This is a genomic window from Sphingomonas sp. LaA6.9 (genome assembly GCF_022601895.1).
Classification (GTDB): domain Bacteria; phylum Pseudomonadota; class Alphaproteobacteria; order Sphingomonadales; family Sphingomonadaceae; genus Sphingobium_A.
In genome coordinates, this window is sequence record NZ_JAKVIO010000003.1 from 1 (window position 1) to 54808 (window position 54808).

At 64.7% G+C, this 54808-nt stretch carries 58 protein-coding genes and 1 tRNA gene (1 of these 59 cut by a window edge); 32 read left to right on the plus strand and 27 right to left on the minus strand.

Annotation, left to right across the window (positions count from 1 at the left end; all coding sequences use genetic code 11):
- Positions 1 to 421, minus strand: a 421-nt coding sequence (locus MKI88_RS02205) for a DUF808 family protein (protein WP_241629147.1), incomplete at its 3' end; no start/stop codon positions are given.
- Between the two features lie 102 nt (positions 422 to 523).
- Between MKI88_RS02205 and crtY the strand changes: the two genes are divergently transcribed.
- From crtY to MKI88_RS02230, 5 genes are read left to right on the plus strand one after another with little or no spacing between them, the layout of a single operon-like run.
- On the plus strand, positions 524 to 1687 hold the full coding sequence (gene crtY, locus MKI88_RS02210; protein WP_241629150.1) for a lycopene beta-cyclase CrtY: 1164 nt from the start codon (positions 524 to 526) through the stop codon (positions 1685 to 1687).
- On the plus strand, positions 1684 to 3177 hold the full coding sequence (locus tag MKI88_RS02215) for a phytoene desaturase (protein WP_241629153.1): 1494 nt from the start codon (positions 1684 to 1686) through the stop codon (positions 3175 to 3177). The genes crtY and MKI88_RS02215 overlap by 4 nt, the downstream gene beginning before the upstream one ends.
- A complete protein-coding gene (locus MKI88_RS02220) occupies positions 3174 to 3755 on the plus strand; it encodes a TIGR00730 family Rossman fold protein (RefSeq protein WP_241629156.1) in 582 nt (193 codons plus the stop codon). Before MKI88_RS02215 ends, MKI88_RS02220 begins: the two co-directional genes overlap by 4 nt.
- Positions 3731 to 4696 (plus strand): phytoene/squalene synthase family protein, encoded by a 966-nt coding sequence (locus tag MKI88_RS02225; protein WP_407073290.1) that lies wholly within the window; start codon positions 3731 to 3733, stop codon positions 4694 to 4696. The genes MKI88_RS02220 and MKI88_RS02225 overlap by 25 nt, the downstream gene beginning before the upstream one ends.
- Entirely contained in the window at positions 4693 to 5205 is a 513-nt protein-coding gene (locus tag MKI88_RS02230) for an O-acetyl-ADP-ribose deacetylase (protein ID WP_241629161.1), read from the plus strand. The genes MKI88_RS02225 and MKI88_RS02230 overlap by 4 nt, the downstream gene beginning before the upstream one ends.
- Here the strand turns inward: MKI88_RS02230 and MKI88_RS02235 are convergent.
- Together MKI88_RS02235 and MKI88_RS02240 are read right to left on the minus strand one after the other, a co-directional pair.
- On the minus strand, positions 5202 to 5603 hold the full coding sequence (locus MKI88_RS02235; protein ID WP_241629163.1) for a hypothetical protein: 402 nt from the start codon (positions 5601 to 5603) through the stop codon (positions 5202 to 5204). The two genes, MKI88_RS02230 and MKI88_RS02235, sit on opposite strands and share 4 nt — an antisense overlap.
- Positions 5600 to 6112: a sterol desaturase family protein gene (locus MKI88_RS02240; protein WP_241629165.1), complete on the minus strand. Its 513-nt coding sequence runs from the start codon at positions 6110 to 6112 to the stop codon at positions 5600 to 5602. Before MKI88_RS02240 ends, MKI88_RS02235 begins: the two co-directional genes overlap by 4 nt.
- A gap of 76 nt (positions 6113 to 6188) precedes the next feature.
- On the opposite strand from MKI88_RS02240, the gene MKI88_RS02245 reads away from it, so the two are divergent.
- From MKI88_RS02245 to MKI88_RS02265, 5 genes are all read left to right on the plus strand, one after another.
- Complete coding sequence (locus MKI88_RS02245) at positions 6189 to 6500, plus strand: hypothetical protein (protein ID WP_241629167.1); 312 nt, start codon at positions 6189 to 6191, stop codon at positions 6498 to 6500.
- A gap of 91 nt (positions 6501 to 6591) precedes the next feature.
- Positions 6592 to 7791, plus strand: coding sequence for an ADP-forming succinate--CoA ligase subunit beta (gene sucC / locus MKI88_RS02250; RefSeq protein WP_241629170.1), 1200 nt, complete (start codon positions 6592 to 6594; stop codon positions 7789 to 7791).
- 164 nt (positions 7792 to 7955) lie between these two features.
- Positions 7956 to 8705: an electron transfer flavoprotein subunit beta/FixA family protein gene (locus tag MKI88_RS02255; protein WP_241629172.1), complete on the plus strand. Its 750-nt coding sequence runs from the start codon at positions 7956 to 7958 to the stop codon at positions 8703 to 8705.
- The gene (locus tag MKI88_RS02260) at positions 8702 to 9631 is read left to right on the plus strand and encodes an electron transfer flavoprotein subunit alpha/FixB family protein (RefSeq protein WP_241629174.1); all 930 of its coding nucleotides are present in this window, start codon (positions 8702 to 8704) and stop codon (positions 9629 to 9631) included. Before MKI88_RS02255 ends, MKI88_RS02260 begins: the two co-directional genes overlap by 4 nt.
- A 165-nt stretch (positions 9632 to 9796) precedes the next feature.
- On the plus strand, positions 9797 to 10495 hold the full coding sequence (locus tag MKI88_RS02265; RefSeq protein ID WP_241629176.1) for an alpha/beta fold hydrolase: 699 nt from the start codon (positions 9797 to 9799) through the stop codon (positions 10493 to 10495).
- On the opposite strand, the gene MKI88_RS02270 is transcribed toward MKI88_RS02265, so the two are convergent.
- Both MKI88_RS02270 and MKI88_RS02275 read right to left on the minus strand, forming a co-directional pair.
- On the minus strand, positions 10492 to 10893 hold the full coding sequence (locus tag MKI88_RS02270; protein WP_241629177.1) for a thioesterase family protein: 402 nt from the start codon (positions 10891 to 10893) through the stop codon (positions 10492 to 10494). The two genes, MKI88_RS02265 and MKI88_RS02270, sit on opposite strands and share 4 nt — an antisense overlap.
- Positions 10890 to 12950, minus strand: coding sequence for a S9 family peptidase (locus MKI88_RS02275; protein WP_241629493.1), 2061 nt, complete (start codon positions 12948 to 12950; stop codon positions 10890 to 10892). Before MKI88_RS02275 ends, MKI88_RS02270 begins: the two co-directional genes overlap by 4 nt.
- Before the next feature lie 157 nt (positions 12951 to 13107).
- Between MKI88_RS02275 and MKI88_RS02280 the strand changes: the two genes are divergently transcribed.
- Positions 13108 to 14901 carry an aminopeptidase P family protein gene (locus tag MKI88_RS02280; RefSeq protein ID WP_241629180.1) on the plus strand — a complete coding sequence of 598 codons (1794 nt, stop codon included), beginning with the start codon at positions 13108 to 13110 and terminating at the stop codon, positions 14899 to 14901.
- 18 nt (positions 14902 to 14919) lie between these two features.
- Entirely contained in the window at positions 14920 to 15264 is a 345-nt protein-coding gene (locus MKI88_RS02285) for an antibiotic biosynthesis monooxygenase (RefSeq protein WP_241629182.1), read from the plus strand.
- 21 nt (positions 15265 to 15285) lie between these two features.
- Here MKI88_RS02285 and MKI88_RS02290 read toward each other — a convergent pair whose 3' ends face one another.
- Entirely contained in the window at positions 15286 to 16626 is a 1341-nt protein-coding gene (locus MKI88_RS02290; RefSeq protein WP_241629183.1) for a PAS domain-containing sensor histidine kinase, read from the minus strand.
- A complete protein-coding gene (locus MKI88_RS02295; protein WP_241629185.1) occupies positions 16616 to 18028 on the minus strand; it encodes a sigma-54 dependent transcriptional regulator in 1413 nt (470 codons plus the stop codon). Before MKI88_RS02295 ends, MKI88_RS02290 begins: the two co-directional genes overlap by 11 nt.
- Positions 18029 to 18198: 170 nt before the next feature.
- Between MKI88_RS02295 and MKI88_RS02300 the strand changes: the two genes are divergently transcribed.
- From MKI88_RS02300 to MKI88_RS02325, 6 genes are all read left to right on the plus strand, one after another.
- Positions 18199 to 18366 carry a hypothetical protein gene (locus MKI88_RS02300; RefSeq protein ID WP_241629187.1) on the plus strand — a complete coding sequence of 56 codons (168 nt, stop codon included), beginning with the start codon at positions 18199 to 18201 and terminating at the stop codon, positions 18364 to 18366.
- Positions 18367 to 18432: 66 nt separating this feature from the next.
- Complete coding sequence (locus MKI88_RS02305) at positions 18433 to 19743, plus strand: efflux RND transporter periplasmic adaptor subunit (RefSeq protein ID WP_241629189.1); 1311 nt, start codon at positions 18433 to 18435, stop codon at positions 19741 to 19743.
- A gap of 13 nt (positions 19744 to 19756) precedes the next feature.
- Positions 19757 to 20437, plus strand: coding sequence for an ABC transporter ATP-binding protein (locus tag MKI88_RS02310; RefSeq protein ID WP_241629192.1), 681 nt, complete (start codon positions 19757 to 19759; stop codon positions 20435 to 20437).
- Between the two features lie 19 nt (positions 20438 to 20456).
- Complete coding sequence (locus MKI88_RS02315) at positions 20457 to 20951, plus strand: Rid family hydrolase (protein WP_241629193.1); 495 nt, start codon at positions 20457 to 20459, stop codon at positions 20949 to 20951.
- A gap of 22 nt (positions 20952 to 20973) precedes the next feature.
- Positions 20974 to 23475 (plus strand): ABC transporter permease, encoded by a 2502-nt coding sequence (locus MKI88_RS02320; protein WP_241629196.1) that lies wholly within the window; start codon positions 20974 to 20976, stop codon positions 23473 to 23475.
- 128 nt (positions 23476 to 23603) lie between these two features.
- Positions 23604 to 23984 (plus strand): MerC domain-containing protein, encoded by a 381-nt coding sequence (locus MKI88_RS02325; protein WP_241629198.1) that lies wholly within the window; start codon positions 23604 to 23606, stop codon positions 23982 to 23984.
- Positions 23985 to 24054: 70 nt separating this feature from the next.
- Here the strand turns inward: MKI88_RS02325 and MKI88_RS02330 are convergent.
- A tRNA-Gly gene (locus MKI88_RS02330) sits at positions 24055 to 24129 on the minus strand.
- Between the two features lie 179 nt (positions 24130 to 24308).
- Here MKI88_RS02330 and MKI88_RS02335 point away from each other — a divergent pair.
- The 3 genes from MKI88_RS02335 to MKI88_RS02345 are packed head-to-tail and all read left to right on the plus strand — an operon-like array spanning position 24309 to position 26037.
- The gene (locus MKI88_RS02335; RefSeq protein ID WP_241629200.1) at positions 24309 to 25223 is read left to right on the plus strand and encodes a tetratricopeptide repeat protein; all 915 of its coding nucleotides are present in this window, start codon (positions 24309 to 24311) and stop codon (positions 25221 to 25223) included.
- Entirely contained in the window at positions 25223 to 25855 is a 633-nt protein-coding gene (locus tag MKI88_RS02340) for an LON peptidase substrate-binding domain-containing protein (protein ID WP_241629202.1), read from the plus strand. Before MKI88_RS02335 ends, MKI88_RS02340 begins: the two co-directional genes overlap by 1 nt.
- Positions 25852 to 26037: a Trm112 family protein gene (locus MKI88_RS02345; protein WP_241629204.1), complete on the plus strand. Its 186-nt coding sequence runs from the start codon at positions 25852 to 25854 to the stop codon at positions 26035 to 26037. The genes MKI88_RS02340 and MKI88_RS02345 overlap by 4 nt, the downstream gene beginning before the upstream one ends.
- A 68-nt stretch (positions 26038 to 26105) precedes the next feature.
- Here the strand turns inward: MKI88_RS02345 and MKI88_RS02350 are convergent, their stop codons facing one another.
- Genes MKI88_RS02350 through MKI88_RS02360 form a run of 3 tightly spaced genes read right to left on the minus strand, consistent with a single transcriptional unit; the run spans position 26106 to position 31769 of the window.
- Entirely contained in the window at positions 26106 to 27377 is a 1272-nt protein-coding gene (locus MKI88_RS02350; RefSeq protein WP_407073291.1) for a DUF445 domain-containing protein, read from the minus strand.
- 30 nt (positions 27378 to 27407) lie between these two features.
- Entirely contained in the window at positions 27408 to 30566 is a 3159-nt protein-coding gene (locus tag MKI88_RS02355) for an efflux RND transporter permease subunit (protein WP_241629207.1), read from the minus strand.
- 12 nt (positions 30567 to 30578) lie between these two features.
- A complete protein-coding gene (locus MKI88_RS02360; RefSeq protein WP_241629494.1) occupies positions 30579 to 31769 on the minus strand; it encodes an efflux RND transporter periplasmic adaptor subunit in 1191 nt (396 codons plus the stop codon).
- 245 nt (positions 31770 to 32014) lie between these two features.
- On the opposite strand from MKI88_RS02360, the gene MKI88_RS02365 reads away from it, so the two are divergent.
- On the plus strand, positions 32015 to 32275 hold the full coding sequence (locus MKI88_RS02365) for a GlsB/YeaQ/YmgE family stress response membrane protein (RefSeq protein WP_241629209.1): 261 nt from the start codon (positions 32015 to 32017) through the stop codon (positions 32273 to 32275).
- Positions 32276 to 32386: 111 nt separating this feature from the next.
- Positions 32387 to 33112 carry an SIMPL domain-containing protein gene (locus MKI88_RS02370; protein ID WP_241629211.1) on the plus strand — a complete coding sequence of 242 codons (726 nt, stop codon included), beginning with the start codon at positions 32387 to 32389 and terminating at the stop codon, positions 33110 to 33112.
- Between the two features lie 66 nt (positions 33113 to 33178).
- On the opposite strand, the gene MKI88_RS02375 is transcribed toward MKI88_RS02370, so the two are convergent.
- From MKI88_RS02375 to MKI88_RS02385, 3 genes are all read right to left on the minus strand, one after another.
- Entirely contained in the window at positions 33179 to 33439 is a 261-nt protein-coding gene (locus MKI88_RS02375; RefSeq protein ID WP_241629213.1) for a GlsB/YeaQ/YmgE family stress response membrane protein, read from the minus strand.
- Between the two features lie 192 nt (positions 33440 to 33631).
- A complete protein-coding gene (locus MKI88_RS02380) occupies positions 33632 to 33931 on the minus strand; it encodes a DUF1153 domain-containing protein (protein ID WP_241629215.1) in 300 nt (99 codons plus the stop codon).
- A 104-nt stretch (positions 33932 to 34035) separates the two neighbouring features.
- Positions 34036 to 34311, minus strand: a complete 276-nt coding sequence (locus MKI88_RS02385; protein ID WP_241629217.1) for a hypothetical protein — start codon at positions 34309 to 34311, stop codon at positions 34036 to 34038.
- A gap of 149 nt (positions 34312 to 34460) precedes the next feature.
- On the opposite strand from MKI88_RS02385, the gene mnmA reads away from it, so the two are divergent.
- Positions 34461 to 35570: a tRNA 2-thiouridine(34) synthase MnmA gene (gene mnmA / locus MKI88_RS02390; protein WP_241629219.1), complete on the plus strand. Its 1110-nt coding sequence runs from the start codon at positions 34461 to 34463 to the stop codon at positions 35568 to 35570.
- Here mnmA and MKI88_RS02395 read toward each other — a convergent pair.
- Genes MKI88_RS02395 through pdxH form a run of 3 tightly spaced genes read right to left on the minus strand, consistent with a single transcriptional unit; the run spans position 35567 to position 37847 of the window.
- Entirely contained in the window at positions 35567 to 36361 is a 795-nt protein-coding gene (locus MKI88_RS02395) for a PhzF family phenazine biosynthesis protein (RefSeq protein WP_241629221.1), read from the minus strand. The two genes, mnmA and MKI88_RS02395, sit on opposite strands and share 4 nt — an antisense overlap.
- Entirely contained in the window at positions 36358 to 37272 is a 915-nt protein-coding gene (locus tag MKI88_RS02400) for a cation diffusion facilitator family transporter (RefSeq protein ID WP_241629223.1), read from the minus strand. Before MKI88_RS02400 ends, MKI88_RS02395 begins: the two co-directional genes overlap by 4 nt.
- Entirely contained in the window at positions 37269 to 37847 is a 579-nt protein-coding gene (pdxH, locus tag MKI88_RS02405; protein WP_241629225.1) for a pyridoxamine 5'-phosphate oxidase, read from the minus strand. The genes MKI88_RS02400 and pdxH overlap by 4 nt, the downstream gene beginning before the upstream one ends.
- 109 nt (positions 37848 to 37956) lie before the next feature.
- On the opposite strand from pdxH, the gene MKI88_RS02410 reads away from it, so the two are divergent.
- The 5 genes from MKI88_RS02410 (at position 37957) to MKI88_RS02430 (ending at position 42189) form a co-directional block, all read left to right on the plus strand.
- The gene (locus tag MKI88_RS02410; RefSeq protein ID WP_241629227.1) at positions 37957 to 38898 is read left to right on the plus strand and encodes a DnaJ C-terminal domain-containing protein; all 942 of its coding nucleotides are present in this window, start codon (positions 37957 to 37959) and stop codon (positions 38896 to 38898) included.
- Between the two features lie 6 nt (positions 38899 to 38904).
- Positions 38905 to 39879, plus strand: coding sequence for a YihY/virulence factor BrkB family protein (locus MKI88_RS02415; protein WP_241629229.1), 975 nt, complete (start codon positions 38905 to 38907; stop codon positions 39877 to 39879).
- The gene (fabI, locus tag MKI88_RS02420; protein ID WP_281063698.1) at positions 39876 to 40679 is read left to right on the plus strand and encodes an enoyl-ACP reductase FabI; all 804 of its coding nucleotides are present in this window, start codon (positions 39876 to 39878) and stop codon (positions 40677 to 40679) included. The genes MKI88_RS02415 and fabI overlap by 4 nt, the downstream gene beginning before the upstream one ends.
- A 35-nt stretch (positions 40680 to 40714) precedes the next feature.
- Positions 40715 to 41782, plus strand: a complete 1068-nt coding sequence (gene aroC / locus MKI88_RS02425) for a chorismate synthase (protein ID WP_241629234.1) — start codon at positions 40715 to 40717, stop codon at positions 41780 to 41782.
- Between the two features lie 158 nt (positions 41783 to 41940).
- Entirely contained in the window at positions 41941 to 42189 is a 249-nt protein-coding gene (locus MKI88_RS02430) for a hypothetical protein (RefSeq protein WP_241629237.1), read from the plus strand.
- A gap of 66 nt (positions 42190 to 42255) precedes the next feature.
- Here MKI88_RS02430 and MKI88_RS02435 read toward each other — a convergent pair whose 3' ends face one another.
- The 6 genes from MKI88_RS02435 to MKI88_RS02460 form a co-directional block, all read right to left on the minus strand.
- Positions 42256 to 42846, minus strand: coding sequence for an NADPH-dependent FMN reductase (locus MKI88_RS02435; protein WP_241629239.1), 591 nt, complete (start codon positions 42844 to 42846; stop codon positions 42256 to 42258).
- Positions 42847 to 42849: 3 nt separating this feature from the next.
- Positions 42850 to 43587 carry a class I SAM-dependent methyltransferase gene (locus tag MKI88_RS02440; RefSeq protein ID WP_241629241.1) on the minus strand — a complete coding sequence of 246 codons (738 nt, stop codon included), beginning with the start codon at positions 43585 to 43587 and terminating at the stop codon, positions 42850 to 42852.
- A gap of 57 nt (positions 43588 to 43644) precedes the next feature.
- The gene (locus MKI88_RS02445) at positions 43645 to 44934 is read right to left on the minus strand and encodes an adenylosuccinate synthase (RefSeq protein ID WP_241629243.1); all 1290 of its coding nucleotides are present in this window, start codon (positions 44932 to 44934) and stop codon (positions 43645 to 43647) included.
- A 63-nt stretch (positions 44935 to 44997) separates the two neighbouring features.
- On the minus strand, positions 44998 to 46107 hold the full coding sequence (locus MKI88_RS02450) for an ATP phosphoribosyltransferase regulatory subunit (RefSeq protein ID WP_241629246.1): 1110 nt from the start codon (positions 46105 to 46107) through the stop codon (positions 44998 to 45000).
- An 85-nt stretch (positions 46108 to 46192) separates the two neighbouring features.
- Complete coding sequence (gene serA / locus MKI88_RS02455) at positions 46193 to 47779, minus strand: phosphoglycerate dehydrogenase (RefSeq protein WP_241629248.1); 1587 nt, start codon at positions 47777 to 47779, stop codon at positions 46193 to 46195.
- Between the two features lie 99 nt (positions 47780 to 47878).
- Positions 47879 to 49039 carry a phosphoserine transaminase gene (locus tag MKI88_RS02460; RefSeq protein WP_241629250.1) on the minus strand — a complete coding sequence of 387 codons (1161 nt, stop codon included), beginning with the start codon at positions 49037 to 49039 and terminating at the stop codon, positions 47879 to 47881.
- A 172-nt stretch (positions 49040 to 49211) separates the two neighbouring features.
- Between MKI88_RS02460 and MKI88_RS02465 the strand changes: the two genes are divergently transcribed.
- Both MKI88_RS02465 and MKI88_RS02470 read left to right on the plus strand, forming a co-directional pair.
- Entirely contained in the window at positions 49212 to 49883 is a 672-nt protein-coding gene (locus MKI88_RS02465; protein WP_241629252.1) for an extensin family protein, read from the plus strand.
- 41 nt (positions 49884 to 49924) lie between these two features.
- Positions 49925 to 50809 (plus strand): TIGR00730 family Rossman fold protein, encoded by an 885-nt coding sequence (locus MKI88_RS02470; RefSeq protein WP_241629255.1) that lies wholly within the window; start codon positions 49925 to 49927, stop codon positions 50807 to 50809.
- On the opposite strand, the gene MKI88_RS02475 is transcribed toward MKI88_RS02470, so the two are convergent.
- Positions 50773 to 51408: a GNAT family N-acetyltransferase gene (locus MKI88_RS02475; RefSeq protein ID WP_241629257.1), complete on the minus strand. Its 636-nt coding sequence runs from the start codon at positions 51406 to 51408 to the stop codon at positions 50773 to 50775. The genes MKI88_RS02470 and MKI88_RS02475 overlap by 37 nt on opposite strands.
- Positions 51408 to 52025, minus strand: a complete 618-nt coding sequence (locus MKI88_RS02480) for a cytochrome c family protein (protein ID WP_241629259.1) — start codon at positions 52023 to 52025, stop codon at positions 51408 to 51410. The genes MKI88_RS02475 and MKI88_RS02480 overlap by 1 nt, the downstream gene beginning before the upstream one ends.
- A gap of 115 nt (positions 52026 to 52140) precedes the next feature.
- On the opposite strand from MKI88_RS02480, the gene MKI88_RS02485 reads away from it, so the two are divergent.
- Positions 52141 to 53037, plus strand: a complete 897-nt coding sequence (locus tag MKI88_RS02485; protein ID WP_241629261.1) for a prephenate dehydratase — start codon at positions 52141 to 52143, stop codon at positions 53035 to 53037.
- On the opposite strand, the gene MKI88_RS02490 is transcribed toward MKI88_RS02485, so the two are convergent.
- On the minus strand, positions 53034 to 53879 hold the full coding sequence (locus MKI88_RS02490; protein ID WP_241629263.1) for a S1/P1 nuclease: 846 nt from the start codon (positions 53877 to 53879) through the stop codon (positions 53034 to 53036). The two genes, MKI88_RS02485 and MKI88_RS02490, sit on opposite strands and share 4 nt — an antisense overlap.
- 2 nt (positions 53880 to 53881) lie before the next feature.
- Positions 53882 to 54808, minus strand: partial view of an isoaspartyl peptidase/L-asparaginase family protein gene (locus MKI88_RS02495; protein ID WP_241629265.1) — the 3' portion only. 21 nt of this gene lie beyond the right edge of the window; the window shows 927 of its 948 coding nt (coding positions 22-948); the start codon falls outside the window, past its right edge; it ends in the stop codon at positions 53882 to 53884.

Below are 54808 nucleotides of genomic sequence, written 5' to 3' on the forward strand. Positions count from 1 at the left end.
GCTGCTCGAGATGCGCAGGATCATCGCTTTCCTCGACACCTTCATCCGCATCATGCTCGCCCTCGCCAAAGAGCGATTCGATCACCTTTTCGGCGCCCTCGAAGCACAGATAGGCGCCGCCGATCATCAACAGTGGCGTGATCGCCCATTCGGCGAACGCGCTGAGCAGCAGCGCGGCGGGCAGCAGGAAGACCAGCTTGTTCCGGAGCGATCCGAGCGCGATGCGCCAGATCATCGGCAGTTCGCGATCGGGATGGAAGCCGACCACATAGCGCGGCGTGACCGCGGTATCGTCGATCACGACGCCCGCCGCCTTGGTTCCCGCCTTGCCGGCGGCAGCCGAGACATCGTCGACCGAGGCTGCGGCAAGCTTGGCGATGCCGGCAACGTCGTCGAGCAGTGCGGCAAGTCCTGATGGCATGGTGTCGATGATCCCCTTTTTCCGCCCCGGTCGCCGCAAAGTCGCGCAGCGCGACTCCAGCCCTTTGAGCTTTCGCAAAAAGCTCTGTAGGGCCGGGGCCAAATGCCAAGCAAGACATCCTGTGACATTGCGATCGTCGGCGGCGGGCTTGCCGGCTCGCTGATCGCGCTCGCGCTCCATATGCGCCGGCCGGAACTCGACATTCGCCTGATCGAGGCGAGCGAGGTCATTGGCGGCGATCATATCTGGTCCTTTTTCGGCAGCGATGTCGCGGCCGGGCATCGCTGGCTCGTCGCGCCTGCGGTCGCGCATATGTGGCGCGGCCATGATGTCGCCTTTCCGGCGCACGGGCGCGCGCTCGACGGGCGCTATTATTCCATTCTGTCCGAAACGCTCGACCGGCACGTTCGCGCGACGCTGCCCTCCAAAGCGCTCATGACCGGACGACGCGTGGCGGCGCTCACGCGGACCAACGTCGTGCTGGCGGGTGGCGACCGGATCCGCGCGCAGGGTGTGATCGACGCGCGCGGTGCGGCCGATCTTTCCGCGCTCGATCTCGGATGGCAGAAATTTCTCGGGCAGGAACTGGTGCTGACCGACGCGCATCGCCGCGTACGTCCCATGGTCATGGACGCGACCGTGGCACAACAGGATGGCTATCGCTTCGTCTATGCGCTGCCCTTTGGCGAGGAGCGGATCTTCGTCGAGGACACCTATTACAGCGACGGCCCCGACATTGACCCCATCAGGCTGCGCGGCGGCATTGCTGCATATGCCAAAGCGCAGGGCTGGCGGGTCGACCATGTCGCCCGCGAGGAGCGGGGCGTGCTCCCCGTCTGTATGGGCGGCGACTTCGAGCGCTACTGGAATTCGGGCGGGACACAGGTTCCCAAGGCCGGCATGCGCGCTGCGCTGTTTCATCCGACCACGGGATACTCGCTGCCCGACGCGGTCCGGACTGCCGCGATGATAGCGGACCTGCCCGATTTCGACGGAGAGGCGCTGCACGACCGGCTCTTCGAGCATGCGCGCGAGGCCTGGCGCGGTCGCGGCTTTTACCGCCTGCTCAACAAGATGTTGTTCCGCGCCGCGGAACCCGATCAGCGCTATCGGATCCTCGAGCGCTTCTATCGACTTGATCCCGCGCTGATATCCCGCTTCTATGCCGCGCGCTCGACGGGGCTGGACAAGATCCGGATCCTGAGCGGCAAACCGCCGGTGCCGATCGGACGGGCGATCGCGGCGATGAGGGAGAAGCGCGCTTGAGCCTGGGGGGAAAGAGGGCGGCGGTCGTCGGGGCGGGGTTCGGCGGGCTTGCGCTCGCGATCCGGCTGCAATCGGCGGGCATCGACACGACCATCATCGAGGCGCGCGACAAGCCGGGCGGGCGCGCCTATTACTGGGAGAGGGACGGCTTCACCTTCGATGCTGGACCCACGGTCATCACCGATCCCAGATGTCTTATCGAGCTTTGGGCGCTTTCCGGGCGCGCCATGTCCGATGACGTGACGCTTGAACCGGTTTCGCCTTTCTACCGGCTCAACTGGCCCGACGGAACGCAGTTCGATTATTCTAACGACGAGACGCAACTGCGAAACGAGATCGCGCGGCTCAATCCCATGGACCTGCAGGGATATGAAAAATTCCTCGACTATTCGGCAGGGGTCCATGCCGAAGGTTACGAAAAGCTGGGTGCCACCGCATTCCTCGACATTGCGACAATGCTCAAGGCAGCGCCCGCTCTGGCGCGCTATCAGGCGTGGCGATCGGTCTATTCGATGGTCTCGCACTTCGTCCGGAACGAGAAGCTCCGCGAGGCGCTCAGCTTTCACACATTGCTCGTCGGTGGCAACCCGATGACGACGAGCGCGATCTACGCGCTCATCCACACGATCGAGAAGCGCGACGGCGTCTGGTTCGCAAAGGGCGGCACCAACCGGCTCGTCGCGGCAATGGTGACGCATTTCGAGCGACTGGGCGGGACGCTCCGGCTCGGTGATCCGGTCGCCGAGATAGAAACCGTGGGCGATCGCGTGACCGGCGTGCGTACCGAAAGCGGCTGGCACATGGAAGCCGACGCCGTCGCCAGCAACGCCGACATCATGCACAGCTATCGCGACCTGCTCGGGTCAAACCGGCGCGGCGCGCGTGTGGCCGAGGCGCTTTCCACCAAGCGCTTCTCACCCTCGCTCTTCATCGTCCATTTCGGGGTCAAGGGCACATGGCCGGGAATCCCGCACCACATGATCCTGTTCGGGCCGCGCTATCGCGAACTGCTGACCGACATCTATGAGCATGGCGTGCTGAGCGAGGATTTCGCGCTCTATCTCCACCACCCGACGGTGACCGACCCCTCGCTCGCGCCCGAAGGCCATTCGACCTTCTATGCGCTCGTGCCCGTGCCGCACCTCGGCAAGCTGCCGATCGACTGGAGCGAGGTCGGGCCGATCCTCGAGAAGCGCATCCTCGACGAGATCGGGCGACGCCTGATCCCCGACATCCATGCGCGGATCGTGACGAAGTTCCATTATGCGCCAAGCGATTTCGCGCTCGACCTCCGCGCGCATCACGGGAGTGCCTTTTCGCTCGAGCCGATCCTGACCCAGAGCGCGTGGTTCCGCACGCACAACCGCGATGACGCGATTTCCAACCTTTACTTCACCGGCGCGGGGACGCATCCGGGTGCGGGCATCCCCGGCGTCGTGGCCAGTGCCAAGGCCACCGCCGCGCTGATGCTGGAGGATTTGAGACGATGACGCGCTTCACGGTTTTTTGCGGTTCGAGCTCGGGCTTCGATCCGGTCCATCGCGAAGCGGCCGAGGCTCTTGGCCGCGAACTCGCGGACGCGGGAATCGGGCTCGTCTATGGCGGCGGCAATGTCGGGCTGATGGGCGCGGTTGCCGACGCCGCGATCGCAGCGGGCGGCGAGGTGATCGGCGTGATCCCCGAGGCGCTGGTCGAACGCGAACTCGCGCATCAGGGCTGTACCGAGCTGCACATCACCGCCAACATGCACGACCGCAAGGCGCTGATGGCCGAACGCGCCGACGGCTTCATCGCGCTTCCCGGCGGGATCGGGACGATGGAGGAACTGTTCGAGGTCTGGACCTGGGGGCAGCTCGGCTATCATCCGAAGCCTTGCGCGCTCATCAATGTGGGCGGCTATTATGATCCGCTGATCGCCTTTCTCGACAATATGGTCGTCCAGGGATTCCTGACGCAGGATCACCGCGAAATGCTGATCGTCGCCGAGAGTGTCGCCGATCTGATCGACCTGCTGGCGGACTATGTACCCCCGCAAACGGGCAAATGGATCGGCCGCAAGGACCTGTGACCGGCGCAAGCCGCGAAGCGCTCGTGGCGACGGCGGGCGAAAGCATCGCGCGCGGCTCGCGCTCCTTCGCGCTCGCCAGCCGGCTGTTCGATCGCAGGACACGCGAGCGCGCCTGGCTGCTCTATGCCTGGTGCCGCAGATGCGACGACCTTGCCGATGGTCAGGATCATGGCGGGGACATGGCGCTCGTTGCCGACCCCGCGGCCCGGCTCGACCATATCCGATCTGTCACCGAGGCAGTGCTTTCGGGTGAGATCGTGGGCGACCCCGCCTTTGATGCGCTCGGCATCGTCTTTCGCGAGTGCGCCATTCCGCCTCACCTGCCCCGCGCCCATATTCACGGCTTTGCGCTTGATGCCGAAGACTGGCGGCCACGCACCGAGCAGGATCTGCTGACCTATTGCTATCATGTCGCGGGTGTCGTCGGCGTGATGATGGCGCTCGTCATGGGCGTTTCCCCTGTAGATGCCGATACGCTCGATCGCGCCGCGGATCTCGGCATCGCGTTTCAGCTGGCCAATATCGCGCGCGACATCGAGGAGGATGACCGTGCCGGGCGTTGCTACCTGCCGCTCGACTGGCTGGTCGAGCTCGACATTCCGCCGGGCGAGCAACTCAAGCCGCAGTTCCGGGCGCGCCTGGCGGTGATGGCGAAACGGCTTGGCGAGATGGCGGCCGAATATGAGGTGTCTGCGCGGGCGGGGGCTTCCGCGCTGCCCTTTCGCGCGCGATGGGCGGTCCTCGCCGCGACCGGTATCTATGGCGACATCGCGCGGGGCGTGGTCGCGGCCGGCGAACATGCCTGGGATCACCGCTTCGTGACGACGCGTCGCGCCAAGCTGGGCTGGGTGGTGCGGGCCCTGGTGCAGGCGCTGCGGGAGCCGGAGGGGCGCAGGTCGCGCGAGGGCCTGTGGACGCGGCCAAGGGAGGTGAAGCGATGAATGCAAGCCGTATCGAGGCAATGCAGGCGGACATCACGAGGCTGGAGGTCGACGCGATCGTCAATGCGGCCAATACCAGCCTGCTTGGCGGCGGTGGCGTCGATGGCGCGATCCATCGCGCCGCGGGGCCTGATCTCGTGATGGAATGCCAGCGGCTCAACGGCTGCAAGGTCGGCGATGCCAAGATCACGCGCGGCTACCGTCTGCCCGCGCGTTTCGTGATCCACACCGTGGGGCCCGTCTGGCAGGGCGGTGGGGCGGGAGAGCCCGAGAAGCTTGCCTCCTGCTATCGACGCAGCCTTGCGGTCGCGCTCGACAGCGGAGTCACCAGCATCGCCTTTCCCGCGATCAGCTGCGGCATCTATGGTTATCCCGTCGATCAGGCCGCCGCAATCGCGGTGCGCGAGGTGCGGGATTTTCTGGAAGTCGAACCCCAGATCGAGCGGGTCATCTTCGCGTGCTTCGGCAGTGACGTGCTCAGCGCCTATCGCGCGGCGCTGGGCGCCTAGATCCGATTTTCTGCGGCATCCGCCAGCCTGCGCCAGTGTCCGAGCGCACGCCAGAGCATGAAAACCCCCGCGCCAAGCAATGCGGCAATCGCGATCAGCGCATAGGTGATCGATTCGAGCCAGGGTTCGAGCGGATTACGCGGTTGCGATGGCGGTGTGGCAATGTCGGTCTCACGCGATTTCGCGGGCCCGGCTTCATCTCGCTGATCGGGCGCGGCCACCGGCTCGCGCTCGACGCGAGGAAGGAGATCCGGCGACTGCTGCACGATTTCCATGCCCAGCCGCTGTTCGATACTGCCCGACGGGATCGCGGCGATCGAGCCAATGATCGAGAGTGTCGCGACCATGCTCAGCGCGACGGTTGCAGTGCGCGCCAGCCAGTCGAGCGCGGGCTTCACCCCAGGCTGTCCTGCGCCGCCGGGGCGCGTATGCCGGCATGGCCGCGTGCGCGAAGCATCGCTTTCAGGACCTCGGGGCGCGGCGCCCAGAGGAAGCCGAAGCTGACCGTGCCTTCGCGCGTCTCGACGACATGGTGCAGCCGATGGGCCTGGACGATCCGCTTCATATAGTCGGATTTCGGCAGATAGCGATGGTTGAGCCGCTTGTGCACGATCACGTCGTGAAAACCGAAATAGATCGCGCCATAGCCGGCGATTCCAGCACCAACCCATGTCGCCCAGTCGCCCCAGCCGAGCTGGACGCCGCCCAGCAGCAACACGATCGACGGGATGGCGAAGATCACGGCATAAAGATCATTGAGTTCCCAATTGCCGGTGCGGGGGCGGTGGTGGCTCTTGTGAAGGAACCAGCCGGGGCCATGCATGATCCAGCGATGCGCAGCGTAGGCGAAGACTTCCATCGCTGCGATGGTGACGAGAAAGGTCACGATGCCCGGCGCCCAGTGCATGGGCTCGATATAGGGGTGTGCAGGGCCTGTGTCATTGCCGCTTTCGCATTCGCGGTCCGGAGGCTATGGCGCGCCAATGACCCGTATCACCCATGTACTTGTGCCTTTGATCGCGCTCGCCGCGTGCGCGACTCCCGAAACACGCCTGCGCAACGGCCTGCAGGATGCAGGGCTTTCGCCGCCGATGGCGTCGTGCATGGCCGATGATATGGTCAACGAGCTCTCGATCACGCAGCTTCGCCGCATCCAGTCGCTCGGCAGTCTCAAGGATGATCGGCTGAGCGATCTTTCCGTTACGGAATTCCTTCACAAGGTCCGTGCATTGCGCGATCCTGAGATACTTGCGGTGACAAGCATGGCTGCGGGCACCTGCGCCCTGGGTATCTAACCTCGCAAACGCGGGCTTTCCTTCGCGGCCCAGCTATGCTTAAGCCGCCTGCGACTCTCCCTGTTGCAATGCGGAAAGGCTTGGATCGCCCATGAACATCCATGAATATCAGGCGAAGGAACTGCTCGCGAAATTCGGCGTGCCGGTTCCCGCGGGCCATGCGGCCCTCTCGGTCGAGGAGGCGGTCGAGGCCGCCAGGAAGCTCCCCGGGCCGCTCTATGTCGTGAAGGCGCAGATCCATGCGGGCGGCCGCGGCAAGGGCAAGTTCAAGGAACTCGGCCCCGACGCCAAGGGCGGCGTCCGCCTCGCCAAGACGCTCGATGAAGTTCGCGCGCACGCCACCGAAATGCTCGGCAACACACTGGTCACCATCCAGACGGGCGAAGCGGGCAAGCAGGTCAATCGCCTGTACGTCACCGACGGCGTCGATATCGAAAAGGAATTCTATCTCGCCGTCCTCGTCGACCGTGCCACCGGCCGCGTCGCGATGGTCGTCTCGACCGAAGGCGGCATGGACATCGAGACCGTTGCGCACGACACGCCTGAGAAGATCCACACGCTCGACATCGATCCCGCAACGGGCTTCATGCCCCACCATGGCCGCGCGGTTGCGGCCGCGCTGGGCCTGACGGGCGATCTCGCCAGGCAGGCGGCCAATGTCGCGGCCAAGCTCTATGATGCGTTCCTCGGTACTGACGCCGCGCAGATCGAGATCAACCCGCTTGCGATCACCGGCGACAACAAGCTGATGGTGCTCGACGCCAAGGTCGGCTTCGATTCGAACGCGCTGTTCCGTCACAAGGATCTGATGGAACTCCGCGACGAGACCGAAGAGGATCCGATGGAGCTCGAGGCGTCGAAGCACGACCTCGCCTATATCAAGCTCGACGGCGACATCGGCTGCATGGTCAACGGCGCGGGCCTCGCCATGGCGACGATGGACATCATCAAGCTCAATGGCGCCTTCCCCGCCAACTTCCTCGACGTCGGCGGCGGCGCGAGCAAGGAGAAGGTGACCTCGGCGTTCAAGATCATCCTTTCCGATCCCGCGGTGAAGGGCATCCTCGTCAATATCTTCGGCGGCATCATGCGCTGCGACATCATCGCTGAAGGCATCGTTGCGGCGGCGAAGGAAGTGAACCTTTCTGTGCCGCTGGTGGTTCGCCTCGAGGGCACCAATGTCGAGGAAGGCAAGAAGATCCTGTCCGAATCGGGCCTCGCCATCGTTCCGGCCAACGACCTGGGCGATGCCGCGAAGAAGATCGTGGCAGAGGTGAAAAGCGCGGCATAAGCGCGAGTTCGACCACACTCCTGTGCCAGCGAGCTAAATTTGTCCGGACAAATTTAGCTCGCAGACTCCCGCTCTGAAGGGAGTTGTGGCAAGGAGGTGAGGCAAATCGTTCGGATGGCTCCTCCCCGGGAACGGTTCGAACAAGGAAGGAAGGCAGACAGGCAATGAAAGTGCTGGTCCCGGTCAAGCGCGTGCTTGACTATAATGTGAAGCCCCGCGTGAAGGCGGACGGCACGGGCGTCGATCTGGCGAACGTGAAGATGTCGATGAACCCGTTTGACGAGATTTCGGTCGAGGAAGCGATCCGCCTGAAGGAAAAGGGCGTCGCCACCGAGATCGTGGTGGTGTCGATCGGCGAGGCCAAGGCGCAGGAAACGCTGCGCACAGCGCTCGCGATGGGCGCCGACCGCGCGATTCTGATCACCGCCGAGGGCGAGGTCGAGCCGCTGGCGGTCGCCAAGCTGCTCGCCAAGGTCGTCGAGGCCGAGAGCCCCGAACTGGTGATCCTCGGCAAGCAGGCGATCGACGACGACAGCAACCAGACCGGCCAGATGCTTGGCGCGCTGCTCGGCTGGGGTCAGGGCACCTTTGCCTCGAAGCTCGAAGTGGCTGGCGGCAACGCGCAGGTGACGCGTGAGGTCGATGGCGGTCTCGAGACGGTCTCGCTCAAGCTCCCCGCGATCGTGACGACCGACCTGCGCCTCAACGAGCCGCGCTATGCGTCGCTGCCCAACATCATGAAGGCGAAGTCAAAGCCGCTCGAGCAGAAGACTCCGGCGGATTACGGCGTCGACACCGCGCCGCGTCTCAAGACGCTCAAGGTCACCGAACCGCCAGTGCGTCAGGCGGGCGTCAAGGTTGCCGATGTCGATGAACTGGTTGCGAAACTCAAGGCTCTGGGAGTGGCGGCATGAGCGTCCTCGTCCTCGTCGAACATGACAATGCGTCCGTGAAGGACGCAACGCTGGCCGCGGTGACCGCTGCCGGCAAGCTGGGTGAAGTCCATGCACTGGTCGCGGGCCAGGGTGCACAGGCTGCCGCCGACGGCGCCGCGAAGATCGCGGGCGTCGCCAAGGTGCTTCTCGCCGACGATGCGGCCTATGGCCACGCGCTTGCCGAGAACGTCGCGCCGCTGGTTGCCGACCTGATGGCCGGCTACGACGCGTTCGTCGTGCCTGCGACCTCGAACGGCAAGAACATCGCGCCGCGCGTTGCAGCACTTCTCGACGTTGCGCAGATCTCGGACATCCTTTCGGTCGAGAGCGCCGACACCTTCACGCGTCCGATCTACGCGGGCAACGCGATCGCGACCGTCCAGTCGTCGGATGCGAAGAAGGTCATCACCGTGCGCGGCACCGCCTTCGAAAAGGCGGCGGCGACGGGCGGTTCGGCTGCGGTCGAGGCTGTCTCGGGCAAGGGTGATGCGGGTCTGTCGAGCTTTGTCGGCGCCGAGATCGCCAAGTCCGAGCGCCCCGAGCTGACCTCGGCCAAGGTGATCGTCTCGGGCGGTCGCGCGCTGGGCTCGTCGGAGCAGTTCCACGCGGTCATCGATCCGCTCGCCGACAAGCTCGGTGCGGCGGTCGGCGCGTCGCGCGCTGCGGTCGATGCGGGCTATGCGCCCAACGACTATCAGGTCGGTCAGACCGGCAAGATCGTCGCTCCCGAAGTCTATGTCGCTGTCGGCATCTCGGGTGCGATCCAGCACCTCGCCGGTATGAAGGACTCCAAGACCATCATCGCCATCAACAAGGACGAGGACGCCCCGATCTTCCAGGTCGCGGACATCGGTCTTGTCGGTGATCTGTTCAAAATCGTCCCCGAGCTGACCGGCAAGCTCTGACGCGATCGGACGAATTTCGTCACGGAAAGGCCTCGGCGAAAGCCGGGGCCTTTTTCGTTGCACGCCACGCATGTCCAGATTTCGCGCCTGCAAAATGCGCATGTGACGGAACGGTTACTATTTTTGGCCATTATTGCATGTCATGAAATTGTCATGGATCGAGTCGTGAACCTGTTGCCGACGCAGAGTCTGAGCGCACCGCCGCTCGGTGCGTTGCTGCGCGAGGTGCGCGTGCTCGCAGATCTGCGCCGTGGCTGGCGTTACGGTCCCGCGCTTAACGTCGACCATGATGGCGGCATGAAGCCTGTCATGGTGCTGCCCGGCTTCCTCGCCTCGGACGGAGCGACGGTGATGCTGCGCCGGACGCTGAGGTCGGCCAACTACATGACCTATGGCTGGGGGCAGGGGCGCAACTTCGGCGTACGCGCCGACATTATCGACCGGCTCGACCGCAAGATGGACCGGATCGAACGCGAATGCGGCGAACCCGTCGCGCTGATCGGCTGGAGCCTTGGCGGGCTGATCGCCCGCGAATATGCCAAGCATCGGCCCGGGCGCGTGTCGCGCGTCATCACCATGGGCAGCCCCTTTTCGGGCGACCTCCGCGCAAATCATGCGTGGCGGCTCTATGAGCTGATCAACCGCCATCCCGTCGATCGCACGCCTTTGCCGGTCAACCTGACCGAAAAGCCGCCGGTGCCCACTTTCGCACTATGGTCGGAGAATGATGGCGTGGTGGCGCCAGCGGCCTCGCGCGGCCTCCCGCACGAACGCGACCATGCGCTTCAGGTCGCGTGCGGCCATATGGGCTTCACGACCTCGCCTGACTCGATCGACGCGATATTGAAGGCGCTGGAAGCCTAACCTTCGTCGAGAAAACGCGCCGATACCTCTTTGGGTACGCGCAATATCCGCCCGCTCGCACGGTCGATGATGGCCCAGGTCGATCTGGCGCGCACTCGCACCTTGCCGTCCTCGCCAGTGAATTCGACATGGCGATCGAAGCGCGCGCCGCGCGGGCCTTCGGGATCGACCCAGGTGCGTGCGAGGACGCTTTCACCGGGGCCGACATTGCCGAGATAGTCGATCTCGTGGCGCACCACGACCCAGATATAGGCGTCGGCGTGCGCGGCATCGGCGCGTGACGCCCAGTGCGATACCGCCATGTCCTGGATCCAGCGGACCCAGACCGCATTGTTCACATGGCCGAGCTCGTCGATGTCGTCGGGCCCGGCCGTGATGTGCTTTTCAAAGCCGCTCATTCGCCTCCCATCTGCCAGAGGACAAAGGCGTACGCTTCCGCATCCTCCTTCAGACTGTCGAAGCGGCCCGACTTGCCGCCATGCCCCGCGCCCATATTGGTCTTGAGCAGCAGCACGTTCCTGTCAGTCTTGGTCGCGCGCAGCTTCGCCGCCCATTTGGCGGGTTCCCAATAGGTCACGCGCGGATCGTTGAGCCCGCCCGTAATCAGCATCGGCGGATATGCCTTGGCCTCGACATTGTCATAGGGGCTGTAACCGCGGATGAGCTCGAACGCGGCCTTGTCGGTGATCGGGTTGCCCCATTCGGGCCATTCGCCCGGGGTGAGGGGAAGCGTCTCGTCGAGCATGGTGTTGAGCACGTCGACAAAGGGCACGTCGGCGACGACCGCGCCCCAAAGGCCGGGATCGGTATTGGCCACGACACCCATCAGCTCCCCGCCCGCCGAGCCGCCGTTGATCGCGATATTGCCGGCCTTGGTGAACTTCGCGTCGACCAGCCCCTTCGCCACGTCCACGAAGTCGTGAAAGGTATTCCAGCGCGCCGCTGCCTTGCCCTGCAGATACCAGTTATACCCGAGATCGTCGCCGCCGCGGATATGCGCGATCGCATAGGCATAGCCGCGGTCGAGCAGGCTCAGGCGCACCGTCGAGAAGCCCGGCGGGATCGCATAGCCATAGGCGCCATAGGCATAGAGGAAGAGCTTGCCCTCGCCATTCTTCTCGAAGCCCTTTTTGTAGACCACCGAGACGGGCACCTTCGTCCCGTCGCGCGCGGTGACCATCAGCCGTTCGGTCGCGTACTGGCTCGGATCATAGCCCGACGGGATTTCCTGGACCTTGAGCGTGGTCAGCGTGTTTTTCGCGGGGTCATAGTCATAGGTCGTGCGCGGCGTGACCATCGACGAATAGGAAACCCGATACGTGTCGGGGTCGTATTCGGGGTTGCTCGACAGCCCCGCCGAATAGCTCGCCTCGGTGAAGGGAACGCGGCTTTCCTTGCCGGTTTCATAGTCGCGCAGGATCACCTGATCGAGCCCGTCGACGCGCTGGCTCAGGATCATGTGCTTCTTGAAGGTAGCGACGCCGGTCAGATAGACCCGGTCCGATCCTGGTATCACCGTCTTCCATTCGCCGGGCGTCTTCGGATCGGCCACGGCGAGGCGGAAGTTCACATGCTCGTCATTGGTGTGAACCCAGAGCTTGCCGTGCGCGGAATCGACCGAGTAAAGCCGCTTCTCCTTGCGCGGAGCGATCAGGACAGGTTCGGCCGCGGGATTTGAGGCGGGGAGCAGGCGCAACTCGCTCGTCTGGTTATCACCCGTACCGATGACGATCCATTGCTCGTCCTGCGTGTCGCCGATCGCGACCTGGAAGCCGAGCTCGTCCTTTTCCTCGTAGATGACCTTGTCGGTCTTCGGATCGGTGCCGAGCACGTGATGCAGCGCGCGGTAGCTGCGCCACTGGTCGTTGACCTCGGTATAGACGAGGCTCTTCGAGTCCGAGGCCCAGACGACATCGCCATTGACCACGGCGCTGATCGTCTCGAGCTCCTTGCCGCTCGCGATCTCGCGCACCTTCAGGGTGAAGCGTTCAGAGCCGTTGATGTCGGCGGCATAGGCGATCAGCTTGCCGTCGGGGCTGACCTCGAGGATGCCGAGCCGGTAATATTCCTTGCCCTCGGCCTCCCTGGGCTCGTCGAAGAGCACGATGTCAGGACCGCCGGAAACCGCCTTGCGGTAATGGATCGGATACTGTCCGCCCACCTGATAGGCATACCAGTAGAGCCAGTCGCCATCCTTTTGCGGGACGCTCGAATCGTCTTCCTTGATGCGGCCCTTCATCTCCTTGAAGAGCGTGTCGACCAAGGCTTCGCGCGGCTTCATCGCCGCATCGAAATAGGCGTTCTCGGCCTTCAGATAATCGAGCACGTCCTTGTCGTTGACTTCTGGATATTCCGGATCCTTCATCCAGAAATAGGGGTCCTGGATGGTGTGGCCGTGGCGCGAATATTCATGCGGGCGCTGTTCGGCCCTGGGCGGTGCGGGAAGCTCGGTCATCGTGTCTTTCTGGGCGAGAGTTGGCGTGGTGGTAGCGAGCAGAAGTGCAGCGGCAACGCTTGGACGCATCAGGGCTCTTTCGTCTCCGGGCAAGGCTGGCAACGAGAATGCCAAGGCCCTATGTTGATCGCCTGCAATAGAAATCAAGGAATACCCGATGTCCACCCATGAAGCACGGCTCAAGGCGCTGCGCGAGCAACTCAAGGCCGACCGTCTCGATGGCTTCGTCGTGCCCATCTGCGACGAGCATATGAGCGAATATGTCGGCGCCTATGCGCAGCGCCTCGCCTGGCTGACTGGTTTTCAGGGATCGGCGGGCTCGGCGGCTATCCTGCCCGAGGACGCCGCCATCTTCGTCGACGGCCGCTATACGCTGCAGGTGCGCGACCAGGTCGACGGCAATCTCTGGCAGTATCAGAGTGTGCCGCAGACCAGCGTCGCCGCCTGGCTCGGCGAGCACGCGCCCGAGGGGGGGCGGATCGGTTATGATCCCTGGCTCCATACCAAGGCCTGGGTCGAGCAGGCGAAAAAGGCGCTCGCCGAACGCGGAGCCGAACTGGTGGCGGTGGACACCAATCCCGTCGACAAGATCTGGCCCGACCAGCCCGAGCCCAGCAAGGCGAAGCTCGTCGTCCATCCCGAGGAACTGGCCGGCCGCAACGCGCACGACAAAAGGCAGGAGATTGCCGACTGGCTGCACGCGCACAAGGCTGACGCGGTGATTCTGTCAGCGCTCGATTCGATCGCGTGGACCTTCAACATTCGCGGCAAGGATGTGGAGCGGACCCCCGTCGCGCTCGCCTATGCGATCGTGCACGAGGATGCGACCGCCGATTTCTACGTCGCGCCCGAGAAGATGGCCGATGATGTCGCCAAGCATCTTGGCAATGCGGTGCAGGTCCATGACCGCGGTGCATTTGCGGGTGATTTCGCGAAGCTGAAGGGCAAGCATGTCGTCGTCGACCCCGAGCGCGCCGTCTCCGCGATCTTCGCGGGGCTCGAGGCGGCGGGCGCGATCGTTCATGCGATGCGCGAACCCGTTGTGCTCGCCAAGGCGATCAAGAACCCCGTCGAGATCGCGGGGCACCGCGCCGCGCAGGCGCGCGATGGTGCCGCGCTCAGCAGGTTCCTCCGCTGGATATCGGTCGAAGCACCCAAGGGCGGCGAGACCGAGATTTCGGCGCAGGACAAGCTGCTCGCCCTGCGCGAGGAGACGGGGCTGCTTCAGGACCTTTCCTTCGACACGATCTCGGGCGCGGGCCCCAACGGTGCGGTCGTCCATTACCGGGTGAGCGAAGAGACCAACCGGCCGCTCGAGATGAACTCGCTCTACCTCGTCGATTCGGGCGGCCAGTATCGCGACGGCACCACCGATGTGACGCGCACTGTGCCGATCGGCGAGCCGACGCAGGAAATGCGCGACCGTTTCACGCGCGTCCTGAAGGGCCATATCGCGCTTGCGCGCGCGATCTTTCCCGCGGGCACGCGCGGCGGCCAGCTCGACACGCTGGCGCGGCAATATCTGTGGGAAGCCGGGCTCGACTATGCGCACGGCACGGGTCACGGCGTCGGCAGCTTCCTGTCGGTGCACGAGGGGCCGCAGCGCATCGCCATGTCGGCGGGCGGGCAGGCGGGCACCGACGAACCGCTGCGCGCGGGCATGATCCTTTCGAACGAGCCGGGCTACTACAAGACCGACGCCTATGGCATCCGCATCGAGAATCTCGTGCTGGTCGTCGAGAAGGACGTCCCTGGCGCTGAAAAGCCCGTGCTTGGTTTCGAGACACTGACCTTTGCGCCGATCGAGCGGCGGCTGATCGACGCGTCGATGCTCTCCCCCGTGGAACGCCAATGGGTCGACGATTATCATGGCAAAGTCCTCGAGATCGTCGGGCCGCAGCTTGAGGGCGCGGACAAGGCGTGGCTGGAGGCGCAGTGCGCAGCACTATGAGCGGATAGGAGAGGCGCGATGTTCGTCGCGGTCTATTGGTGGCGCGTCCATCCCGGCAAGGAGGAGCAGTTCCGCGAGGCCTGGCGGCGCGGCACCGAGCAGATCACACGAATCTATGGCAGCTACGGCTCGCGACTTCATCAGGACCGCGACGGTCGCTTCGTCGGCTATGCCGAATGGCCCGACGAGGCGACCTGGCAAACGGCGTTCGACGCCAAGATGGTCTATGACGACAAGGAGGCGCGCGCGATGTTCGTCGACGCTGTGGCCGAGACGCCCCCGGGCAACGCGCCCGCCTTCACGATGACAGTGACCGACGACTTGCTGACGCGCCACGTTCCGAGCGCCGAGACGCGCCTCTGACGCGGGCGCAGTGCGGGGACGCTAAAGCACGAGTCTGAACAGCGCGCCGCCATTCTCTCGTCCGTCGACCTCGATCGAGCCGTCATGCGCGAGCAGGACCTGCCGCGCGAAGCTGAGGCCGACGCCGGTTCCCGTCTTCTTGGTGGTGAAGAAGGGGAGGAAGATGTCGTGGCGCAGTGCTTCGGGGACACCCGCACCATTGTCTTCCACCTCGATCCGCGTGCGCCCTGATCTGAGTGCCTCGATACGCAGCGCCACCTTCGGGGCATCGCCATTCATCGTTGCCGCGTCGGCGGCGTTGCGCAACAGGTTGATCACGACTTGCGCCAGCAGGTCGGGATCCGCATCGATCAGATGATCCTGCGGCGCCACCGCGACCGACAAGGCGACCTGCTCCCAATCGCCATCGGCCTCGAAAAGCCGTTGGAGTTCGGTGGCGAAGGGTGACGCGGCGAAGATGCGGCGGCTGATCTGGGGCGGTCTGGTGATCTCGCGGTAGGTCTCGACGAAATGCATCACGCCGTCGGCGCGGCGCGCGAGCGTCTCGACCGCGGCGCGGGCATCGGCGATCGCGGGATCATTATCTTTGTCAGCCTCCGCGATCAGTTGCGCCGCAGTGCGCGCGAGCGAGGTGACGGGAGTCATCGAGTTCATGATTTCGTGCGTCAGCACGCGGATCAGGTCGCTTTGCGCCGCCACCTCGACCGCGTTCAACGCCTGCTGGATCACCTGAACCGCGATCACGCGGGTGGTGCCGCCGAGACGCGCGAGCGCGCCAGCGCGCAACATCGCGCGCTGCGGGCCGACATCAAGGTCGAGGATCAGCGTCTGGCTGCTGCCCGGGGCCAGGCTGGCGAGCGCTGCGGCGAAATTGCGGCCATAGCATTCGAAATCCGACGATCGCGCGCCGCCGTGCCGGTTGAACAGCTTGCGCGCGGTCTTGTTGGCGAGATCGACGCGCCCCTCGGCGTCGATGGTGAGCAGCGCGACCGGCACGTCATCGACCAGCGCCTCGTAGAAGCGCGAGGCTTCGCTGAGCCTGGCGCGATCGTCGCGCAGCGCACGGATGCCCGCATCGAGCGCGTCGCCAAGTACCTCGAAACCGCTACCCGCATCGGGGCGTGAGAAGCGCGCCTGCAGGTCGTTGAACCGGATCGCCTCGACGAAGCGCGCCACTTCGAAATTGGTGCGCTGGATATAGCGCCACAGCCCGGCGCCCGCCGCCGCGGCTATCGCGAAGGCGAGCACGCGCGCAGCGCCCAGATCGGGAGTGACGAGCGACCAGGCCAGCACGCTTAAGCCCACGAAGACGAACATGATGCGCAGGCCAAGTCCGATCGCGAAGCGGCGGTCAAAGTCCATGTTTTTCCATCCGCCGATAGAGCGAGGCGCGCGTGAGGCCGAGTTCGGCTGCCGCGCCCGATATATTGTAGCCGTGCTTCTTCAGTGCGGTTTCGACGACGCGGCGCTCGACCCTGTCTAGGTTGAGATCGTCGTCGGCCTTGTCGCGCTCTACCACCGCCTCGCGCGCGAGGCGTGTCGGCTGCGGATCGCTCGGGCGGATCGAGAAATCCTCGAGGGTGAGCGGCGCATCGCCCGACAGGATGACCGCGCGTTCAACCGAGTGGCGCAGTGCGCGGACATTGCCCGGCCAGTCATAGGCCGTCAGCGTCGCGACGACCGGCGCGGGGATCACGTGCGGCTGCTTGCCATATTTGCGCGCATAGATGCCGAGATAGTGGTCGAGCAGCTGCGGAATATCCTCGCGGCGTTCGCGCAAGGGGGGCAGCACGATCTCGACGGTGTTGAGCCGGAAGAGCAGATCCTGGCGGAAACGCTGTTCGTCGGCGAGTTGGCCGGGCGTCAGATTGGTGGCTGCGATGACGCGGATGTCGACGGGTACCGGCTTGTTGGCGCCAACGGGGGTGACCCTGCGCTGTTCGAGCGCGGTGAGCAGTTTCGGCTGCAGGTGGAGTGGCAGATTGCCAACCTCGTCGAGGAACAGCGTGCCGCCGTCCGCGGCCTGCAACCGGCCGATGCGATCTGTGCGCGCATCGGTGAAGGCGCCCTTCACATGGCCGAACAGTTCGGAATCGATCACCGTCTCCGCGACCGCGCCGAGATCGACCGAGAGCATCACGCGATCGGCGCGGCGCGATCGGCGGTGAAGCTCGCGCGCGACGAGTTCCTTGCCGGTGCCGTTTTCGCCGAGGATCAGGACGTTGGCGTCGGTGGGCGCGGCGCGCTCGATGAGTTGCATCACGCGGCGCATCGCGGGCGAATCGCCGAGCAGCGGGGTTTCGCCGCTGGCGGGCGGTGCGGTGATCGCGGCGGCGCGGTCCTTTTCGGTTGAGACCGCGCGCCGCGACTGACGCAGCGCGGCCGCGGTCCGCACCGTCGCGAGCAGCCGCTCGTTCGACCAGGGCTTGGTGACGAAATCGGTCGCGCCGCGCTTCATTGCCTCGATCGCGATCTGCACGCCGCCATGCGCGGTGATCATCACGACGACCGTTTCGGGATCACGCGCAAGGAAGCGGCCGAGCCATTCAAAGCCCTCGGCGGCATTGGTCGCGCCGCGCGCGAAATTGGCGTCGAGCAGAATCGCGTCGGGCGAGCGATCGCCGATCGCCTCGTACGCCGCGCGCGGGTCGCAATATGTCAGCACGTCTTCGAAGAGCTGGCGCAGCAACAGCCGCGCCGCGAGCAGGATGTCCTCATCATCGTCGATGACGACACAAAGGTCGAATGGCTTCCCCATGTCCATGCGTTCATTCCCGTACAGCGAGTGTCCGAAATCGCACAATCAATATTTGTGCCATTGCGTCGCCTGCATCGGAAAATGCAAGGAAATCCGGGCCATTCATGAAATTGGCACGCGACCTGCGAAGCGGAGGGACAGGCGGCCACATGATGGCGCGCAGATGGAGACCGACGATGAATACGCCCCGCAATATCCGCATCCCGAGCGCGCTCGGTGCAATCCTCGCCGCCACGCTGATGACCGTAATCAGCGCGGTTCCCGAGGCCGTTCATGCCCAGGACGGTGCGCGGATCGCGTGCGCCGACAAGATTTCGCACGATTTCCGGCCGGTGCTGCTCTGATGCGGACGGCGTGCGACCTGTCCGGAACCGGACAGTGATTGTCCGTTTTCGGACAGGGGGAGCGCAATGGGTCTGGTGAGCATCTCGACCGACAGCAGCATGGGCGCCGTCAGCGGCGGTGCGATGGATCGCGTCGTCGAAAAGCGCACAATATCGCGGCGAGTGAAGATCGGGCTCGGTGCCGCTGCGTTGCTCGGGCTGGCGGGTGGTTTCTACGCGTTTGCGCCCGATGGCGCATCGCAGACCGTCGCTGCGGACCGCGTGACGATTTCGACGGTCAGCCAGGGCCGTTTCGAGGACTTCCTGCCGATGCGCGCAAGCGTGACTCCGCTGGTGACGGTCTATCTCGATGCGATCGAGGGCGGGCGCGTCGAGGAGGTGCTGGTCGAGGACGGCGCGACCGTGGAGAAGGGGCAGTTGCTCGCAGTGCTTTCCAATGCCGAGCTGCAATTGTCAGTGCTCGCGCGCCAGACCGAAGTGACGCAGCAATTGAACTCGATGCGCAGCCAGGAACTCGCGCTGGCGCAGAACCGCTTGCAGAACGAGCGCAGCCTGCTCGAAGCCGAGCTTGCGATGAAGAAGGCTGAACGCCAGTATCAGCGCGAGGCGCCGCTTGCCGCCAAGGGCTTCGTGGCGGGCAAGACATTCAGCGACACGCGCGACAGCTATGCCTATGAGCGCGATCGCCGCGCGGTGCTCCAGCGCGCGCAGTCGACCGACGAGCGCCTCCAGTCGAGCCAGCTTGCGCAGCTCCGCGCGTCATCGCAGTCGCTCCAGTCGAGCCTCGAACTCGCGCGGGCGAACCTCGACGCGCTCAACCTGCGCGCACCCGTTTCGGGCACGCTTTCGGCCTTTTCGATCCAGGTCGGCCAGTCGATGGCGCGCGGCGAAAGGCTGGGCCAGATCGACAGCCCCGGGCGCAACAAGCTCGTCGCAGGCGTCGACGAATTCTATCTCGCGCGCGTGCGCCCGGGGCAGCAGGCGACCGTTGACTGGAACGGCAAGAGCTACAGGCTGCGCGTCACCAAGATCTATCCCACCGTCAAGAACGGCCAGTTCGAGGTCGACCTCCAGTTCGTGGGCGACGAGCCCCCGCAGCTCCAGCGCGGTCAGACGCTCCAGCCCAAGCTGACGCTCGGCGATCCGGCGCCCGCGCGGCTGATCCCCAACGGCAGCTTTTACAACGACACCGGCGGCAGCTGGGTGTTCGTGGTGACCCCGGACGGGTCGGAGGCGGTGAAACGCCAGGTCCGTCTTGGCCGTCGCAATGCCGATTTCATCGAGGTCCTCGATGGTCTCGACCCCGGCGAGAAGGTGCTGACCTCCCCCTATACCGGTTTCGCCGACAAGGATCGGCTCGATCTTGCAAGGAAGTGAAAGGATGATGCCGATGCTGAGCATGCGCCAATTGTCGCGGGTTTACCGCACCGACATGGTCGAGACGACCGCACTGGATGCGATCGATCTCGACATCCATGACGGCGAGTTCGTCGCAATCATGGGGCCGTCGGGTTGTGGCAAATCGACGCTGCTCAACATGATCGGCATGCTCGACAGCCCGACAAGCGGTTCCTATCGTTTCGCCGATCAGGAGGTGGCGGGACTGAGCGAGGCCGACCTGGCCGCGATCCGCAAGCGCAACCTTGGCTTCATCTTCCAGAGCTTCAACCTGATCGACGAGCTTTCGGTCGCCGAGAATGTCGAGCTGGCGCTGCTCTATCACGACATCCCCGCTGCCGAGCGCAAGCGCCGCGTCGACGCGGTGATGGACAGGGTGGGGATCGCGCACCGCGCCAGGCACCGCCCGAGCCAGCTTTCGGGCGGGCAGCAGCAGCGTGTCGCTGTGGCTCGCGCGTTGGTCGCGGAACCCAAGCTGATCCTCGCCGACGAGCCTACGGGCAATCTCGACACGCAGCACGGCGAGGAGGTGATGAAGATGCTCCAGACGCTGAACGCGGAAGGGTCGACGATCGTGATGGTCACGCACTCGCCCGCACATGCCGACTATGCCGGGCGTGTCGTCAACATGCTCGACGGGCGCGTGCTGGTCGAACGCCGTCGCGCAGCCTGAAAACCGGAAAGGTAACAATATGCAGTTCGAATCCCCGCGTGCCGTGATCGCCGCGCTCTTCATCGCCGCTGCGCTGGCCCCTGCAAGTGCGGGCGCCCAGGCACGCACCGAACAGAGCGTCGTCATGTCAGCCAATCCGCGCGAACGCGCGGGGCAGGAGCAATATGGCTTTGCCAGCGCGGTGATCGCGGGCGACATGATCTATCTGTCGGGCGTCGTCGCGGGTCAGGCGCCTGGCGAAAGCGACCTGGCTCCCGCCTATGAGCGCGTGTTCAACCAGATCGAGGCGACGCTGAAGCGCGTCGGGGCGAGCCTGGACGACGTTGTCGAGATGACCAGCTTTCACACCGACATCACCGCCCAGATCGACAGCTTGTCCGCGGTGTCCAAGCGTCGGCTGACAGGCCAGCCGCCGGCGTGGACCGCGATCGATGTCGATCGGTTGCTGCCCGATGGGGGGCTGACCGAAATCAAGATCATCGCCTACCGCGCCGGCGCGGCGAAGGCTCAATAACCAACAGGGAAGGATCGGCAGAATGTGGCGAAACTATTTCACCGTCGGCATCCGTTCGCTCGCCAAGAATCGCGCCTATGCGCTGATCAACATCCTGGGGCTGGCGATTGGCATGGCGGCGTGCCTGCTGATCCTTCTCTTCGTCCGCTATGAACGCACCTATGATGCCGCGCTGCCCGGGGCGGAGCACGCCTATCAGTTCCAGACCTATTTCACCGATCCCGACACAGGCGAGCGCGACAATCTGCAAATGGCGGCATATGCCGCCAAGGTATCAATTCAGAAAGATTTTCCACAGATCGACCGTGCGGTGCACGTGCTTGCAACGGGGCCGGTGCTGCTCAGGGACGGCGTTGGCCACGCAACCGAGAATTTCCGTTTTGTCGACGGAAACCTGTTCGAGATCCTCGATTTCCCGTTCGTCCGAGGCGATCCGCGGACGGCGCTCGAAACGCCAGGCTCGATGGTGCTGACCCAGAGCGAGGCGCGCAAATGGTTCGGGACCGACGATGCCATGGGCAAGACGCTGACCGTGGGCGGGCGCGCCGCGCCGTTCGACATGCGCGTGACCGGGATCATCAAGGACATTCCGCGCAATTCGCACTTCAGCGCGGGCATCATCGCGCGGTACGACCCGCAGAGCCATTTTGCGGACAATCCCGACTTTCTCAACAATTATGGCTGGCAGGGCGGGTGGATTTACGTCCGGCTGAAACCGGGTGCAGATGCAGAGGCGATCAATGCGCAGATGCCCGCCTGGGAAAAGCGGAACATTCCCGATCAGTATTTCGGGACGCAAAAGTCCAATCAGGGCGATACGTCGGACTACCGGCTGGTCAATATCCGCGACATCCATCTCGGTCAGGCGCAGCGCGGGGCGATGACGCCGGGCAATACCGAACGCGCAATCACGACCTTTGCGGTGATCGCGCTGCTGATCCTTGCGATGGCGTGCATCAATTTCACCAACCTGGCGACTGCGCGCGCCAGCCAGCGCGCGCGCGAAGTGGCGCTTCGCAAGGTTCTCGGAGCGAGCCGCCGACAGCTGATCGTCCAGTTCATCGGCGAATCGATGATCGTGGCGGCCATCGCGATGCTGCTGGCGCTGGCGATCGCCGAACTCGCCTTGCCCGCGTTCAATGCTTTCCTCGATGCCGAGATCCGGTTTCGCTATCTCGGCATGGACGGGCTGTTGCTGCCGGTCATCGTGCTGGTGCTCGTCGTCGGCGCGGCGGGCGGGGTCTACCCCGCCTTCCACCTTTCGCGCTTCCAGCCCGCGCACGTGCTCAAGGCCAACAAGTCCGCGGCTGATGCGCAAGGATCGGGGCGACTGCGCAATATCCTTGTCGTCGGCCAGTTTGCGGTGTCGATTGGACTCATCATCTGCACCGCAGTGATCCAGGCGCAGACCGATTATGCGCGCACCTCCGATCCCGGTTATCAGCGCGAAGGGCTGATCCAGATCGAGAATATGGGGCGTCGCCAGATACAGCCGCTTGCCGACACGCTGGTGCGCGAGATCGCGGGGCTCGACGGTGTCGTCGCGGTGGGGCGCTCCTCGATTGCGATGGCGACGCAGAATTCGACCAGTTCGTCGATCCAGGTGCCGGGGCTCGCAAACCCGCCCAGCATCGGCGACTATGTCGTCGACCCCGATTTTTTCGCGGCGATGGGGATCAGGACGCTCGCCGGCCGAACCTTCGACAAGACGCGACCGGCCGATGACGCCACGACTCCCACACCCGAGGATCCGGCGGCGGAGCGCGCGCTCGTTGCGCGCGGCGTGAACATCGTGATCAACGCGCTTGCGGCGAAGCGCATGGGCTTTGCAAGCCCCGCCGCCGCGATCGGCAAGCAGGTGAAACTGCCCAACGATCCCGAATATGGAGGGGTGACGCCCGCAACGATCATCGGTGTCGTCGAGGATTCGCGCTTCCGGTCGGTGCGCGAGCCGATGGAACCCATATTGTTTCGCTATACGACCAGCGGGCTCGATTATGCCGTGGTGCGCTATTCGGGTGATCCCTCGGCGCTTCGCGATCGCATCGAGGCGCTGTGGAAGCGCACCGCGCGCGACGTGCCGTTCGAGGCCGAGTTCAGCGAGGACGTGATGGAGCGTCTCTACAAGGCCGAGGAGGCACGCGCGCAGATCTTCGCGGCCTTCGCCTTGCTGGCGGTGATCGTGGGCTGTCTCGGCTTGTTCGGGCTTGCGGCCTTTACCGCGGAGCGCCGGACCAAGGAGATCGGTATCCGCAAGGTGCTGGGCGCGAGCACGGGGCGAATCGTGCAGCTGCTGGTCTGGCAGTTCAGCCGCCCCGTGCTGATGGCAAATATTATCGCCTGGCCGGTGGCATGGTGGGTGATGCGAGACTGGCTCAATGGTTTCGACGCGCGCATCGCTCTGGGCCCGGTGCCTTTTGTCGCGGCAGGGCTGGTTGCGCTGACGATCGCGGTGGGAACGATCGCCGCCCACAGCTTCCGCGTCGCGCGGACCAATCCGATCCATGCGCTGCGCTACGAATAGCAAGGACCGGGGCCGATAGCCGTGGCCCATTGAAAACGCGCAATCCGCACTCCAGATAGCGCCAGCCGGACACGTGTTACATTGTAACATGGATCCGGCTGGCTGTTTTGTATCTTGGGAGCTGGTTCATGAAACGACCGTCGCGCGCGCAGCGGATCTGGGATGGCGCTGCGATCGGCGCGTCGGCACTGTGCCTTGCGCACTGCCTCGGGCTTCCGGTTCTGATCGCGATGCTACCTGCGCTCGCTGACTTGCTCGCATTTCCCGAAAGCTTTCACCTGGCGGCCTTTGCGTTTGCGCTCCCCGCGAGCGGCATCGCGCTGTTGGCGGGATATCGCCGTCACGGGCTGCTGCTTCCCGCGATCATGGGCGCAGTAGGGCTCCTGCTGATCGGCTGGGGCGCGACGGGCGGCCATCGCATTGCGATCGAGACGGGGCTGACCGTTCTCGGCAGCCTTCTCCTTGCTATGGGCCATATCTGGAACTGGCGCGCGCGTCTGGCGCGATGACCGGGATCTGAAGCGCTCCAAAAGAAAAGGCCGCCTTGCGGCGGCCTTTGTCTTTCGACCCTGAAGTCGCTGGAGCGGGCGAAGGGATTCGAACCCTCGACCCCAACCTTGGCAAGGTTGTGCTCTACCCCTGAGCTACGCCCGCTCGCTGCGTACCCGGTGGCCGGAGCCACTCGGTGGGTGAGGCGCGGCTGTTAGCATCGGGTCGGGGACCCCGCAACCCCCCAGTGAAGAGTTTTTTGCATTATGCTGCGACACGGCTTTGGACTTGGCATATGGGGGCCGCGCCCCACATAAGGGCGGCTGAATTCTTGAAGGAGCGTGATGGTGGCAAGTCTCGGACTGGGTGCGGAAGAGCGCGAGGCGCTGGAGGTGTTCAAGCGCGACGTGGTCGAGCCCTCAATGACCCAGTTGATCATCCTCGATTTCTGGGCGGACTGGTGCGGACCGTGCAAGCAGCTCACCCCCGTGCTCGAAAAGACCGCCGAGAGCTATGCCGCAAAGGGCGTCAAGCTCGTCAAGATCGATGTGGAGGCCAACAAGGCGATCGCCGCGCAGTTCCGCATCCAGTCGATTCCGACGGTTTACGCGGTGTTCCAGGGCCAGATTGTCGCAGACCTGACCAATGCGCGCACCGAGGCTCAGCTTTCGCAGATTCTCGACCAGATTCTGCGCCAGCTTCCCGTGAAGAGCGAGGCGGCCGACCTGAAGCAGGAGATCGAGCCGCTGCTCGCCATGGGCGAGGAGGTGCTGGCGGGGGGCGACGCTGAACGCGCGCTTGGTATCTTCAGCCAGATCGCCGAGATGGCGCCCGAGGAGCCCGCAGCGCTTTCGGGGCAGCTTCGTGCGGCGATCGCGGCTGGGCATGTCGACGAGGCCGAAGCCATGCTCGCCGCACTGCCCGAGGACCTCAAAAAGGATCCCGCGATCCAGCGCGCGCAATCGGCACTGGCACTCAAGAAGGATGCCGCGCCCGTCGATGATCTTGACGCGCTGCGCGCGCGGGTCGATTCGAACCCCGAGGATCACGAAGCGCGATACGAGCTCGCGGGCGGGCTGATGGCGGCGGGCGACCGCGATGGCGCGGCCGAGGCCCTGCTCGAGATCATCCGGCGCGACCGCGACTGGAACGACAATGCCGCGCGTGGTCGACTGTTGACGCTGATGGAAGTCGTCGGGCTCGAGGATCCGTGGGTGTCTGCGCTGCGCCGGCGGCTTTCGGCGATATTGTTCACCTGATGACCGAAAAGACCACGCGGCTGTCGGTATTCCCCCTTGGCGGCGCGATCCTGTTCCCGCGGATGCAGTTGCCGCTGCATATCTTCGAGCCGCGCTATCGTGCGCTGGTCAGCGATGCGATGGCGCGTGACCGGCGGATCGGCATGATCCAGCCCAAGGCGGGCGGTGAACCGCCGCCGCTGTTCGATATCGGCTGCATCGGCCGGATCGCGCATGTCGAGGCGCTCGAAGACGGACGCTACAATATCGTGCTCGAGGGTGTTTCGCGCTTTCGTGTGCTTCGCGAACTCGACGTGACCACACCGTTTCGCCAGCTCGAAGTCTCGCTCGAGGGGTTCGAAGGCGATTCGGATGAGCGGGCACTCGCGATCGCTGAGCGTGCCGCGCTTGAGATCGAGGCGCGGCGCTTTGCCGATGTACAGGGCTATGCGGTCGACTGGGAGGCGGTGACGCGGCTCGACGACGAATCGCTGGTCAACGGCATCGCGCAGATCGCGCCCTTCGACGTCGCGGCGAAGCAGGCACTGCTCGAGGCGCCCGATATCGCCGCGCGGTGCGAACTGATCGTCCAGCTCATGCAATTCTTTGGTCGCCACCATGGCGGCGACGACGAAGGTGTTACGCTGCAATGAGCCGCGAGCCCGACCCCGAATTGCTCGCCATTCTGGTGTGCCCGGTGACGCGGCAGACATTGCGCTACGACGCCGGGCGACAGGAACTGGTATCGGAGGCGGCGGGGCTCGCCTATCCGATCCGCGACGGGGTCCCCGTCATGCTGGTCGAAGAGGCGCGCCGGCTGGACGAGACTCGTTGAACAGAGGCTGATTCAAGCTTTCAACGGAAACGCGTCGTGCTTCCGCTTCAACCGATCAGGCTCCACATCTAGATCCAGAGGTCCGCCGTGTGAATGATGAGGCCGACCAGGCCGCCGACGAGCGTGCCGTTGACGCGGATATATTGGAGATCGCGCCCGACCGCATTTTCGAGGCGGCCGGTGATCGTCTCGGCATCCCAGCCCCGGACAGTGTCGGACACCAGCCGGACGAGCCCGTCGCCATAGGTCGCGGTCGCACCTACCGCGGTGCGGCGCGCGAAACGGTTGATGGTCTCGCGCAGGCCCTCATCCTGCTGCAGTGTCGTGCCGAGATGCCTGAGTGCCTCGCCCAGCTTGCCTGCGAGCGCGGCATCGGGATCGCGCGCGGCCTTGAGCAGCCCCTGGCGCGCCTGCTCCCACAGTCCGTCGATCCAGCGTTGCATCGCCGGGTTCCTGACGATTTCACCCTTCCAGCGGTCGACCTTGGCCTGCATGTCCTTGTCGTGCTGAAGGTCGAAGGCGAGGTTGGCGAAAGCCTCGTTGACGCGCGCGCGCAGCGGATGGTCGGGATCGTCGGCCATGTCGAAGAGCAGCTTGTGCAGCCCCTTGATGATGGCATTGGCGACATTCTCGTCGAGCCCGGTCCAGCGCAGGATCGTGCCCGCGCGCTCATGGACCATGTCGCGGATGATGTGCTCGTTGGCGGCCAGCGTCTCGGCCGCCCAGTTGATGATGCCCTCCTGCAGCGGCAGGTGTCGCCCCTCCTTCATCGCGGCATCGAGCGCCTGCCCGAGGATGGGCGCGACATCGAGCGCGTCGAGCCGCTGCGCGATCGCATTCTTGACCATGCCGCCGAGCCGCTCCTGATCGAGCGCCTCCAGAATGTCGGCCGCGAGCCGTGACGCGCCCTGACGCAGCCGGCCTTCGCCGGTCACATCGGGATTTGCGAGAAACCGGCCTGCTGCGGCGGCGACGTCGACGCGGTACATGCGCCTTGCGACGACGGTCGGGGTCAGGAAATTGTCACGCAGGAACAGTGCGAGCGTGTCGCCGATCCGATCCTTGTTGCGTGGTATGATGGCCGTATGCGGTATCGGCAGGCCAAGCGGGTGGCGGAACAGCGCGGTGACCGCGAACCAGTCGGCGAGGCCGCCCACCATCGCCGCTTCGGCAAAGGCCTTCACGAAGCCCCAGGCGGGGTGGAGCGGCTCCATATACCGCGCCACAAGGAAAACCGCCGCCATCAGGACCAGCAGTCCCGTGGCGGCGGCGCGCATTCCCGCAGCGCCATTGGGCGCGACGCTCAGCCGTGAAATACCCGTTCTTGCGAACAATCCCATGCTGCTAGAATGATCCGGCAGCGAAATGGTTCACTCCGCGGGTTGGGGGGTGGTGTGACCACCCGCCTCATGTTCGGGTCGATAGGTCAGCAGGCGCCGGCGCAGCCGCGGTCCGATCCACCGTTCGACGCCGATCGCAAGGCTGAACGTCGCGGGTACGATGATCAGCGTCAGGAGTGTCGAGACGATCAGCCCGCCGATAACGGTGATGCCCATGGGCTGGCGCCATGCACCGTCGCCGGACAGCGCCAATGCGGTCGGCACCATGCCCGCGATCATTGCCACCGTGGTCATCAGGATCGGCTGGGCCCGCTTGTGGCCCGCATCAATGACGGCTTCGGTCTTGTCGACGCCCTTTGCCATCTCCTCGAGCGCGAAGTCGATCAACAGGATCGAGTTCTTGCCCACGATGCCCAGCAGCATCAGAACGCCGATCATCACCGCGAGCGAGATCGCATTGCCCGTCAACAGTAGCGCAATGCCGCCACCAAGCGGCGCGAGCAGCAGCGAACCCATATTAACAAAAGGCGGCATCACCGTCCGGTAGAGCAGCACCAGCACGCCAAAGACCAGCATGATGCCCGAGACCAGCGCGATCATGAAGCTGACCATCATTTCCTGCTGCCATTTGGATTCGCCCAGGATCAACCGCTTTACGCCGAGCGGCAGGTTCTGGACGGTCGGCAGCGCGTTGATCTTCTCCATCGCCTGACCCGAGACGAGGCCGGCCGCGAGGTCGGCGCCGATCGTGATCTGGCGCACCTGATTGGTGCGGTCGATCTGCGTCGGGCCTGCGCCGAAGCCGATGTCGGCGACCAGCCGCAGCGGCACCGAACCGCCGCTCTGCGTCGGAACGGGCAGATTTTCGATGGTCGCCAGCTTTTCGCGCGCATTCTGTTCGATTGCGACGCGGATTGGGATCTGACGGTCTGAAAGCGAGAATTTCGCGCTGTTCTGATCGATATCGCCCAGTGTCGCGATACGGATCGCGTTGCTGAGCGCCGAGGTCGTCACACCGAGATTGGCGGCCAGATCAAGCCGCGGTTTGAGCACGATTTCGGGGCGCTGGAGATTGCCCTCGATCCGCGGCGCGACGATTTCCTTAAGGCCCGACATCTCGTCGAGTATCTTGCCCGCGACCTGCATGAGCTGCTCGGGGTTGTCGCCGCCCAGCGTGAGCGAAATCTCGCGGTTGGTCCCGCCGCCGCCGCCGCCGAACTGGCTCTCGAAATTGACGCGTGCATCGGGAATGGCGGCGAGCTTCGGAGCACGGGTGCGCTCAAAGTCGATGCTCGTGGTGTCGCGGTCCTTCTTCAGGCGCAGATAGACCGTCGCCTGGCCAACATCGATGCGCGAGAAGGCGCGTTCGACGATCGGCTCCTTCTCCATCATCGTGACCACCTTGTCGGCAACAGCCTCGGTCTGCGCGAGCGTCGTGCCCGGCACCATGCGGATGCCGATGCGGCTGGTGTCGCTGTTGAGCGCGGGCTGGAAGGTGAAGGGAAGCATGCTGAACACGACAATGGTCAGCACGAGGGACAGTGCGCCCATGCCGACGACCCAGATCCGGTGGTCCGCGAGCGGCCATGCCCAGCGCTTGCGATCGGTACGTGCGCGGACCTTCTTTGCCCAGCTCTTGTCGAGCGTCCAGTGCAGGATGCCCATATAGCGATCCATCAGCCAGCCTTCGCCGTGGCTCGCCTCGCCCTTGGCCTTGAGGAAATAGGCCGCGACCATCGGTGTGATCATGCGCGCAACGGCAAGGCTCATCACCACCGCTGCGACGACGGTGAGGCCGAAATTCTTGAAGAACTGGCCGGAAACGCCCGGCATGAGGCCGACGGGAAGGAAGACGGCGACGATCGTCATTGTCGTGGCCAGCACGGCGAGCCCGATCTCGTCGGCGGCGTCGATCGACGCCTGATACGCACTCTTGCCCATGCGCATATGGCGCACGATGTTTTCGATCTCGACGATGGCGTCGTCGACCAGCACGCCCGCGACGAGGCTGAGCCCGAGCAGCGTCATCGAGTTCAGCGTGAACCCCATCAGGTCCATGAACCAGAAGGCGGGAATTGCGGACAACGGGATGGCAAGCGCCGATATCGCCGTCGCGCGCCAGTCGCGCAGGAACAGAAAGACCACGAGCACCGCGAGCACCGCGCCCTCGACCATGGCCCACATTGCCGAACTATATTGTTCCTTCGCATAATCCACATTGGTGAAAAGCTGCGTGAACTTCACCTTTGGATTCTGCTTTTCGAGGTCCTTCAGAACCTTGATCGCGTCGTCATAGACGGTGATGTCCGAGGTGTTCTTGGCACGCTCGAAGCCGAAGCTCACGACCTGCTTGCCGTTGGACTTGGAAATCGACCGCTGCTCGGCGAACAGGTCGCGGACATCGGCGATGTCGGCGAGCTTGACGGTGCGCCCGCCACCTATCGCAATCTGGGTCTGCCCCAGCTGGAAGGCGTTCTTGGCATTTCCGAGCACGCGAACCGACTGTTCCGATCCCGCGATCTCGGCGCGTCCGCCTGCTGCGTTGATGTTCACCTGGCGCAGCTGATTGTTCACGTCCGACGCGGTCAGCCCGTGGGCCTGCATCCGGACGGGATCGAGGATGATACGGATCTCGCGGCTGACGCCGCCGCGCCGGTTGACGTCGCCCATGCCCGACACCGAGAGCAGCGCCTTTGCGACGTTGTTGTCGACATACCAGCTCAGCTCCTCGAGCGTCATGTCGCTCGTCTCGGCAGCGAAGAAGGCCAGCGTGTTTCCCGAGGTGGACAGGCGGATGACCTGTGGTTCCAATATGCCTTCGGGCAGATCCGAGCGGATTTGCGTCACCGCGTCGCGCACGTCCATCACGGCGCGGTCGATCGGCGTGCCTATCGCGAACTGGACGAAAGTGCGCGAATTACCCTCGGTAACCGTCGAGTTGAGCTCGTCGATACCCTCGATGCTGCGGATGGCCGCCTCGACGCGCTGCGTGACCTGTGTCTCCAGCTCGGTCGGCGCAGCGCCCGGCTGGGTAATCGAGACGATCGCGCCGGGAAAATCGATGTCCGGATCGTTCTGGACGTCCATGCGCATGAAGCTGACGAGCCCGGCGATGGTAAGCGCGACGAAGATGACGAGCGGCGGAACCGGGTTGCGGATCGACCAGGCTGAAATGTTGCGGAAGTTCATTGCGGCGAACTCCTAGCGCGCGGCTTTATCGAGAACGGGTTTGACCGTCTCGCCCGGATTGACGAAGCCGCCTGCCGACGACACCACCCGCTCGCTTCCCGTAAGGCCCGAGCTTACCGCGACGCCCTTGTCGGTCACGTCGCCCACCGTGATATCGCGACGGACGATCTTGTTCGTCTTGTCGACCAGATAGACGAAGTTGCCCTTGGCGTCGCTTTGCACGGCAGATTCGGGCAGCATCGGAGCTTCCTGCGATCCGCGCACGATATCGGCTGCCGCAAAGCCGCCCGGACGCAGCGCGTTGTTATAGCTGAGCGCGATGCGCGCCGTGCCCTGGCGCGTCTGAGGATCGACAACTGGCGAGACCTGCCAGACCGACCCGCTGAAGCTTTCCGCGCTGCCCACTGGCGTCACGGTCGCCCGCGAGCCGACCGGCATGCTCATCAGGTCAGCCTCGCTGAGCTGTGCGAGCAGTTCCATCTCGCCGCCCTTGGCGAGTCGGAACAACACGCCGCTGCCGGAGCCGACAACCTGTCCGGGCTCGACCGCGCGGGTGAGCACGAGGCCAGCCGCAGGGGCGCGGATGTCGAGCCGACCGGTCCGCGCGCGATTTTCAGCGAGCGTGGCCTCGGCAACGCGCACACGCGCGATAGCCGCATCGCGTGTTGCGGTCTTGCGTTCGATATCGGCCTTGGAGATGAAGCCGCGCGAGACAAGCGCCTGCGCGCGCTCCAGTTCGGCCTGCGCCAGTCGCGCATCGGCATTCGCGACATTGATCTGCGCGGCGAGCTGCGCATTCTGCTGCGTCTGCACCGAGCGCTCGATCGTGGCGAGGACCTGGCCCGCACCCACCCAGTCGCCCGGTTCCACATGCACCTGTACCACCATGCCGCCTTCGCCGACGACGCCAACCGGCATCTCGCGGCGCGCACCGATCGAACCAGTCGCAGAAACAACGCGATCGACGACATGACGGCCGGGCACCATCACCGTTACGACAGGCACGGCCTTGCCCGCACCTTCGCCTGCGACGGGCGTGGCTTCCTTGCCTCCGCCAAAGGCGAGGACCGTCACCACCACGAGCGCAATCAAAGCCGCCCCGGCGGCAATGATGATCCGGCGCCGGTTGCGCCTTGCGCGATCCTCGTCGGAGGAAAGATCTATCTCGCTACCGTTTTCGGTGAAGCGCGATTCGTAGTTCATCATTGCCTGCTTTCAGCCTTGAAGCATCCGAGGGTGCGGCAAGTGTATTACATCAATAAGTCACCAGCCTCAAGCGGGACTTTTGGAAAGCGCGCTTCCTGCGCCCAGTCGTGGCCGAAATCAAGGAATTTCGTCCATAATCGCATAGTTGTAACGCGAGCGTCGCATTTCGCCGCTTGCCATTTCAGACGATCGAAGGAAGAGTGCGCGGCGCTTCGTGCGCGCTGTTCAGGGAGGGAAGGCGAATGGGCGATTTTCTCTGGTGGATACTTATCGGACTTGTCGCGGGCGGGCTCGGTAAGCTCATCATGCCGGGCAAGGACCCCGGCGGATGCCTCGTGACGATCCTGATCGGAATCGCGGGCGCGCTGCTGGTTGGCTATGTCGGCCAGATCGTTGGCTTTTACGAGCCCGGTGAATCGACGGGCTTTATCGGCGCGACGATCGGCGCAATAGCATTGCTCGCGTTGTATCGCGTCATCCTCAAGGTACGCGGCAGGGGCTGAACGCGAAGCCATGCTTGAGGCGGTGCATTCAGCCGCCGTGCAGCAAATCTGTGTTGAAAGGCCTTGATGGCGGGAGGATGTCCTTCCACCAGGACAAGGAGTTACGCGTCAATGCACAAGACCTTTCCGGTGTTCGCGCTCGCCCTGCTGGGCGCCGCACCGTCCGCGCTGTCGGCGCAATCAACGGTCGCGGTCCCCGTTCCCGTGCTTCAGGGGGCTAAGCTCGACATTGTCGCCACAGGCGAAACGCGGCGCGTGCCCGACGTTGCGGTGATCGGCGCGGGTGTCGTGACGCAGGCCAATGATGCTGCGGGCGCGATGCGCGAGAACGCGGCGCGCATGGCGCGGGTCATAGCGGCGCTGAAAAAAGCGGGTGTGGCCGAGCGCGATGTTCAGACCAGCACCGTCAACCTGCAGCCGCAATATCGTTATGGCGAGAACGTCCCGCCCGTCATCACCGGCTATCAGGCGACCAACATGGTCTCGGTCCGTTTTCGCGACGTCGCCAGGAGTGGCACGATTCTAGATGCGCTGGTCGCGGAAGGGGTCAACCAGATCCATGGGCCAAGTCTGCAACTCGACAAGCCCGAAGCAGCCGAGGACGAGGCGCGTGTCGATGCGGTCAAGAAAGCTCGCGCGCGCGCCGAACTCTACGCCGGCGCGGCCGGCCTCAAGGTGAAGCGCATCTTGTCGATCAGTGAAGCCGGAGGCTATGCGCCGCCGCCGCCCATGCCCTATGTCATGGCATCGCGAGGCAAGGCCGAGGCCGACACCGCGATCGCAGCCGGCGAACAGACCGTGGGTGTTACCGTGACCGTCAGCTTCGAACTGGAATAGGGCTTGCCCCACAGAAGCGAGCCGCGCGAATTCCGTTCGCGCGGCTCCTTCAGACGGTCCGCGTGATCAGCGCACGCTGCCGCGCCGGATCAGATTGACGATGCCGAGGAGCACGACCGCGCCGACAAATGACGCGACCAACGAGGTCACGTTGACTCCGGCATTGTTGATCGAACCACCCGAGAGCACCAGGCCGGCCAGAAACGCGCCGACAATCCCGACCACTATATTGAGAAAAATGCCCTGCTGGGCGTCGGTGCGCATCACGATGCTGGCGAGCCAGCCAATGATGCCGCCGATAACCAGCCAAAGAATGAAAGAGAGCATGATCCGTCCTCCTGCCTTGACGCGCCTCTGAAAAAATGGGCGTCTGATGGGAATTATACGGATAATGATTGTCTTTGTTCCATGCCCGTCACGTCATGCACAGGGCCCCAAAATGAAATCTCCGCCCCATCGCAGGGCGACAGGGCGGAGATAACGGTAACGACCTGACTGCTGTCAGGACCGCGTGGGGTTTCAATATTTCTGCTGACGCTCGTAAAGCGACTTGTAGTGCTGGATGCGCGTCACGCGCAGCCCGGGCATACCGGAACGATCGACCGCGCGCTGCCAGCCCGCGAACTCCTCGAGCGTCAATCGATAGCGCTCGCAAACCTCGTCAACCGTCAGCAAACCGCCATTCACCGCCGCGACGACCTCCGCCTTGCGACGGACGACCCAGCGCGTGGTGGCCGGTGGCGGCAACGTGTCCAGCGTCAACGGCTCTCCGAGCGGACCGATCACCTGGGCGGGGCGGATTTTCTGGTTTTCGATCATTCCTACCTCAAAAGACGGGCGTTTCTGCCCTCGAACCTTCTTGCTGAATCAACCTACTCCGGGTGCGTTGAAATAAACCTAAAGCGCTAGGGTAAATTTTCCGGTCATTTTCCTGAATCACCGGACAGCGACCGGGCGACGTCGGGATTGAAGCTTCCCGAGGCACCGCGCGTCGCCGAACAGGGATTTTGCGCGAACAGGTCGACGGGCGGAAAAGCCTCGCCATCTTTGGTTGTGTCGCTATTTTCCAACAAAATCTGATACCTGGCGGTGGCGCTCGCCGATTGGTGCGCGGACAGTCCCGCGATCAGCACCGCGAAATCTGGCGCCGGCGAATTTGACGGCGTCGCCTTGTCGAATCGTGGAAATACCAGCTTCATCGCGACTCGGGTGCCCCTCAATTATTGTTTGCGAAGTAACCTGAAATGCTGAATCAGCCGTAAATTGGCGTGCCTAACGCGGTCCCGGGAGGCGGTGGAAGCGCGTCGATTTTGCGTCTTTCATGAAACGGCGTTATGGGGCGCGCGCAATGTCCCCCGAATTTCAGCTCGAAGGCCCGCTTAAGGCTCGTCGGATCGTCGTCGCAATGTCGGGCGGCGTCGACAGTTCGGTCGTCGCGGCGCTCGCCGCACGCACCGGTGCCGAAACGATCGGCATCACGCTCCAGCTCTACGATCATGGCGCGGCGGTCGGGCGCACCGGCAGCTGTTGTGCGGGGCAGGACATCCGCGATGCACGCGCGGTCGCCGACAGGCTCGGAATCGCGCACTATGTCTTTGATCACGAAAGCCGGTTTCGCGATTCGGTGATCGAGGACTTCGCCAACGAATATATGGCGGGTCGCACGCCGATCCCCTGCGTGAAGTGCAATATGGGGGTGAAGTTCACCGATCTTTTCAAGCTCGCCAGGGATCTGGGCGCAGATTGCCTGGCAACGGGCCACTATGTCCGCCGCGTCGAGGGCAGGGAGGGCGCGGAGCTTCACCGTGCCGCCGACCCAGCGCGCGACCAGAGCTATTTCCTCTTCGCCACGACGCAGGACCAGCTCGACTATCTGCGCTTCCCGCTGGGCGGGATGCCCAAGCCCGTAGTGCGAGAGATTGCGAAGGAACTGGGGCTGGGCGTCGCGATGAAGCCCGACAGCCAGGACATCTGCTTCGTGCCCGACGGCGACTATGCGAAGATCGTTCGCAAGGTGCGCCCCGATGCCGACACAACCGGCGAGATCGTGGACCTGGCGGGCAATGTGCTCGGCCAGCACAAGGGCTTCATTCATTTCACCGTCGGCCAGCGCCGCGGGCTGGAGATCGGGGGGCAGGCCGAGCCGCTTTATGTCGTCCGGCTCGATGCGGCGACGCGGCGCGTGATCGTCGGGCCGCGCCGTGCGCTGGGCGTGTCGGCCGCGCGTATTTCAGGTGTCAACTGGATCGGCGGCGATCATTCCGGCCCGGTCACGGCAAAGGTACGCTCGCTCGCCAAGCCCGTTGCCGCGCGGCTCGACGGCGAGCGCGTCGTGTTCGACGCGCCTGAATATGGCGTGGCGCCGGGGCAGGCTGCGGTGCTGTATGCGGGTGACCGTGTGCTCGGCGGCGGATGGATCGAGGAAACCGAAGCGGCTGAGTTCGCCGAGGCGGCCTAAAGGCTGAACACACCCTCGATCACCGTGACGCAGGGCGCCTCGAGAACAACGCGATCGCCTTCGAGCCGGCACTGCATGTGCCCGCCGCGCGCCGACGCCTGAAAGGCCGAGAAGGCGTTGCGCCCCAGCCTTTCCGCCCAGAAGGGCACGAGCGCTGCGTGCGCCGAACCCGTGACGGGATCTTCGTCAATGCCCCAGGCCGAAACGAAGACGCGGCTCGCAATGTCGGCGCTGTCGCCTGGCGCGGTAACGATCGCCATGGTGTCTATGCCCGCGAGCCTGCGGAAGTCGGGCGCCGCCGCGCGCACCGCGGCTTCATCAGGCAGCAGCGCGATATGAACACGCTCGACACCATTGCTCGCCACGAAGATCGGCGCGCCGGACACGCCGAGCACGTCCAGCAAGGTTTCGTCCTGGCCCGGCACCATCTCGGTTGCGGGCAAATCAAGTGCGTAACCCACGCCCGCGCGCCTTACTTCAAGCACCCCGGCCTTGCGCGTCCGGAAGCGCACGGCTTCAAGCGCCGGATTGGCGGAGAGCACGAAATGTCCTGCCGCGAGCGTGGCATGGCCGCACAGCGGTACTTCGGTTGTCGGCGTGCACCAACGCAGGTCATAATCCGCATCGCCTTGCGCCGGCACGAGAAAGGCGGTTTCCGAGAGATTGTTCTCCATCGCGATCGCGATCAGCATCTCGTCGGGAAGCCAGGCGTCGAGCGGGATAACCGCCGCCGAATTGCCCTGAAAGGGCCGCTCGGCAAAGGCGTCGATCTGGGCGAAGGGTAGCTTCATTCCGGAGTCTCCCGCAGGGCTTCGTCGGGTTCGCCCAGCCGGTCGATCTGACCGTCGGGGTCGAGGTGGATGAGGATTTCGGTGTCGGGAAATGCGGCCATGAGGTCGCGTTCGGCCGCCTCTGAGATTTCATGCGCTTCGGCAACCGTCATGTCGGGGCGAACCCAGACATGAAACTGGACGAAGTCCAGCGCGCCGCTCGAGCGTGTGCGAAGATCGTGTACGCCGTGCAATTCGTGATGCTGTGCGACAATCGCCAGGAATCGCTGCCGCTTCTCTTCAGGCCATTCCCTGTCCATCAGCTGGTTGATAGCGGACGTCGAGGCGCGCAGCGCGCCGTAGAGCAGCCAGAGCGCGATCAGCACGCCGAACACTGGATCGGCGCCGGTAACGCCGAGAAACTGATCGAGTATGAGCGCCGCGATCACCGAGCCGTTGAGCAACAGGTCGCTCTGATAATGCACATTGTCAGCGCTGATCGCGATCGAGCGTGTTTGCCGGATCACGTGCCGCTGATAGGCGATAAGCGCGAGCGTCGCGACGAGTGCGGCGATCGACACGCCGATCCCATATTCGGCGTTGGCCGTGACATCGCCCGCGATCAGCCGGCGCACCGCTTGCACGGCGATACCGCAGGCCGAGATCGAGATCAGCACGACCTGGAACAGCGCTGCCAGGGCCTCGGCCTTGCCGTGGCCGAAGCGGTGGGCGCGATCTGCGGGTTGCGCGGCGTATCGGACGCTGAACAGAGTCACCAGCGATGCCACGAGATCGAGCGCGGTATCGGCAAGCGATCCGAGCATCGCGACCGAGCCGGTAATCCACGCCGCCCAGCTCTTGAGCGCGAGCAGAAAAACTGCGGTGCAGACGCTGGCGATCGCTGCGCGCTGGGTCAGCGTCGCCCGAGTCACGGGTAGAGCAGCCCCTCGTTCCAGCTACTGTCGATGCGCGTGAACAGCCGGCGCTCATGAAGGCGGTGCTCACGGTCCTGCCAGAATTCGATGCGCTCAGGCGTTACGCGATAGCCCGACCAGTGCGGTGGACGGGGTACGGCCTGCCCCGCAAAGCGTGCCTCCATTTCCTCGAAACGCGCTTCGAAGGTCTCGCGACGGTCCAGCGGACGCGACTGATCGGACGCCCAGGCCCCCAGCTGCGAATCCCGGCTGCGTGTCGCGAAATAGGCGTCCGCCGTCGCCGTATCGACAAGCGTCACCGGTCCTTCGATCCGCACCTGACGGCGCAGCGATTTCCAGTGGAACAACAGAGCCGCATGCGGATTTGCGCTCAGATCGCCAGCCTTGCGGCTTTGCTGGTTGGTGTAGAAGACGAAGCCCTCGGGGCCGCGCCCCTTGAGCAACACCATGCGCACCGAGGGACGCCCCTCGGCATCAACGGTGGCAAGCGCCATCGCATTGGAGTCGTTGATTTCGCTGGCGCGCGCTTCGGCGAACCATGTGTCGAACAGCGCAAAGGGATCATCTGTCATGGCGAGCGCCATAACCGATGGATGATAAGAGGGAAACGGCCAGTCTTGAACCGGTGGCATCGCTTCCAATCTGTTGTCTCCGCGCACGAACCGCGCCAAAAGGACGATCATGGCATCAGATCCGTATCAAATTCTGGGCGTCCAGCGCGGCGCGACCGAAGCCGACATCAAGAAGGCGTATCGCAAGCTCGCCAAGGAGCTGCATCCGGACCGCAACCGGGACAACCCCAAGGCGGCCGAGCGCTTCGCGCAGACGACCGCGGCCTATGACCTGCTGACCGACAAGGATAAGCGCGCGCGCTTTGATCGCGGCGAGATCGATGGCGACGGGAATCCCACCTCACCCTTCGGCTTTGGCGGCGGTGGCGGGCACGGCGGCGGTTTTCGTGGCCAGGGAGGCGGCGCGCAGTTCGAGTTCGGCGATGACGGCGCGGACTTCGGCGACATATTCGACGGCCTGTTCGGCGGCGGGCGCAGCCGGAGCGGCTTCGGCGGCTTTGGTCGCGGCCGCCAGGCCCCGTCGCCTAAGGGCGCCAATGTCGCGTACCGGCTGGCGGTGTCGTTCGAGGATGCCGCGGCGCTGACGCCGCAGCGGATAACGCTCCAGGACGGCAAGACGATCGATCTGAAGCTGCCCAGGGGTGTGGAGACGGGCACGCAGATGCGGCTCGGCGGCAAGGGCCAAACCGGCCCCGGCGGCGCGGGCGACGCGATCGTGACCATCGAGATCCGTCCTCACCGTTTCTTCAAGCGGGACGGCGACAATGTCCGTCTCGACCTGCCCGTCACGCTCAAGGAAGCGGTGCTGGGCGCCAAGGTGAAGGTGCCGACGGTCGACGGCCCCGTGATGCTCGCCATTCCCAAGGGCTCGACATCGGGCAAGGTGCTGCGCCTGAAGGGCAAAGGTTTTCACCCGAAATCGGGCGAGCGCAGCGACCAGCTCGTGACGCTGATGGTCGATATCCCGGCGGATGATGGTGCGCTGACCAGTTTCGTCGAGGGCTGGGCCGGCGATGACGGGCGCAATCCGCGCGCGGGGCTGGACGTCTAACCCTCGATGCAGGACCTCCATCCCCTGTCCCCCGAGGAGCGTCGCAAGCGCCTCGCGCACGCGGCGCGCGACGCGGTGCAGGAGGGGATAGACCGGGTCAGGCCGGGCACTTACCCTTTCACGGTCGCCAAGAGGGTGATCATCGGCGTTTATGACGACGGCTTCCTGCACGCGGGCAACCTCGCCTATCTTGCGCTCTTCACGCTGTTTCCCTTCTTCATCGTCGCCGCGGCGATCGCGCGGCTGTTCGGGCGGACCCAGGACGGCATCGCCGCGGTCAACGCCTTTCTGATGACGGTGCCGCCCAATGTCGCGGCAGTGCTCGAAAAGCCGATCAACGATGTGCTTGCTTCGCGCTCAGGGGGTTCGCTGCTGTGGATCGGCGCGCTAATCGGTCTGTGGACCACGGGAAGCTTCATCGAGACGATCCGCGACATCCTGCGCCGCGCCTATGGCGTGCGCTATTCGCGCCCCTTCTGGGAATACCGGTTGGGTTCGATCGGGATCATCGTGTTGTCGGTGATCCTCGCCTTCGCGGCCTTCAGCCTTCAGGTCGTGCTGGTCGGTGTCGAGCAGTTTGTCGCGCGCTATTTTCCCTTCGAGGCCGATGCCGCCTGGTATGTCGCGACGTCGCGCGTTGGCCCTGCGATCGCGCTGTTCGTCGCGCTCTACATTCTGTTCCTGTCGCTGACCCCCAAGACCTATCGCGCGCGGGGCTATCCCAAATGGCCCGGGGCGCTGTTTGTCACGCTGTGGTGGCTGGGCGTGACCGAGCTGCTTCCGCGCGCGCTGGCGCATATCACAAGCTATGATCTGACCTATGGCAGCCTCGCCGGTGTGATGATCGTGCTCATTTTCTTCTATCTTGTCGGCTTCGGCGTGGTAATCGGGGCCGAACTCAACGCGGCGCTGGCGGAGAGCCCCGATTTGCGCTCGATACAGGCGGCTGCGGCAGACAAGGAAGCGACGGAGGAATTGTGAGCGGTTTGATGACCGGAAAACGCGGGCTGATCATGGGGTTGGCCAATGATCGCTCGCTTGCATGGGGGATCGCGCAAAAGCTTGCCGAGCAGGGCGCAGAACTCGCGTTCAGCTATCAGGGCGAGGCGCTGGAACGGCGCGTGCGTCCGCTCGCTGAACAGCTGGGATCGGATTTCCTGATCGATTGCGACGTCTCGGACATGGCGGCGCTCGACAAGACCTTCGAGACGCTGGCGGCGCGCTGGCCCAGGATCGACTTCATCGTTCACGCCATCGGCTTTTCGGACAAGAACGAGTTGCGCGGGCTCTATGTCGACACCACCCTCGACAACTTCCTGATGACGATGAACATCTCGGCATACAGCTTCGTCGCGGTGGCCAAGCGCGCGCGGCCGATGATGAACGAGGGCGGCAGCCTGCTGACGCTGAGCTACTACGGCGCCGAAAAGGTGATCCCGCATTATAATGTCATGGGCGTGGCAAAGGCCGCGCTTGAGACGAGCGTCAAATATCTGGCGATGGACCTTGGCCCCGAGGGCATCCGTGTCAACGCGATCTCGGCGGGTCCGATCAAGACGCTCGCGGCATCGGGCATCGGCGATTTCCGCTACATCATGAAGTGGAACGAGCTGAATTCGCCGCTGCGCCGCAATGTGACGATCGAGGACGTGGGCGGCGCAGGGCTCTATCTGCTCAGCGACCTCGCCTCGGGCGTGACGGGCGAGATCCACCATGTCGATGCCGGCTACAATGTCGTCGGCATGAAGGCCGAGGACGCGCCCGACATCGCACTGCAATAACCGGGCAGGTCCGCTCGACATAAACGGGGATTTCAGTGTCGCTCAACACCTTCGGCCGCGTGTTCCGGTTCACCACCTGGGGTGAGAGCCATGGGCCAGCATTGGGCGCGGTCGTCGATGGCTGCCCACCGGGGCTGGCCCTGGCCGAGGGCGACATCCAGCCCTGGCTCGACAAACGTCGACCGGGCACGTCGCGCTTCACCACCCAGCGTCAGGAACCCGATCAGGTGCGCATTCTCTCGGGCGTGTTCGAGGGCAAGACGACGGGCACGCCCATCAGCCTGATGATCGAGAATGTCGACCAGCGTTCGAAGGATTATTCCGAAGTCGCGCTCGCCTATCGCCCTGGCCATGCCGATTATGCCTATGACGCGAAGTACGGCTTTCGCGACTATCGCGGTGGCGGGCGCAGCTCGGCGCGCGAGACTGCGGCGCGCGTCGCGGCGGGCGCGGTCGCACGCGCGGCGATCCCCGAAGTGTCGATCCGCGCCTGGGTGTCCGAGATCGGCGGCGACGCGATCGATCCCGCGCGCTTCCATGCGGCCGAGATCGACAGCAACCCCTTTTTCTGCCCCGATCCCGAAGCCGCGAAGCGCTGGGAGGCGCTTGTCGACGAGGCACGCAAGGCGGGATCGTCGCTCGGCGCGGTCGTCGAGTGCGAGGCGACGGGCGTCCCCGCAGGATGGGGCGCACCGCTCTATGCCAAGCTCGACAGCGAGCTCGCCGCCGCGATGATGTCGATCAACGCGGTCAAGGGCGTCGAGATCGGCGACGGCTTCGCCGCGGCACGGCTTCGCGGTGAAGAGAATGCCGATCCGATGCGCCCGGGGAATGACGGGCCCCTCTTCCTCGCGAATCATGCCGGCGGAATTGCGGGCGGCATCTCGACCGGCCAGCCCGTGCGTGTGCGCGTGGCGTTCAAGCCGACCAGTTCGATCCTGATTCCGGTCGAGACCGTCACGCGCGAGGGAGAGGCGGCTGAACTTCGTACGAAGGGGCGCCATGACCCCTGTGTGGGGATCCGCGGCGTGCCGGTGGTCGAGGCGATGATGGCGCTTGTGCTGGCCGACCAGAAGCTGCTCCACCGCGCACAGTGCGGATAGACTCGTAAAATTTACGTCATTTTCGCCCCCTTTGTCGCGCAAAGGGTTCGGACCGTCCCCGGTTGTGCGAGCCGTGCGATGAACGGCGCGCACAAAGCGAACCAATTGCAGATGTGCGGGTTGAGAGTTCCGCTAATCCCTTCGGAGGAAATCTCGACATGCGTATCAAGATGTTTCTGGCAATGACGATGCTTGCCGCCCCGGCGGCACTGATGGCGCAGGCTGTGCCCGAACCCGCCGCTCCGGCCGAGCAGGCACCAGCCGCACCGGCGCCCGAGGCGGCTGCGGACGCCGCGCCCGCACCCGAGGCGGCGAGCGCGCCGGCTCCGTCGGCCGAGGCCGCCCAGTCCTCGAGCGACGCGGATCATGCCGAACACAAGAACGAGAAGGCTGACAAGCCCGAATAAGCGCACGCATAGCGCGCTCAAGGAAGGCGGTCGGCTCCCCCCTTTGCCGGCCGCCTTTTTCGTATGTCAGTAAGGTGGTGCCTTTAAGGCGCGCTGCGCCTTTGCCGCCTCCGCCCACCATGCGAGATCTTCGGCGAATTTCACGAAGTTGCGCTCCAGCCGGGCGCCCGCATCGCCCGTCGGCATACCCTCCGGATCGAGCGCCTGGCCGATCTGGCCGACCGGGAAAATGCTCGAAATCGTAGGCATTCCCATTTCCGCGAGCGTGACGCGCCAGTTCATCATCGCGCGTACCCCGCCGAAGATACCCCGGGAGTAGCAGGCGATGGCCGCCGGCCGCCAGAACCACTCCTCGAGGAAATGATCGGTCAGGTTTTTGAGGCCGGGCTGAACGCCGTTATTATACTCGCCGGCGATGAAGACGAAGGCGTCCGCGGTGCGGATCGTCTCGGCCGCACGCTCCATATTCTCGGGCGCCTCACCCTTGGCGTGCTCCTTGTACATCCGATCGAGCATCGGCAGGCCCACGGCCTTGGCGTCGATGAGCATTGGCCTGTCGCCGCGGGCTTCGAAACGCGACAGGAGGAACTGCGCAAGCCTGATCCCCAGTCGGTCGCGTCGGTATGATCCGTACAGCAATACGATGTCGAGCGGCATGATTCAGCTCCTTCGTTCGGCGACGAGCGTTCCCTTGGTGCCGTTTCTGACGAGGTGAAAGCCGAAATTCGGCCAGCGCCGCTTCCAGCGTGCCGCGATCACGCGCTCGCCCGGTCGCACACCATCATCGAGCATGACCAACCCGCCAACCGGGATGCGATCGAACAGGCACTCGGCCGAGCCTCGGACAAAGGGATGAATTGTCCAGGGCGGACCATCGATGACAAGCATGTCGATCCGTTCGGGCAGCGCGTCGATGTCATACCAGTAGCCGGGCCAGTCGCCCGGCGCCGGGATCAGCGCGGCCACGCGCAGATCGGCGGAAAGTCCATGCTCGGCGAGCCAACCGCGCGTCGCTGCGACGAAATCGCCGTGCTGATCGAAGCTGGTGAGCCGTCCGCCGCCGTGCAGTTGCAGCGCGCGTGCGGTGACGAGACTTGTGGCGCCGGCGCCCAGCTCGACGACCATTTGCGGCCGCAGTGCCTCGATCTTGTCGACGATCAAATGCAGCAGCGCGGTATCCGCCTTCCAGCTTCCGAGATTGGGCAGCGCATCATGGGGCAGTGCGAGACGATCGAGCAGTGCGCGCTTCTCCGCCTTGGTACCACCCGACAGACTCCGCAACAGCCACGGCCAGCCGATCGCACCAAAGGCGAGGATATGCGCCCAGTCCGAAAACGACGTCACCATCCTGTGCGTCGGCGCGCGCGGCAGTAATTGTGTGACGTCGCGCGAGGTCATGTCGCGATTCTGGCGCGACGGGTGCCGTAAGGCAAGCTTACGGCACTTCATCCCGCCTCAGTCGGCGAACGGATCGCGGACTAGGATGGTGTCCTCGCGCTCGGGACTGGTCGAGACCAGCGCCACAGGGCATTGGATAAGTTCCTCGACGCGGCGGATATATTTGATCGCCTGGGCTGGAAGCTGCGCCCAGCTGCGCGCCCCCGCGGTCGATTCGGACCAGCCCTCGATCTCTTCATAGATCGGTTCGATCGCGGCCTGATCGGCGGCATTGGCGGGATAGTGGTGGATGACCTCGCCGCGCAGCTTGTAGCCTGTGCAGATCTTTACGGTCTCGAAGCCGTCGAGCACGTCGAGCTTGGTGAGCGCGATGCCGGTGACGCCCGAAACCGCGACCGACTGGCGCACCAGCACCGAATCGAACCAGCCACAGCGCCGCTTGCGTCCTGTGACCGTGCCGAATTCATGGCCGCGCTCGCCGAGCCGCTCTCCCGTTTCGTCCTCAAGTTCGGTGGGGAAGGGGCCGGAGCCGACGCGCGTCGTATAGGCCTTTGCAATGCCGAGCACGAAGCCGACCGCTCCGGGGCCGAGGCCCGAGCCGCCCGCCGCGGTGCCCGCGATGGTGTTGGACGAGGTGACGAAGGGATAGGTGCCGTGATCGATGTCGAGCAGCACGCCTTGTGCGCCCTCGAACAGGATGCGCTTGCCCGCCTTGCGCGCCTCGTTGAGCATCAGCCAGACAGGCTTGGCGAACTGGAGCACGAAATCGGCGATCTCGCGCAGGTCCGCGAGCAGGCGTTCGCGGTCGATCGGCGGCTCGCCAAAGCCCGCGCGCAGCGCATCGTGATGCGCGGTCAAACGGTCGATCTGCGGACCCAGTTCGCCCAGATGCGCAAGGTCGCACACGCGGATCGCGCGGCGGCCGACCTTGTCCTCATAGGCCGGGCCAATGCCGCGGCGCGTGGTGCCGATCTTGCCCGCGCCCGACGCATCCTCGCGCAGCGCGTCGAGATCGCGGTGGAAGGGCAGGATCAGCGTGCAATTGTCGGCGATGTGCAATGTCGCCGGCGTGATCGAAACGCCCTGGCCCGTCAGCTTCTCGGCCTCGGCCTTGAGCGCCCAGGGATCGAGCACCACGCCATTGCCGATCACGCTCGGCGTGCCGCGCACGATGCCCGAGGGGAGGAGCGAGAGCTTATAGACATTGTCGCCGATGACGAGCGTGTGGCCCGCATTGTGGCCGCCCTGAAAGCGTACGACCATGTCGGCGCGTTCGGCGAGCCAGTCGACGATCTTGCCCTTGCCCTCATCGCCCCACTGGGCGCCGATCACTGCTACGTTAGCCAAGGTTTCAGCCTTCCTGGATTGTTACGCGCGACCCCTAGTCGCCCAAGCCGATTCGGTCCACCTTCAGGCGGGAACCGGCGCTCCGTCTTTAAGTATGTGCGAGCAGATCTGGGCTGCGGGCGTATCGTCTGCCGTGAGCGCCGCGACGGTCACCCAGCCTTCTGCACGCATCTTTGCTGCGATCGCGGGATCCGTGTCCATCGGGACGAACAGCCGCTTGCGCTGGTGCGGAGTCAGGCCGGCGTCGACCAGCGGGTCGCAATAGATCGAAAAGCCGATTGCGGGTTCCTCACGACCGTCTTCATGGACGATGGTGTAGGAGCCGCCGCGTCCGATCTCGCCGCTCACCCCTTCTGCAAACAGCGAGAAGCCGAACCAGCTCTGATATTCGAAGCCGTGGCGCTCGGTGGGATCCAGCGTCAGCGCGACCCCGGCGCCCAGCGGTGCGGCGATCGCCTCGAGCGCGTCGAGCCGCGAGGCAATCGCACCGCCAGCGAATCCGCGCAATCGCCTGATCGCCGCTTCAAACGGGCCGGCAGCCTCGACCAGCGGAAGAAACGCCTCCGCGCCAGCCGCGGAAAGCCCGCCGGCATCCTTGGCGTCTAGCAGTGCCCGGATCGCCGGCACACGCACAGGATCGGCGGCGAGCGGGCCTTGCGCCAGTGTTTCGACCAGATTGGGCAGCGTAAAATCGACCGTAATGCCGCTGACGCCCGCGGCGCCCAAAGCCTCGATCGCGACCGAGACGATCTCGCGTGCGGCGGCGACGCTGTCGAGCCCGATGAGTTCTGCGCCGACCTGCATCATTTCGCGCTCGGGGCGGAGCTGCGTTGCCTTGAGCTTGAGCACCGAGCCGCCATAGGCGAGGCGGACGGGGCGCGGATGGTGCGCCATGCGCGTCGCAGCGATTCGGCCAACCTGCGCGGTGATGTCGGGGCGCACCGCCATGGTCCGTTGCGAGACGGGATCCACGAAGCGCAGAAGATCCTGCGCGCGCGTCGATTTCAGGCGCCCGACGAGACCTGCCTCGAACTCGGCAAGCGGGGGTGAGACGCGCTCATAGCCATGCGCAGCGGCGGTATCGAGCACGCGGCGGACAAGACGCGCGATCGCCTCGGCTTCGGGAGGAAGCCGATCGCGGAAACCTTCGGGAAGCAGGCCGGGCGGAATCATGACGCCTCCTTAGCAAGCTTGCGTTCGATTGAAATGCCGATTGGCATCAGGCCCTCTCCCCGAAGGGAGAGGGTGATGGCTTGGATCAGAACTTGAGCGCCTTGACCTTGTTGACGCCGGGCAGATTGCAGACGTTCCAAAGGACGGGCTCGGGCACGGGGCCGTCGACCGAGAGCAGCAGCGCTGCCTCGCCGCCCGGGCCATGCGAACGGCGGCCAAGATGGAAGGTGGCGATGTTGACGCCGGCCTCGCCCAGCGTCGAGCCGATACGGCCGATGAAGCCCGGTGCGTCCTGATTGACGACATAGAGCATCTCGCCGTCGAGATCGGCCTCGATCTTGATGCCGAACAGTTCGACGAGGCGCGGTTCGGAATTGCTGAACAAGGTTCCTGCGACCGATCGCTCGCTGCCGTCCTCGAGCTTGATCGTGACGCGCAGCAGCGTGTGGTAATCCGCCTCGCGGTCATGGCGCACCTCGCGGACATCGAGCCCGCGTTCCTTCGCGAGGAAGGGCGCGTTGACCATGTTCACCGTATCCGAATAGACGCGCATCAGCCCCGCGAGCACCGCAGCGATGATCGGCTTGGCGTTGAGCTCGGCCGCCGCACCCTCGGTCTCGATCGAGACGCCGCGGATATGATCGCCCTCGAGTTGCCCCACCAGACCACCGAGCTTTTCGGCGAGCGCCATATAGGGCCGCAGCTTGGGCGCTTCCTCAGCGGACAGCGAGGGTACGTTGAGCGCGTTGGTGATCCCACCCGAGACCAGATAGTCCGCCATCTGCTCGGCGACCTGAATCGCCACATTGACCTGCGCTTCGGATGTCGACGCGCCGAGGTGCGGGGTCGAGATGAAGTTGGGGGTGCCGAAGAGCGGGCTCGCATTGGCGGGCTCTTCGACGAACACGTCGAGCGCCGCGCCCGCGACATGCCCCGAATCGAGCGCCGCCTTGAGCGCCGCTTCATCAATCAGCCCGCCGCGTGCGCAGTTGATGATCCGCACGCCCTGCTTCGTCTTTGCAAGGTTCTCGGCCGAGAGGATGTTGCGCGTCTGGTCGGTCAGCGGCGTGTGCAGCGTGATGAAATCGGCACGCGCGAGCAGATCGTCGAGCGCGACCTTCTCGATGCCCATTTCGACCGCGCGTTCGGGGGTCAGGAAGGGATCATAGGCGACGACCTTCATCTTCAGTCCGAGCGCGCGATCGGCGACGATCGAGCCGATATTGCCCGCGCCGATGAGGCCGAGCGTCTTGTTGGTCAGCTCGACGCCCATGAAGCGGTTCTTTTCCCACTTGCCCGCCTGCGTCGAGGCGTCGGCCTCGGGAAGCTGGCGCGCCAGCGCGAACATCAGCGCGATCGCGTGCTCGGCAGTGGTGATCGAGTTGCCGAAGGGGGTGTTCATGACGACGACGCCCTTGGCCGAGGCCGCGGGGATATCGACATTGTCGACGCCAATGCCGGCGCGGCCGACGACCTTCAGGTTGGTCGCGGCGTCGAGAATTTCCCTTGTGACCTTGGTCGCCGAACGGATTGCGAGACCATCATACTGGTCGATGATCGCGATCAGCTCTTCCTTGGTCTTGCCGGTAATTTCGTCGACCTCGACCCCGCGCGCACGGAAGATCTCGGCGGCCTTGGGATCCATTTTGTCCGAAATGAGAACTTTGGGCATTGGTGTTTCCTTGATGCGGAGTGCCCCGGCGAAGGCCGGGGCCCAGAGTCATTCATGAAGGGTCTGGACCCCGGCCTTCGCCGGGGTACACGCGGAAATTCAGGCGGCGCGTACTTGCTGCCAGGCCCAGTCGAGCCAGGGACCGAGCGCCTCGATATCCTTCGTGTCGACGGTCGCGCCGCACCAGATGCGAAGCCCCGGAGGTGCATCGCGATAGCCCGCAATGTCATACGCCGCGTGCTCGGCCTCGAGCAGCGAGGCGATCTTCTTGACGAGCGCCAGCCTGGCGTCGTCATCAAGACCCTCAACGGCCTGGTCGGCGAACTTGAGGCAGACCGAGGTGTTCGAGCGAACGGCGGGATCGGTCGCGAGGTGATCGAGCCAGTCATAGCGATCGACGATCGCGTCGAGTGCTTTGGCATTGGCCTGCGAGCGCGCCTTCAATGCGTCGAGTCCGCCAATCTCCTTCGCCCATTCGAGCGCGAAGATATAATCCTCGACCGCGAGCATCGAGGGGGTGTTGATCGTCTCGCCCTTGAAGATGCCCTCGATCAGCTTGCCGCCCTTGGTCATGCGGAAGATCTTGGGGAGCGGCCATGCGGGCGTGTAGCTTTCAAGCCGCTCGACCGCGCGGGGGCCGAGGATCAGCACGCCGTGCGCGCCTTCGCCGCCCATCACCTTTTGCCAGGAGAAGGTGACGACATCGAGCTTGTCCCATGGCATGTCCATCGCGAACACTGCCGAGGTCGAATCGGCGATCGTCAGGCCCTTGCGGTCGTCCCTGATCCAGTCGCCATCGGGCACGCGCACGCCCGAGGTCGTGCCGTTCCAGGTGAAGACGATGTCACTGTCCTGATCGAGCGCGGTGAGATCGGGAAGTTCGCCATAGGGCGCCTTGACCACCTTGGCGTCGAGTTTGAGCTGCTTGACGACATCGGTGACCCAACCCTCACCGAAACTTTCCCAGGCAACCATCGTTGCGGGCCGCGCGCCGAGCATCGACCACAGCACCATCTCGACCGCACCGGTGTCCGATGCGGGAACGATGCCGATACGGTGCGTGTCGGGAACGCCGAGGATCTCGCGCGTCAGGTTGATCGCGTGTTCGAGGCGCGCCTTGCCCAGCTTGGAGCGGTGCGAACGGCCAAGCGATCCGGTGGCGAGTCTTTCGGGAGCCCAGCCCGGCGGCTTTGCGCAGGGGCCGGAGGAAAAGTGAGGACGCGCAGGCTTTGTGCCCGGGCGGGGTAACGCATCAGTCATTTCAGTCTCTCCTTGCAGAGAGCACGCGCGGCGTTGGGACCGCGTGGCCCGCCGCCGCTCCTAGAGACGCGCGCGCCCCTGTCAACCTGATTGTCGGCGAGCAGCGCAAGAAAACGTCCGTGCCGCATCGTTCCGGGGTTCCATTTTTCGCTGATTTCGGGGAGAAAGGCGCATGTTCGTGCGTCGGGGGTTTCGCGTCCTTTGGGCTCCGTTGATCGCGTCGGTGATGCTTGCCGGCTGCGGAGGAGGCGAGCGCGCGCGAATCCCCGAGAAGAAACCCGTCGCCGAGCGTCCACGCATCAGCGAGCGCGAACTGCGACAGTGCATGGCCGATCTGCGCGCGGCGGACGTCCGCTATGATCCCTTGCCCGACCGCAGCTTCGATGGCGGCTGTTCGGCGATCGCTTCGGTCAAGCTGCTTGATGTCGGGGTGCCCGTCGCCAATCTCGGCGCGATGCAGTGCCCGCTCGCGCGAACCTTCGCGCAATGGGCCTATTATGCCGCGATGCCCGCGGCGCGGAAATTCCTCGGCAGCGAACTGGTGAAGATCGAGACGATGGGCAGCTATGCCTGCCGCAACGTCAACGGCAACGCATATTCGAGCGGCCGGCTTTCGGAGCACGCCTTCGCCAATGCGGTCGACGTTGCTGCCTTCCTTCTCGCGGACGGGCGGCGCGTGACCGTCACCAGCGGGTGGAACGGTTCATCGGACGAAAGGGCATTCCTGCGCGCGCTTCACCAGTCCGCGTGCAAGCGCTTCCAGACCGTGCTCGGCCCCGATTACAACCGCGCGCATTACGACCATCTGCATTTCGACATGGGGCGCGGTCCCTATTGCCGATGAAGGACTTGGGGCTTTCACGATAAACCGCTAAAGCCCCGGCAATGACTACAGAACCGATCGTACCAAGCCGCGTCTTTCCCAAAGCCAGACAGGACGCCGAGACCGCCAAGCACGGCGTGTCCACCCCGCAGACCGAGCATCCCGCCTATCGGCTCGCCTTTCAGGACATCGATTTCCTGCTGCGCGAGGATCTGCGCCCCGTGCGCTTCCAGCTCGAATTGCTGAAACCCGAACTGCTGCTCGAAGAAGCGCGGATCGGTTCGATGATGGTGTTCTACGGCTCGGCGCGGATTCCCGAGCCGTCCAAGGCGCAGGCGCTGCTCGATCTCGCGACCGACGAGCAGAGCCGCCGCATCGCCCAGCGACTGATCGCCAAGTCCAGATATTACGACGTCGCGCGCGATCTCGCCCGTCTGGCGAGCGAGTGCCCGCGTGACATGGACGGCAAGCGCCACTTCGTCGTCTGTTCGGGCGGCGGCCCCTCTATCATGGAAGCGGCCAATCGCGGCGCGGTCGATGTCGGCGCGGATACTGTCGGGCTCAACATCGTGCTGCCACACGAACAGGCGCCCAACGAATATGTGACGCCGTCGCTCAGCTTCCAGTTCCACTATTTCGCGCTCCGCAAGATGCACTTCCTGCTGCGCGCGCGCGCCGTCGCGGTTTTCCCCGGTGGCTTCGGCACTTTCGACGAAATGTTCGAACTGCTGACGCTGATCCAGACGGGCAAGATCAAGCCGATGCCCGTGCTGCTCTTCGGTCGCGAATTCTGGGAACGCGTCGTCAATTTCGAGGCGCTGGTCGAGGAGGGAGTGATCTCGCCGCACGATCTCGACCTCTTCCACTTCGTCGAGACCGCCGAGGAGGCCTGGGCGATCGTGCGCGATTTCTATTCGGTGCCCGACTGCGCCGATCTGGCGATCTGAAGCGCCTTCATCCAGAATTGCATCGGCTTTTCGGTTTCGGCCGAATCGCCGATGTCGCGCCAGTTGAACCGCGCGATGAGGCCATCCACCTTCGAATAGCCCCGCTTCGACCAGAAGGCGTCGAGCGGGGTGTAGTCGCCGGGCCGTGCAGGGTGATCTTTGGGCCGGATGACCGCGCAGAAGGCGGCGTGCCGGCGTCCAAGTGCACGGCCGCGCGTCTCGCGGGCCTCGAAGAACGCATGGCCGAGTCCCTGGCCGCGATATTCGCGAAGCAGCACCGACTCGCCGAAATAATAGACCGATGACAGCGGGATGCCGCGCTCGGCAAAGGGCGCGGCAAAATCTTCGGCATGGTCTTCCATGGGGGCGGCAGTGGTGACGCCGACGAGTCGGTCGCCATCAAAAGCGCCCATCACGAGCGCAGCCGTGCTTGCCACATAGGGCTTCAGATATTCCGCCTCATAGGCGGGGTCGCCCTCATAAAGATATGGGAAATCGCGGAACACCGCGATTCGGAGCGCGCCGATCTCCGGAAGGCGGCGGGTGAGCGAATCACCCGCCAGTATCTCGGTGCGGACGCCGGCGCCCGCCCGCAGCATCAGTGCGCGGCAGGTGCCGCGGCATTTTCCGCCGGCGCGGCAGCGTTCGCCGCGGGGGCTGCTGCGGTGTCGGCCGCGGCCGGCGCTGCGCCAGCGGCGGGAAGCGGCAGGTTGGAGCCCTGGCTGTTGAGGTACACGATCAGGTTCGCGCGGTCTTCGGGCTTCGAGAGACCGGCAAAGGTCATCTTGGTGCCGGGCGCATATTTGCGCGGGCTGGCCAGCCACTTGTCCATGCCAGCGAAATCCCAGTTGCCCGCAACGCCCTTGAGCGCGTCGGAATAGGCAAAGCCCGCGACATGGCCGTGCGGCTTTCCGAGCGCGCCCCAGAGATTGGGGCCGATGCCGTTGGCGCCGCCCTGGTTGATCGTGTGGCACGCGGTGCACTTCTTGAAGACTTCCGCGCCCTTGGCCGCGTCGGCGGTGGGAAGCAGCGTCGCGATATCGACCGCAGCGGCGCCAGCGGCGCCGCCGGCCGCGGGATCGGCGTCAGCGACTTCATATCCCGGCTTCTCGGGCGCGTGGCCCTTGAAATACATGCCGCTTGCAATGGATCCGCCAAGCGCGACGATGCCCGCCGCAAGTACCCATCCCGCAATCGTGTTGAACCGGTCGTCCATCGAAATCCCTCTGCTCACCCGGGCATTAATTCGCGGCACCCTTTATCGGGGCATCGCGCAGACCGCAAGCCGCGCCTTGCCGTTCTGCGTCATTGTCCCTAAGCGCACTGCGCCCATGGAAAATTATCCCGCCCCCGCCCGCCGCCTTGTCGAACAGATGGCCGAAGCCGCCGCGGCCGATCCCGCGCGCGCTGTGGCGTTTCAGGGGGCTCCGGGCGCCAATTCGCACATTGCGGCGATAGAGCACTTCCCCGACGGGTTGCCCTTGCCCTGCTTCTCGTTTGAGGACGCGATCGACGCGGTGCGCGAACGGCGCGCGGGCTGCGCGATGATCCCGATCGAAAATTCGCTGCACGGCCGCGTTGCCGACATCCACTTCCTGCTGCCCGAATCGGGGCTGGTGATCACCGGCGAGCATTTTCTGCCGATCCACTACAGCCTGATGGCGTCGGGACCGATCGAGGGCGTGCGCGAGGCGACGAGCCATCCGCAGGCGCTCGGCCAGTGTCGCAAATGGCTGCGCGCGCGGGGGATTACATCGGTCGCCTATGCCGACACCGCGGGGGCTGCCGCGCTCGTCGCCGAACTGGGCGATCCCAGGGTCGCCGCGATTGCGCCGCCGCGTTCTGCTGCGCTCTATGGCCTGCAGACACTTGCCGAGGGGCTGGCGGATTCGGACGACAACACCACGCGCTTCGTGGTGCTTGCGCGCGAGGGTGTGACGCCCGCGCCCAACGGTCCCGTGATGACGACCTTCATCTTCGAGGTGAAGAACGTACCCGCCGCGCTCTACAAAGCGATGGGCGGCTTTGCGACCAACGGGGTCAACATGACCAAGCTCGAAAGCTACCAGCGCGGCGCGAGCTTCGCGGCGACCGAATTTTACGCCGATATCGAGGGCGCGCCCGGCGAGCCGGCGGTCGATCGCGCGCTCGAGGAGCTGCGTTTCCATACCAAATGGCTGCGGGTGCTCGGCACCTATCGCCAGGCGCGACCGCGCACCGTCGCCTAGCCGAGCGCCTCGTCTAGCAACCGTGCGAGTCTCATCCCGCCGCGCTCGACCTGCAACCTGACCGGCGCGATCAGCTTTTCGATTGTCGCATTGTCCAGCGTTACGCGGCCGGCGGGCACGGAGCCGCAGGGATCGCCCCCATAGGCGCTGGCATAGGTGCTGTCGCGCGCCACCTGCCAATTTTCGCGGCTCCAGTCCTCGACCGAGCCTCCACCCATCGCTGCTCGCTCCTCCGCATTGTAGACGCGAACCAGCGAAGGCGGCGTGGTGATTGCGCGCTCGGCCAGATAGCCGTCCCAGATCAGATGCAGATTCATCCGCTCGGTAACCGCGTCGCCATAGCCCGCCTTGACGCGATTGCCGCCAAGGTCGCCGCGATCGCCAGCGTGGAGCGGCATGTGGAGGTCGCCGACGAAATGCACGAGAAAGGCGAGCGCCATCACACGCTCACGCACCGGCACGCTGTTGTCCGCCAGCAGCGTGGCGTTGCGCTCGATCTGCGCCGAGACGCAGTTGCCGTCCTTGCACGCCGCCTTCAGGTCGAAGGGCTTGCACACGTCGACATTCTGGTAGTGCCATGAATAGGCGTAGTTGAAGCGCTCCTTGAGCGGCTTGATGCAATCCGCCCAATAGCTTGCCTGCTCGATCGTCGCGACGGGGCAAGTTGGGGTTTCGAGCAGCCGGCCCTGCTTCAGCAACGCGTCAATGGCCGCGCGCGTCTTCGGGCTCACCTGTCTGTATGCGATCGCGGCGACGGTCTCATGGCCAAAATCCCACCACGCAAGGGCAGGGGCGGGGGCAAGCAGCAGCGCGGCGACGGCCGCCAGCAGGATTTTGCGCAATGTCAGCCCTCGTCGCCGTAGATCGCGATCTTCTTCACGCCGTCGCTCGTCGCCTTGGCGCGGTACATGCCCGGAGTGTTGAACGACCAGTCGGCATTGCCGCCGGGGCCGGTGACGATCACGCCGCCCGTGCCGCCCAGCGTGCCCAGTTCGGCCAGCACCGCATCGGCCGCCTGTTTGGGCGTTTCGCCCTTGAGCCGCACGCGCGCGCAGATCTCGTGCGCGACGCCCAGGCGGATGAAATACTCGCCCGCGCCGGTTGCTGAGATCGCGCAGGCGCGGTCATCGGCATAGGTGCCCGCGCCGATCACGGGCGAATCGCCGATACGACCCCAGCGCTTGCCGGTAAGCCCACCCGTCGAGGTCGCGGCGGCGACATGGCCGTTGCCGTCGACGGCGACCGCACCGACCGTGCCATATTTCAGGTCGACATCGTACCAGCCGACCTTCTTTGCTTTCATCTCATCAAGCTGGCGCTTGCGTTCGGGGGTCGAGAACCAGCTGGGGTCGACCTGCGGCAGCCCCTGTTCGATCGAGAACTGGTCGGCGCCCTCGGCGCTCAAAAAGACGTGCGGGCTCTTTTCCATGACTGCGCGCGCCAGGCTGACCGGGTTTCGGGTACGCGTCGCGCGCGCCACCGCGCCCGCAGCGCGCGTGCGACCGTCCATGATCGCGGCGTCGAGTTCGTTGCGGCCTTCATAGGTGAACACTGCGCCGCGGCCCGCGTTGAAATTCGGATCGTCCTCGAGAACCTTCACGGCAGCCTCGACCGCGTCGAGCGAGGAACCGCCTTGCCCAAGCACCCTGGATCCCGCCTCGAGCGCCTGATCGAGTGCCTTGCGGATTTCCTTGTCCTGCTCATGCGTCAGGCGCTCGCGCTCAATGACGCCTGCGCCTCCATGGATGACGAGCGTCCATTTGGGGGCGGC

Excerpts from the sequence above, each read along its gene's own strand:
- crtY (WP_241629150.1), top strand. The coding sequence starts at position 524 with ATGCCAAGCAAGACATCCTGTGACATTGCGATCGTCGGCGGCGGGCTT.
- MKI88_RS02220 (WP_241629156.1), top strand. The coding sequence starts at position 3,174 with ATGACGCGCTTCACGGTTTTTTGCGGTTCGAGCTCGGGCTTCGATCCG.
- MKI88_RS02225 (WP_407073290.1), top strand. The coding sequence starts at position 3,731 with ATGGATCGGCCGCAAGGACCTGTGACCGGCGCAAGCCGCGAAGCGCTC.
- MKI88_RS02230 (WP_241629161.1), top strand. The coding sequence starts at position 4,693 with ATGAATGCAAGCCGTATCGAGGCAATGCAGGCGGACATCACGAGGCTG.
- MKI88_RS02240 (WP_241629165.1), bottom strand. The coding sequence starts at position 6,112 with ATGCACTGGGCGCCGGGCATCGTGACCTTTCTCGTCACCATCGCAGCG.
- MKI88_RS02245 (WP_241629167.1), top strand. The coding sequence starts at position 6,189 with ATGACCCGTATCACCCATGTACTTGTGCCTTTGATCGCGCTCGCCGCG.
- sucC (WP_241629170.1), top strand. The coding sequence starts at position 6,592 with ATGAACATCCATGAATATCAGGCGAAGGAACTGCTCGCGAAATTCGGC.
- MKI88_RS02255 (WP_241629172.1), top strand. The coding sequence starts at position 7,956 with ATGAAAGTGCTGGTCCCGGTCAAGCGCGTGCTTGACTATAATGTGAAG.
- MKI88_RS02260 (WP_241629174.1), top strand. The coding sequence starts at position 8,702 with ATGAGCGTCCTCGTCCTCGTCGAACATGACAATGCGTCCGTGAAGGAC.
- MKI88_RS02270 (WP_241629177.1), bottom strand. The coding sequence starts at position 10,893 with ATGAGCGGCTTTGAAAAGCACATCACGGCCGGGCCCGACGACATCGAC.
- MKI88_RS02275 (WP_241629493.1), bottom strand. The coding sequence starts at position 12,950 with ATGACCGAGCTTCCCGCACCGCCCAGGGCCGAACAGCGCCCGCATGAA.
- MKI88_RS02280 (WP_241629180.1), top strand. The coding sequence starts at position 13,108 with ATGTCCACCCATGAAGCACGGCTCAAGGCGCTGCGCGAGCAACTCAAG.
- MKI88_RS02285 (WP_241629182.1), top strand. The coding sequence starts at position 14,920 with ATGTTCGTCGCGGTCTATTGGTGGCGCGTCCATCCCGGCAAGGAGGAG.
- MKI88_RS02290 (WP_241629183.1), bottom strand. The coding sequence starts at position 16,626 with ATGGACTTTGACCGCCGCTTCGCGATCGGACTTGGCCTGCGCATCATG.
- MKI88_RS02295 (WP_241629185.1), bottom strand. The coding sequence starts at position 18,028 with ATGGACATGGGGAAGCCATTCGACCTTTGTGTCGTCATCGACGATGAT.
- MKI88_RS02300 (WP_241629187.1), top strand. The coding sequence starts at position 18,199 with ATGAATACGCCCCGCAATATCCGCATCCCGAGCGCGCTCGGTGCAATC.
- MKI88_RS02305 (WP_241629189.1), top strand. The coding sequence starts at position 18,433 with ATGGGTCTGGTGAGCATCTCGACCGACAGCAGCATGGGCGCCGTCAGC.
- MKI88_RS02310 (WP_241629192.1), top strand. The coding sequence starts at position 19,757 with ATGCTGAGCATGCGCCAATTGTCGCGGGTTTACCGCACCGACATGGTC.
- MKI88_RS02315 (WP_241629193.1), top strand. The coding sequence starts at position 20,457 with ATGCAGTTCGAATCCCCGCGTGCCGTGATCGCCGCGCTCTTCATCGCC.
- MKI88_RS02320 (WP_241629196.1), top strand. The coding sequence starts at position 20,974 with ATGTGGCGAAACTATTTCACCGTCGGCATCCGTTCGCTCGCCAAGAAT.
- MKI88_RS02325 (WP_241629198.1), top strand. The coding sequence starts at position 23,604 with ATGAAACGACCGTCGCGCGCGCAGCGGATCTGGGATGGCGCTGCGATC.
- MKI88_RS02335 (WP_241629200.1), top strand. The coding sequence starts at position 24,309 with ATGGTGGCAAGTCTCGGACTGGGTGCGGAAGAGCGCGAGGCGCTGGAG.
- MKI88_RS02340 (WP_241629202.1), top strand. The coding sequence starts at position 25,223 with ATGACCGAAAAGACCACGCGGCTGTCGGTATTCCCCCTTGGCGGCGCG.
- MKI88_RS02345 (WP_241629204.1), top strand. The coding sequence starts at position 25,852 with ATGAGCCGCGAGCCCGACCCCGAATTGCTCGCCATTCTGGTGTGCCCG.
- MKI88_RS02350 (WP_407073291.1), bottom strand. The coding sequence starts at position 27,377 with ATGGGATTGTTCGCAAGAACGGGTATTTCACGGCTGAGCGTCGCGCCC.
- MKI88_RS02355 (WP_241629207.1), bottom strand. The coding sequence starts at position 30,566 with ATGAACTTCCGCAACATTTCAGCCTGGTCGATCCGCAACCCGGTTCCG.
- MKI88_RS02360 (WP_241629494.1), bottom strand. The coding sequence starts at position 31,769 with ATGAACTACGAATCGCGCTTCACCGAAAACGGTAGCGAGATAGATCTT.
- MKI88_RS02365 (WP_241629209.1), top strand. The coding sequence starts at position 32,015 with ATGGGCGATTTTCTCTGGTGGATACTTATCGGACTTGTCGCGGGCGGG.
- MKI88_RS02370 (WP_241629211.1), top strand. The coding sequence starts at position 32,387 with ATGCACAAGACCTTTCCGGTGTTCGCGCTCGCCCTGCTGGGCGCCGCA.
- MKI88_RS02375 (WP_241629213.1), bottom strand. The coding sequence starts at position 33,439 with ATGCTCTCTTTCATTCTTTGGCTGGTTATCGGCGGCATCATTGGCTGG.
- MKI88_RS02380 (WP_241629215.1), bottom strand. The coding sequence starts at position 33,931 with ATGATCGAAAACCAGAAAATCCGCCCCGCCCAGGTGATCGGTCCGCTC.
- MKI88_RS02385 (WP_241629217.1), bottom strand. The coding sequence starts at position 34,311 with ATGAAGCTGGTATTTCCACGATTCGACAAGGCGACGCCGTCAAATTCG.
- mnmA (WP_241629219.1), top strand. The coding sequence starts at position 34,461 with ATGTCCCCCGAATTTCAGCTCGAAGGCCCGCTTAAGGCTCGTCGGATC.
- MKI88_RS02395 (WP_241629221.1), bottom strand. The coding sequence starts at position 36,361 with ATGAAGCTACCCTTCGCCCAGATCGACGCCTTTGCCGAGCGGCCCTTT.
- pdxH (WP_241629225.1), bottom strand. The coding sequence starts at position 37,847 with ATGACAGATGATCCCTTTGCGCTGTTCGACACATGGTTCGCCGAAGCG.
- MKI88_RS02410 (WP_241629227.1), top strand. The coding sequence starts at position 37,957 with ATGGCATCAGATCCGTATCAAATTCTGGGCGTCCAGCGCGGCGCGACC.
- MKI88_RS02415 (WP_241629229.1), top strand. The coding sequence starts at position 38,905 with ATGCAGGACCTCCATCCCCTGTCCCCCGAGGAGCGTCGCAAGCGCCTC.
- MKI88_RS02430 (WP_241629237.1), top strand. The coding sequence starts at position 41,941 with ATGCGTATCAAGATGTTTCTGGCAATGACGATGCTTGCCGCCCCGGCG.
- MKI88_RS02435 (WP_241629239.1), bottom strand. The coding sequence starts at position 42,846 with ATGCCGCTCGACATCGTATTGCTGTACGGATCATACCGACGCGACCGA.
- MKI88_RS02440 (WP_241629241.1), bottom strand. The coding sequence starts at position 43,587 with ATGACCTCGCGCGACGTCACACAATTACTGCCGCGCGCGCCGACGCAC.
- MKI88_RS02450 (WP_241629246.1), bottom strand. The coding sequence starts at position 46,107 with ATGATTCCGCCCGGCCTGCTTCCCGAAGGTTTCCGCGATCGGCTTCCT.
- serA (WP_241629248.1), bottom strand. The coding sequence starts at position 47,779 with ATGCCCAAAGTTCTCATTTCGGACAAAATGGATCCCAAGGCCGCCGAG.
- MKI88_RS02460 (WP_241629250.1), bottom strand. The coding sequence starts at position 49,039 with ATGACTGATGCGTTACCCCGCCCGGGCACAAAGCCTGCGCGTCCTCAC.
- MKI88_RS02465 (WP_241629252.1), top strand. The coding sequence starts at position 49,212 with ATGTTCGTGCGTCGGGGGTTTCGCGTCCTTTGGGCTCCGTTGATCGCG.
- MKI88_RS02470 (WP_241629255.1), top strand. The coding sequence starts at position 49,925 with ATGACTACAGAACCGATCGTACCAAGCCGCGTCTTTCCCAAAGCCAGA.
- MKI88_RS02475 (WP_241629257.1), bottom strand. The coding sequence starts at position 51,408 with ATGCTGCGGGCGGGCGCCGGCGTCCGCACCGAGATACTGGCGGGTGAT.
- MKI88_RS02480 (WP_241629259.1), bottom strand. The coding sequence starts at position 52,025 with ATGGACGACCGGTTCAACACGATTGCGGGATGGGTACTTGCGGCGGGC.
- MKI88_RS02485 (WP_241629261.1), top strand. The coding sequence starts at position 52,141 with ATGGAAAATTATCCCGCCCCCGCCCGCCGCCTTGTCGAACAGATGGCC.